Consider the following 57,090-nt stretch of genomic DNA (forward strand, 5'->3'; position numbering starts at 1 on the left):
ACATCGAGTCCTACGCGCCGGCCGATGAAGCGCCGCCGACGACGAATCCGCCTACGACGGAGCCTCCCTCCCCGCCTCCGGTGATGCCGATCGCCTTCCCATTCCGCAGAAGCGGCGGATCGCTGGATGCGGGCGACCTCGCGCTGGCACTGGCGGCCCTCGCGGCGCTTGCGATCGCTCGCCGCCGTCGGCCCTGAAGCAGTGAAGCCGGCACCGAGGCCAGGCCTCGGTGCCGGCTCAGGCCCGCCGCAAGTACGCCCACGCGCCCTGCCAGAGACAGAGCGCCAGCGCGCAGAGGGCGCCGTACAGGTGCGCTTCGACCATCACCTCGCCGCCGATCAGCGCACGCTGCACCTCCGCAGGCGGATGGAACATCTGCCAGCCGATGCGTGCAAGGATGGCGACCAGGACGATCAAGGCCACGCGATCGCCACGCCGGGCGCGCGGCAACAGCACCCAGATGAACAGCCCGTAGAGCACGCCCGAGAGGCCCGCGTAGTTCGTGGCCCGGGGCGATGCGACCAACAGCAGCATCCCCACGCCGAGGGCCAGCACAACGATCGCGGTGGCCCAGGCGCGCCAACTGAGGGTGCCTGCCGCGAACGCGGCGCACAGTACCAGCCCGCCCACGTTCATCAGGCAATGCACCCAACCGAGATGGACCGCATGCGCCGAAAGAAGACGCCAGGGCTGTCCGCCGAGCACAGCCGCGCGTTCGTAGCGCAGCACTTCGTACACCGGCTCGCCGCCTGCCTGCAAGGCCAACACCAGGCAGACGAGCCCGATAGGAACGAGCCAATTGGCGAAGGACCGTTGTGGGAGAGGTCGCACGGCGCGCGGCCTGTTCAGGGATTTAGGGAATTGCCCATGAGGCAGTCGAAGGTGCTCGGTGATGCTTTTGGTTTTGGCCGGATTCTGACCCAAGCCCATGTCGCGGTGGGGCCGTGAGCGGAAGTCTGGTTTCATGAAAGAAATCACTGCGGCTGCGCAGTGGATTGCCGCCCAGAACGGACTGGTGGAGCAAGTGGGTATTTTCGGCGAGGACTACCGTCCCTGGTGATCGCACAATGGCCCAGTTCGACGTGTATGCCAACCCGTCCAAGACCCAGCGCGGCGAGATTCCCTGGATGGTGGACGGCCGCAGCGGAGTCCTCGACAAGTTTTTCCGATTCGGCGGCCCTCCGGTCATCAGAACCAGACCAGTTAACCTCTACAAGCTAAACATTCCTCTCGATTCACGGCAGGAGTGCGCGAAGAATGCTTCGCTGGATTCGGACAGGTCTTGCTCAGCCCCGCTAATCGCTACAACGCCTCTCTTTATCACGGGATCCACCAAGGGGACCAACACGACGTTGGCTGGCAACGCACACGACAGTACGAACGACGGAAGTATTGATATGCCGAGGCCGGCCTGCACGAGCCCGATGGCGGTGGTTACCTGCGCTACTTCATAGGCGGGCTTGAACGTTTCTCCGACCTCGGCGAAACCTTGCTCGACCAGTACGCGCAGCCCGCTGCCTTGGCGCAGCAGCACCAGCGGTTCATCGCACAGATCGAACCATCGCACGTCACGAAGCGAGGCGAGCGCGTGACCTGCCGGGCAGGCGAGCATCAGGCGATCCTGGCAAAGAGCCGTGGTCGAGAGATCCTGCGCGTTCAGATCTGAAGTGCATATGCCGAAGGCGGCCTGCCCGCTACGCACTGGGGCTGCAACGTTGTCCACCGGTAGATCGAGTATCTCCACCCTGACCTGCGGGAAACGCTTCTTGAAACTCACGAGGAGGTATGGAACCAGCGTAGATGCAAGCAGCGGTGACGTCGCGACGGCGAAACGATGCGCGCGCCGGTCATCGACGGCGGCATCATGGCCGCCAGCCTCATCGCACACACGCTGACCAGCCGCTTCGTGGACTACCCGCCGTACTACCGGTTACCTGCGTTCGTACGCTGCCCGCGTTTCGTTAGTCGCTCTTGGCGAGTGCGGCGATCTCCACGGCACTCAGTGCGCCCACATAGATGCGAAAGTCCTGCAGGCGGCCGTTGAACGCCGGATGCGCCCAGTTGCGCCCCAGGAAGGTCACTTGATCGCCCACCTGGCGCGGCGTCAGGGTCATGTAGTCCGCATTTGCCACTTCGACGCCATCGAGATAGAGCCGCCCGGTCGTGCCCTCCTGCGTGTACGCCACATGAACCCAGCGCCTCGTGGGGAGGGCGCTGGGGCCTTCCAACGCACGTGCATCATTTCCGGTTGCGCCGAATATGCCGAACCGCAGTCCACCTCGGCCGGCCTGAGGAGCAATACCGAGGGCGGAATTGGCATCGGTCCCGGCGAACAGGATGCAGGTGTCCCAGCGATACCCGTTGGCATAGGCCCATATCGACACCGTGAAGTCGTCCAGGTTGCTGAACAGGCCTGCCGGCAGTTGGATGCCCGATGACTTGCCATCGAACATGGGCGCCTTGTCCTTGTTGCGCCCTTCGCCCCAGGTCACGCCGTCCACCAGCTTGCCCTCCACGACCGTCGTGGTGCCATCCGGGCGCAGCAGCGTGCCGGTGGGGACCAGGCCGCTCGCCCCGTCCAGCGGCATCCGAAAGCACAGTTCGCCGGGGACTGCGACCCGGACGATATCTGAACCGGTCCCCGGTGCCCCGGGGCCCTGTGCGATGACCTGGTAGAACCACGTGCCGCTGGAGGGCGCATCGGTGTAGGTCAGCAGTTGGTCCGCTGCCACTGTGGCCACCGTCGTGAAGGGGCCGCTGGCCGAACTGCCACACTGCACCACATAGGAAGTGGCTCCCACGCTCCCCCACCACGACAGCAGCACGCGGCCGTCATTCAGATAGCCCGTGAGACCCGAGGGCGGCTTCATCGACCCGGCATACGGCACGCGGCGATGGATCAGCGTCGGCCACCAGATGTCGTCGCTGCTGCCGCCGTACTTCGCCTCGCAGTACGGCACCATGCGCGCAACGTTCGGTGCCGCGATGCCCAGGCGGTTGACGTAGTGGTTGAAGATCGGTTCCCAGCAGTTGCGGCCGAATCCGATGTATTTGCCGTCAGGGGTGGGACCAAAGGCCACCTCCGTCCATTGGCTGGTGTGGGGCGCGGTCGGGTTCTGCTCAAGCACGTACGGCATGACGTACGGCTTGCCGTTCTCGTCCTGCAGGTTGGTCCGCGCCACGTACTCGGCGGCCGAGAGGAAGCGGTTGTTGTACAGCCCGTAGAGGTCGTCGCCCTGGTTCCAGGCCATTTCCATCACGTCGCCGCCGAGCGACATGCCCAGCGTCGCATGCCCCTGGTCGCGTCCGCTCTCCTCCCATTGCCCGAAGTGGCCCGGGTGCATGTAGTACACGCCGTGCAGGGCCGAGCCGTTGCCGAAGTTCCGCAGCTTGCCGCGGTTGTTGGCGGCGTACGAATCGCAGGCCAGCCGGTACAGCTCGGCGTTGTCGCAGAAGATGCCGATGGCCATCGCACCGACCATGGAGGCCATGTCCCAGTTGGCATGGGACCCCATCCGGCCTTCGCTGAGGAACCACGACGAAATGGGCGCACACACCGTCATCAGCATGTCCTGGAAGCGCTTGAGCTTGTCCCGCGGCCAGCCGGGGTAGGTGCGCAGGATCTCGCCGATCTGCGCGAATTGGTGGCCCTGCATACCCGCCATCAGGATGAAGGTGTGGTCGTCATGGGCGGTCGACCCAGGCGGAACCGTACCGATCTCCTTCAGCGTGTCCGCCCAGGCGTCCAGGAACTCTGCCGCCTTGTCGGCAAAGCGATCGTCGCCCGAGAGTTTCCAGCGCAGCGCCAGGCTCCAGGCACGCCAGATGTCGACGTACAGATTATTCTTGCTGCCGTCCTGCCGATATACGCCCGCTAACGGGTAGGGCCGGGTTTCCAGGATGCTGAATTTATCGGCGCACAGCTTTTTGTACCAGTCCGTCCACGGTTGCTGGCCGGTCTTGATCAGCTCGCGGATACGCGCGAAGTCTGGCTCCGTGACCAACAGTCCGGGGTGTCTGAACACGCCCGTGACGGACGCGGGCTGGCGCTCAGTAACCGCTGCTGGCGCCGCAGCAGCTGGCTGAGCTGCTGGCGCAGCAGCCGGCAGCTGACCTGCGTCGGACGCTGCGGGCTGCGGCAAAACAGCGACTCCCGCAGCCTGAGGTACGCCAGCCGAAGAGCCGCCACCACCACCGCAAGCCGTCGTGCCGAGGGCGAGTGCGCTTGCAGTGCCGATGAAGAAGGTGCGACGGTCCAGTACGGCCGCCTTCTTGTCGTCGTCGTTCGAGTAATGTGTCATTGGGCGCAGTTTGTAAACAAATGATTCTGCAAGCTGCATGCCATCCGGTTCGATGGCTCAATGAAATGAAATCGGTAAAACCGATGAATGCATTGCATGCGTTGCGATAGACACGCTGCGGCAAGAAGTGACATTCGTTGTCACATGCGACGTCAGCGACGCGACATTGAATGTCACTACCCTTGTCATGCCCGCATGGATTCGACGAGAAGCCCATGCGGCACCTGCACGACAGGCCGGGATTTACGAGTGTGACCTGTACAAAGGCGGAAACGCGCGTTGAATTACCTCTGAAAATGAGCGACTGAATTTCATTTTCGGAATGACCGAAGGCAACGCAACCTGCTTGCGTTTATCGCGCAGCGATGAACCTGTGCGCGATGCGCGGAACCGGCTGTGGCAGCCCGTGCCGGCGTTGCTCAACGACTGTCTGAAGAATCGCTGCAAGGCGCTGTAGGGCGAGATCGCCCACGACAAGCTGCCAGACAGCATCGCCGAAGTCTGGGCGCAGGAGCGTGCGCTGCTGATGCCGGTGCCCAGGCCCTTCGATGGCTTCATCGAGCCCACCACGCGTGTCTCGCCCATTTGTCTGTTGCACTTCGAGCGCAACCGCTATAGCGTGCCGGCCTCTTTGGTCAGGACCTATTCTTGCGCAGTCCCCCAACTAACCTGGGTCGACCGCGTGCCCACGACTCTTGCGCCCGTTCATACCGAAGTCCTCGGCATCGCGCCGCCCCAGATGCCCTGGATAGACGAGGCCATAGCGGTTCGTCATCCAGCCGCCGCCGAGCACTTGAGAAAGCTGGATCTGGTTTTGCATCTGGGCCAGCCGTATCGAAGCATGGGCGACCTCTGCCGTACGCAGACGCTCCTGCGCATCGAGCCAGCTTCTCAGCGGCAGCAGCCCGACCAGGAAGCGTGCCTCGTAGACCCGTGCCGCTTCCGCCGCCTGTTGCTGGGCCTGGCGCAACGCGACCTCCTGCTCGGCGAGACGGGTGCGAGCGGAGAGGGCCTGGTCCACTTCGCCGAGCGCGGTGTACAGCGCCTTGCGAAAACCCACTGCCGCCTCTTCGTAGCGAGTGCGGGCGATGTCCGTCTCGATGCCCAGCTTGCGCGCCTGCAGGAAGGGCAAGGTCATGCCGATGCCCAATGTCGCGACCGGATTGGCAAGTACGTCGAGGAGGGCTCTGCTGGAGCTCCCCAGGGCACCGGTGAGTGCGATACCAGGGTAGTAGCTCGCAACCGCCGCGTCGGTGCGCGCGCCCGCGGCCTGAAGCCGCCACTGGGCAGCGCGCAGGTCGGGCCTGCGACCGAGAAGCTCGGCCGGAAGGCCCGGCTGTACTGGCGGCAAGGCGAGCTCGGGCAGTGTCCGCGGCTCGGACTCCGGCACGGAAGCGCCATCCAGCAGCACGCGCAAGCGCTCGCGCAGCACCGTGGCTGCCTGGCGCTGGGCCGCCAGATCAGCGGCACGTTCCTCACGCACTTGCAGCGCCTCGTGCAGCGCCAGCCTTCCTTCCGCCCCCGCCTGGAAGCGGGCCTGCACCAGAGCCACGATGCGTTGGGCGTCGCGTTCGCTGGCTTCGGCCATCGCCACGCGGCCGTTGGCATGGGAGAGCTGGAAATACAAGTCGGTGACGCTGGCGACCAGTACGAGCCGCACGGCCTGCCTGTCCTGTTCGCTTGCCTGCGCCTCGAAGCTGGCGGCATCCTGCAACGCCCCGAGGCGCCCGAAGAGATCGAGTTCCCAGCTCACCGCGATCTGCCCGGTGCTGCCCGAGCCTGGATCCGCTTGTCCACTGCCCAGGCCTCTCGCGACGCGGGTGTTCCATGCGCCCGACACGGTTGGTGCCAGCTGCGCGCCGGCGAGGCGGGCCTCCAGCATCGCCCGGCGCCACCGCACGCCGACGACGGCAAGGTCTGCGTTACGTGCAAGGGCGGTGTTGACCCAGGCGTCGAGCACGGGCAGTTCGCCCGCGCGCCACCAGACCAAACCCTTGCTGCCTGTCTGGGCCGCCGAGGTGGTCCCGGCATGGGTATACACAGGCGGCAGCATAGGCATCGGCTTGGGGGCCTCGGGCGTGGCGCATCCCACCGCTGCGCAGGCCAACAGCGCGGTGACCATGACTCGGGGCAAGGACGCCCGAAGGCGAAGAAGAGAGAAAGATAAGGAACGCGTCATGTCAATCCCGCGCGAGGGCCTGCACCGGCTCGAGCCGTGCGGCGTTTCTTGCGGGCAGGTAACCGAAAGCCACGCCGACCAGGCAGGAGCTGACCACGGCCAGCACCACCGAGAGCGCGGAAAAGGACATTGGCAGTTGCGGCATCGCCAAGGCGATGAGCGCACCCAGGCCGAAGGCCAGCAACACGCCGGCTGCGCCGCCAATGAGGCAGATCAGAACGGCTTCCATGAGGAACTGCGCAATGATGTCGGCGCGCCGCGCACCCACCGCCATCCGCACGCCGATTTCTCGCGTGCGCTCGGTCACCGACACCAGCATGATGTTCATCACGCCGATGCCTCCCACCATCAGCGACAGGGTCGCCACGCCGGAGATCAGCAGTGCCAGGGTGCGACTGGTGCGCGTGGCGGCCTGCCGGACCTGGTCCGAATTCATGATGAAGAAGTCCTGGCTGCCATGGCGGTCGCGCAGCACCGAAGTGACGGCGCCTTGCGCTGCTCGGCTGGAGATTTCGTCCTTGATGCGCAACGTGATGCTTTCGAGGAATTGCCTTCCCGCGAGGCGGGTCGCCACCGTCGTGTAGGGCACGAAGAAGCCCGGCGTGCTCGACGCGAAGCTGCTCTGCATCGGGCGCAGCACGCCGACCACCTGCACCGGCATCTCGCCGAGAAGCACGGTCTGCCCCAACGGCGATGCGCTACCGAAGAGCGCCGTGGCTGCGCGTTGATCGATCACGGCCACCTGCGCGCGCGCTTCCTGCTCGCGGGCGTCGAAGAAGCGGCCCGCAGCCAATGAAAGGCCGCGCACGCGGAACAGCCCCGCGCCCACGCCATTGACCTGGGCCGATGCCACCGCAGAGTCACGCAGTGCCGCCACCGACACCGAGATGTTGGGCGAGGCACTGTCCACGTAGAACTGCTGCGCCAGCGCCTCGGCGTCGGCCACCGACAGGTTCTCGATCGCGCTCGCCCTCAGGTCACCGAAGTCGCGGCCGGGGAATATCTCCAGCGTGTTGGTGCCCAGTTCGCGGATCTGGGCCATGACCTGATCCTGCGCACCGCGCCCCAACGCGACCACGCACACCAGGGCTGCGATGCCGATGACGATGCCCAGCATCGTCAGCAGCGCGCGCAGCCGGTGGGCATGCAGGGCGAAGAGCGCCATGCGCAGCGTCTGCGCCATGCGTGCCGGCGTGGCCGTGCCTTCGCGCCCGCTCTCGCCTTCCGGCGGTGCCGGCAACATGGTGGTGCACGGCACCGTCGCAGCTTCGCTGCGCCGATCGGAGACGATGCGGCCGTCGCTGATTTCGATCACGCGCGACGCGCGGCGGGCCACCTGGGCATCGTGCGTGACGATGATCACCGTGTGCCCTTGCGCATTCAGTTCGGCGAGCAGGCGAAGCACGTCCTCGCCGCTGGATGTGTCCAGGGCGCCCGTCGGCTCGTCGGCCAATATCACGCTGCCGCCGTTCATCAGCGCGCGCGCGATCGAGACGCGCTGCTGCTGTCCGCCCGAGAGCTGGCTGGGCCGATGGTCCGCGCGCGCTCCCAATCCCAGGCGCTCGAGCAGGAGCAGCCCGCGGGCCTGGCGCTGCTGCGCACTGCAGCCGGCGTAGATGGCGGGCAGCGCCACGTTGTCCAGCGCGGTCAATTCGCCCAGCAGCTGGTAGCGCTGGAAGACGAAGCCGAAGTGCTCGCGCCGCAGCCTCGCCAGGCCGTCCGCGTCCAGATCCGCGACCTCCTGGCCGGCCACGCGGTAGCTGCCCGAAGTCGGGCGATCCAGCGCGCCGAGGATGTTCATCAGCGTCGACTTGCCGGAGCCCGAAGCACCCACGATGGCCACCATCTCCCCCGCGTCGATCCGCAGGTCGATGCCGTCCAGCACGGCGAGAGTGCCCTCCCCCGCCACGAACTCGCGGCGCAGGCCGCGCGTCTCCAGCAATGTCCGGGACGTGCCTACCATAGCGCCGGTCCTTGAGGCACTGCGGCATCCGCCGCGACCGGCTCACCGACCACGACGCGTTCCCCGACGGCCAGGCCGCCGAGTACCTGCACCTGCAGGGGCGTGCGCAGGCCGGTCTGCACCTGGCGCTCGACCACGTCCCCGTCCGGCTGCAGCACGCGCACCGTTGCGTGTCCGGCCTTCGCACCCGGTCGCAGCGCCACGGCGGGAACGAGCATGGCGTCCTCGATCTTCTTCACATGCACGGAGACCTGGACCGTCATGGAGGGGCGCAGCATGCCGTAGTCGTTGGGCACATCGAACAGGGCGTTGTAGTAGACGGCTTTGGCCGCGGCAGGTGTGGACGAGGCGCTTCCGGCCGCCGCAGCCTCGTTGGCGATGGAGTCGGGAGCCGGCTCGATCAGGGCGATGCGTGCCTGATAGCGGTCGGTGCGGCTGCCCGGCACGACGAAGCTCGCAGCCATGCCCGCCGCCACCAGGTTCACGTCGGCCTCGGAGATTTCCGCGCGCACGGTCATCACGTCCAGCTTCGCCAGCATGACGATGGTGGGCGTGCTCTGGAAGGCATTGAGCGTCTGCCCCTGCCGGGTGACCACCGCCACCACGACGCCGTCCATCGGCGCCACGATGCGTGTGTAGTCGAGCTGCGTGCGCGCCGTGTCGACCTGCGTACGCGCCTGCACGACCTGGGCCTGCAACGAGTCGATCTCGGCTCGCTGCGTATCCACCGCCGCCTGCGCCGCTTCAAGATCGGCCTGCACGGTCGCCTCGGCCACGGTCAGCGTCTGCTGGCGGCGCAGCAGCACCCGGGCCTGCGCCATTGCAATGCGCCGCGCGTTGAGCTGCGCGCGCAGCGAGTCGACCACAGCCTCGGCACTGCGCAGCGCGATCTGCTGCGGCTGCGCATCGACTTCGGCGATCAGCTGTCCCTTGGCTACACGCTGCCCCAGGCTCACGTGCAGGCGCTCCACCCGGCCCGACACCTGTGCGCCGACGGCGACCAACTCCTTGGGACGGACCCGGCCCACCGCCTGTACTTCCTGGGCCAAGGTACCGCGCTCGACCACTGCGGTGGCCAGATCGGATTGCGGGCCTGTGTTCATTTCCACGAGCGCGAACGTGCCGGCAGTGGCAAGGACGACGGCGCCAACCGCAAGTGCCCATTTACGAGCTGTCTTCAATGCATCGCTTTCAAGGTTGGGGTTCATGGCCCTGTGCCGGGCCGCCAGGAGCGGCCATCCGTGGGGCAACGAGGGATCCGTCCCATCGAAGGGACCGGAGAGGATTCTTGTGAAAGCGCATCGAGAAAGAGCCTGCGCACGATCCAGATCCGATCGAGAGCCAAAGCGCTCGGGCGCGCTCAAGGGCCCTTCAACGCGAATTGATCGAACGTTGATGAAACCCCCAGTGCTTCTGCATCGTGCGAAGAGAGCATTTCGTCACAGTCAATCCTGAAGCCCGCCTGGGCTCGCGCGCCTTCGAATGCACTCTCCGCTTCCAGATTCCAATCCCGGTCCATCCTTGTCGGCCGTGGTCCGCTCCGTCGAGGCCGTGCTCAGCGGCCCTGTACCGCGGCCCGATCACGCCAGGCCGGCATCGCGGTCCGCCGAGTCCCGAGGCACCTCGCCGCCCCGGCCCAGCGGAGCCTGGGTCATCGCGCTGCTCGCCGTGTTCGCCGCCATCTGGCTGCCGCATCTTGCGCAGTCGAGCCTCGTGCCGCCCACGGACAACATCGAGCAGCTCACCTGGGTGCGCAGCCTCGAATGGGGCTACTACAAGCATCCTCCGCTGCCCACGTGGGTACTTTGGCTTCCCGTGCAGTTGATGGGTTTGTCGGGGGGCGTCACCTATGCGCTCGGCGCGGTCTTCGTGCTGGCGGCGATGGGCATGCTCTGGCGATTTCTTGCCGCCCTTCGCGGCACCGTGTATGCCACGGCGGCACTGCTCGCGGCCCTGTGCATCACCTACTACAACGGCCGTCTCTACTACTACAACCACGAAGTGGTGCTGATCCCGTTCGCAGTGGCCAGCGCTGTTCTCACCTGGAAGGCATTTGTCTCGAGGCAGCGCCGCTGGTGGCTGTGGTTGGGGGTCTGCCTCGGCGTCGGAGGGCTCGCGAAATATCACATCGTCGTGATGGCCCTCGCCGTGGCGGTGTTCTGGGTGTGGCAAAGAGGCTGGCGAGATGCGGATCATCGACGGGGCCTTGCCCTGGCCGCGACCGTTTCGCTGGCTGTCATGGCTCCGCATCTGTACTGGCTCTGGCCGCACGACCTCGGGCCGATCCGCTATGCGATGGACTCGTCGCTGGGCCTCGATCTCCACGGGATGCGGAGGCTGGGCGTCTGCTTGCGCTGGTTGTTCGATCAGCTCCTGAACCGGGCGCTGCCTGCGTGGCTGCTACTTCTGTCGGTGCTCTGGCTTGCGGTCCGCGCACGCACGGATGTTCAGGTGCCGTCGCGTGCGCCGCTGCCCGACGACGCGGGAATGAGCCGCAGGCTCCTGCTGTGCTTCGGCCTCACGCCGCTGGTCTTCACTCTCGTGCTGGGCCTGGCCGTGGGCGCGGATCTGCAGTTGCATTGGGGGGCTCCGTTCCTCCTGCTCGCCGTTCCGGCCTTCATGGAGCTGGGCCCCTGGAAAGAAGTCTGGCCCCGGGCCTCATTGAAATCGGCGCTCAAGAGCTTCTTTCTCATTCAGCTGGTATTGCTGGCCTGGGGACAGATGATTTCCGCCAACGGAGAGTTTCGGCTGCAGCGCCATCACTGGCGGAATTTCGATGCGAAAGCGCTGGCCGACGCGGTAGCGCCGGCAGCACGCGCTCAACTCGGAGGACCGGTCCGCGTGATCGCGGGGCCTCCCGCCGAAGCAGGCGCACTGGCGCTGCAGCTCGGTGAACGCCCTCTGGTCCTGATCGATGGCCGCTTCGACATCAGCCCTTGGGTGAAAAAGGAGCTCGTCGACGACTGCGGCGTCCTGGAACTGAGCAAGGCCGCATCACACCCGGGCTATCGGCCGGTAGGCGAAAAATTCCCCGGCTTGTACTGGCGAACGGTCGTTCCCCGCTCGCCGTCCATCTACTGCACGCGGAGAGCACATGCAGCAAATTGACTCGCTGACCCGCAGAGCGCTGCTCGATGCCCACATGCGCTTGCACCTCGATGACTTCAGGCCGGCCGAACGGCCGTCGAACGATGCGCCTCTGGCGCCGACGCAACCGAAACAACCCGCGCAGCGAGATCACGGCGCTTCCATCAGCTGCGTCATTCCCTGCCGGAACGAGGCCAGGAACCTCGAGCTGCTTCTGCCGCGGCTGATCGCGGTGCTTGTCACGCTGTCGCGGGATTGGGAAGTCATCGTCGTCGACGACGGCAGCACCGACGCCACCTGCGAGTCGGCGCTGCGCTGGCAAGACCAGGGCGTGCGGCTGCTGGAGCTCTCGCGCAACTTCGGCAAGGAGGCGGCCCTGAGCGCGGGCCTGGACGCGGCGCGCGGCGATCTCGTGCTCTTGATGGACGGCGACGGCCAGCACCCTCCCGACCTGATTCCCGAGATGATCGCCCGCTGGACGCAGGGCGCCGACATGGTCTGCGCGAGGCGCTCGAATCGCGACGCGGAGGGCTGGGTCAAGCGCATCGGGACGCGGATCTTCTACAGGCTGCTCGACTGCGATCGACGCTATCGGGTACCCGCCGACGCAGGCGACTTCCGGTTGCTCGACCGCGCGGTGGTCGATGCGTTGCGCACCCTTCCCGAACGCAGCCGCTTCATGAAGGGGCTGTTCGCCTGGGTCGGCTTCCGCGTGGAGCAGATCGCCTACGTGCCTCCTGCGAGGCCTCACGGCCGGAGCCACTACAGCTTGCAGGCACTGTGCAGCCTGTCCCTGACCGGCATCACCATGTTCACCAGCTGGCCTCTGCGCGCGGCCAGCGTGCTTGGAGGACTGCTCGCGCTTGCCGCGTTCGGCTACGGCGGCATGCTGACCTTGTCGTACATGCTTTGGGGCAATGAAGTGTCGGGATGGACCACGATCGTCGTCGCCATGTTCCTGCTGGCGGGCGTGCAGCTGATGTCGCTCGGCGTGATCGGAGAGTACCTGGCGCGGGTCTTCGATGAAGTGAAGGGACGCCCGCTGTATCTGGTTCGCAGATCTCAGGGAACCGGCTTGAAGGACAGTGGTCCGGACGGCGGCGCGGATCCGCTGGAAGCCGCACCTCAAGAGGAACGGCACCGATGAAGAACAAGCAACCCACATCCGTGGCGCCGGAGGCTTGCCGCATCTCGCCCGGCAATGCAGGCCCGGCAGTCGCATCCGGGCCATGTGCCGAGCAAGTCCAGATGGGGGGCGATGAGGTGTCCGCATCTCCCGAACGCACCATCGCCGTGTGCGTGGATGATTTCGGCCTGAATACCGGTGTCAATGCAGCCGCGCTGCACCTGGTGGAAATGCGGCGCGTGAGTGCGCTGAGTGCCATGACCCAGGCACCGGAGTGGGAAGACGGCGCGGCGCGTGCGCGGCTCCTGGACAGCCGGCGGATCGATGTCGGGCTTCACTTCAACCTGACGCAGTCGTTCAGCGGAGCGCCCGCGCTGGGGTCGGTGCAGACCTTGGTCGCAGCGGCCCATCTCCGGCTGCTGCCGAAGCGCCTTGTGCGCGAAGCCCTGCTGCGCCAGCTCGACGCCTTCGAGGAAGAGATGTTCCGCGTTCCCGCCCATGTGGACAGCCACGAACACGTGCATCACCTGCCCGTGATACGGGATGTGGTGCTGGACGTGCTGCTCAGGCGGTACGGCGGCACCTTGCCGTGGCTTCGCGTGAGCGCCGCGCCGGCTGCCTCGCTCCCGGGTGGCCTTCGAAGTGCCGACGGACGCAAGGCATGGCTCATCGATCACCTGGTGGGCGCCGAGCCTTTCCGCCGCCGCGCTCGCTCGCTGGGCTTCGTCGCCAATCGCTGTCTGCTGGGTGTCTACGGCTTCGATGCCACCGAAAGCGGTTACGGCTCCCTGTTGCGGCGATGGCTGAGGCAGGCTCGCAGCGGCGATCTGCTGATGTGCCACCCCGGGAGCTTGGCGGTGGGTGATGTCATCAGCCGCGGGCGCTGTGTCGAGTTCGCGGTGTGGTCCGACCCTCACCTCCCGCACCTTCTGCGAGAGCTGGGCGTTCGCATCGCACCTCTGTCGGCTCTGCGGGCAGCGACGGCATGAAGATCGCGGGCCCAGGCTGCGTCTTCGGCGGCAGCTTCATCTGCTCGCAGGAAGCAGAACTCGGCGGGTTCGAACTGGGCGTGCTGCCGGCCGCCACTGCACCAGTGCGCGGCGGCTCAGGGCCCGAACCAGTAGAACAACCACGATGCCACGGCAAAGAGCACGACCACCATGAGCACCTTGTCGCCTCTGGCAGAGACCCATGCCACGATCGTTGAGTCACGCCGTATGCCCCTGCCCGTGGCCGTGCGCGTGTCCGAGGACTTCGGCGTGGGGAAAGCCTCGACCTGAAATTCCATGGCTTGTTCTTGATGAAGATGCAAGCCATGTTCCCGTGCGCCGATCAAGCCGCGATTGAATATCTATGTGGTTTCGTTCAAGAAGCTTTTTTATCCGGAAATTTCAGGCGTGGCTCGATTCAACTTGGCCTCCCCAACTCCGACGACTACCGAGTCTTGATCAGATCTTGACAAAGGGTGGTTCGAGCTTTGACAGATGGACCTGACAATGGCTCGAGATCCCGTTCATTGCGCGCGATGCCCGCGTTGCCATCGCACATGCGCGTTTCGATGCGGCAGCGGCAACGATGTCTCTGCCTGCGCTCTTCGCACGCGCCGGATAATGCCGGGGTTGTTCGCGAGAGTGTTACCGCACAGGCTTCCAGCGAAAAATTCCACCCTCGCGCATGTGCGATTCCATCGCGAACCCAGGTCATGCCCGCCGCAAGCAAGAAACAAGATTCCCATGGCCAACGAACGCATCCTGATTGTTGAAGACGATTCCCAGATCGCCGAGGTGCTGGCAGCCTATCTGCAGCGCGATGGCTATCTCACGTCCATTTGCCGCGATGGCGGCGAGGCCATGCAGATGTTCCGGCAATGGCAGCCGGACCTGGTGCTCCTCGACTACATGCTGCCGCAGGTCAATGGGAACGAGATCCTCGGCGCCATTCGCAGGGCCGGCGATGTGCCCGTCATCATGGTCACGGCCGTCGACGGAGAAGTGGAGAAGCTGGGTGCGCTTCGCTACGGCGCGGACGACTACGTCGTGAAGCCCTTCAACCCCAAGGAGGTGGTCGCGCGCGTGCAGGTCATCCTCAAGCGCGTGCGCAACGGTTCTCAACAGGGCAGCCAGACTCACCTTGCGTGGGGGCCGCTGGAGCTCGATCTCGACGCCGTGATGGCACGTGTCGCGGACAAGTCAGAGCCTCTCGACCTGACCATCACCGAGTTCAAGCTCCTGGCGACCTTGATGCGCAATCCGCGCAAGGCCTTCAGCCGCCTCGAATTGCTGGAAGCATGCCTGCCGGAGAGCGATGCGCTCGAGCGGGTGGTCGACACGCATGTGCACAACCTGCGGCGAAAGCTGGAAGAACAAGGCGTCCAGGGCACCCCGACGGCCGTGCGGGGCGTCGGCTATCGCCTTGGCGATTCCAGATGAAGCCATCGCGCCGTTCGCTGTGGGCGTGGCTCACGTGGCGGATGATCGCGCTGGCGATTGCCGCCACGGCGGCCGTGCAGGCGGGCATGTGGGTGCGCTACAGCTACTGGGAATCGAAGAACGAGGCCCAGCTGCCGCCCGGCGTCGCGGAAGAACTCAGGCAACTTGAGAACGCGCCCAAGAGCGAGGAGGTCTCGAAGCGCCTGGTCGAGCTCTATACCCAGTACGGCGACCGCTTCGCAATGCCGTCGGATTCGGACGACCTGCTCATCCAGATGTTGCTGAGCCTTTCCATCACCCCCTTCGTGGCAGCGTTCGGATTGCTCCTGGCTCGCCGCATCGTCGAGCCCGTCTCCGATGTCGCAACGGCGGCGGAATCGGTCTCGATGGGGCGTTTCTCCGCCCGTGCGCCTGTGCTCGAATCCGCACCGGCCGAACTCCAGCGCCTGGCCAACCACTTCAACGCGATGGCCGAGCGCCTGGAGGCCTACGACCGCGAACTGCAGGACTCCAGCGCCGCGATCGCCCACGAGCTTCGCACGCCGCTGACTGCGGCAATGGGGCGGCTGCAGGGCATCGTCGACGAGGTGTTCCCGCTCGATGAAAGGCAGATCCGGACCGTGCTCGATCAATTGGGGCAGATCAACCGCATCATTGGCGATCTCCAGGTGCTGTCATTGGCCCAAGGTGGTCGCCTGCAGCTGGAAATGACGGAGTTCGACCTGCACGGTTTCGTCGAGGAGCGCCTCTCATGGGCTCTTCCTTCCCTTCAGGAACGCGGCATGACGGCGGCCAACCATGTGAGCAGGAAAGAGACGGTGCGCGCCGACAGGGGCAGGCTGGGCCAGGTCCTTTCGGCGCTGGTCGACAACGCGGTGCGCTATGCGAGCGACGGCCGCCTGGTGGAGATCGACTGCCGTGCAGATGCATCCACACTCGAACTGATCGTGCGGGATCGAGGCAAGAGTGCTTCGGTGGACGACGTGTCGCGTTTCTTCGAGCGCTTCTGGCGCAGCGAACGGTCGCGCTCCCGCTACGCGGGGGGAACCGGCCTGGGGCTCTCCGTCGTGCAGGCGATCTGCAAGGCACATGGCGGCGAGGCAAAGGCCGCTGCGCGCCCCGGAGGCGGGCTGGAGATCCGGATCTGCCTGCCGCGTGATCAAGGCCTGCGCAGATCGATCGGCGGATAAGCGTTCTTTCCCTTGAGGGAGGAAGGCGCGGTTCGCCTGCTGGGGCACGACATAGCGCTGCAAGGCTCTCGAAAAGAAGGCTGCTTGACCAATCCTTGATGCTGCACCCACCGATCTTCGATGAAGCATCGGCAACATCGCGGCATGAATCACTTCCAGGGCCTCGGGAACCGCACGCCGCTGCCGCTTCCGGAAACGCAGGTCCGCCCCTCCTGCCACACCTCAAGGACTTCAATGCAAGGATCTTTCATGAAGAACCCGCAACGCAAAAGACTGTGTTCATCCGCAATGGCTGCGCTCTTGCTGCTGGCAGCGGGGTCCGCGACCGCTGGCGTGACCTGGTCCATTGGCATCAGTTCCCCGACTGTGGTCGTGGCGCCCCGGCCGCCGGCCGTGGTCTATGAAGCCGCACCGGCCTACGTGGTCCCGGCGCCTGTGTACCCGGTCGCGCCGCGGGTCGTCGTTGCGCCACCGGTCATCTATCAGCCGCCGTCCGTCGCCCTGCACGTCGACCATGACCACGGCCCTTACTACTACCACAGGCACGACGACGACTGCGATGACGACTGAAGCTCGCTGATGAGCGCCGCGGCGTGAGGCGCCGCGCGAAACGCGCCTGCCCTGAAGTCATTGTCCAACCGCGGGGTTGTCGCTCGCCCGCGTCGCTGCCCATCACGCCTGTTGCATTCGCGGCGGCAGAACTCCATTGCTCCGATGAACGCCTTGCCCCCAGGCCTTTCCCCCTTTGCCACCGACATGTGGCGTCTTCTGAAACCCTTCGCCGGTGTCGCCGCGGTCGCGACGCTCATCGGCAGCGTAGGTGGCCTGGCCACGGCCGCGTTGCTGGAGCAGATCAATTCGGCTCTGCACGGTAGTGCGGCCATTTCCGTTTCCGCCATCGCCGGGCTCGCGGTCCTGGCCGTGTTCGCCGTAGGGGGGCATACGGTGGCAGGCGTCCTCAACAGCGTGACGGGTCAGCGGGTGGTCGCAGCCCTTCGCAAGGACGTCTCCCTGCGGATCATGGGCGCGCCGATCGCCACCGTCGAGCGCATGAAGAGCCACCGGCTGCAGGCCATCCTCAACGAGGATATCGACACAATCAGCGACTTCACGTCGGAGTTCGCCGGCCATGCTTCGGCCTTCGCGGTCACGGCGGGCTGCGCGATCTACCTGTTCAGGCTCTCGCCCGTTCTTTTCCTCGTCAGCGCGCTCGCGCTGGTCGTGGGCATCTGGATCAATTTCGCCGCGGCAAGGGCCTGGAGTCGCAACTTCGAGAAGGCCCGGGCCGGCGAGGACGAACTGCAGAAGCACTACCGCAGCGTCGTGGAAGGCGCCAAGGAGCTCCGGCTCAACCGAATGCGCCGTGCCCAGGTGCATGGCATGCGCCTGTCGGGTGCCGCGGATCTCGTCGCGCGGCTCAAGGCCCGGGCGCTCGGCCTGTTCTGGGCCGCCGAAGGTACGAATTCGGCGATCTTCTTCCTGGTCGTCGTCTGGATTCTGGCCGCACGTCCGTCGCTGGGAATCGATGCCCAGGTCGTCAGCGGCTTCATCATCGTGCTGCTCTTCGTCAAGGGACCGATCGAGGAACTGGCCGCCCTGCTGCCCTTCCTGAGCCAGGCGCAGGTGGCTTTTCGCCGGATCGCGCGCCTGTCGGCGGAGTTCCGCAAGGAACCGCACGCCGCCGGCCCCGCGCAGCCGGCATTTCTCGCGAGCCACATCGAACTGCGGCAGGCCCGCTACCGTTTCGAAGCGCGGCAGGAAGGCGCCAAGCCATTCGAGGTGGGGCCGATCGACCTCAGGCTCCGGCGCGGCGAGACGCTGTTCATCGTCGGCGGCAACGGCAGCGGGAAGACGACCCTCGTCAAGTTGCTCCTTGGCCTCTACCAGCCGAGCGAAGGACAGCTTCTGCTCGACGGAGTGCCCGTGAACGACCGCAGCTGCGAAGCCTATCGCGGGCTCTGCTCCGCCATCTTCTCCGACTACCACCTGTTCGATGAACTGGTCGCGCAGGATGCCGAGCACATCCGGGCCGCCGGCCAACTGATGGAGCGGCTGGGCGTCGCGGACAAGGTCCAGCTCGTCGACGGCATGTTTTCCACGACGGACGTCTCGACGGGCCAGCGCAAGCGCCTCGCGCTCGTCCATGCCTGGCTGGAAGACCGCCCGGTGGTCATGTTCGACGAATGGGCCGCGGACCAGGACCCGGAGTTCCGCAGCGTCTTCTATCGCGAGCTGCTGCCGGAACTCAAGCACGAGGGCAAGACCCTGATCGTGGTCTCGCATGACGACCGCTACTTCGACGTAGCGGACCGCGTGATTCGCATGAGCGCCGGTCGGATCGTCGAGGCGTTCGTCCCGCCTGGGAAGCCGAAGTCATCCAGGGCGTTCGTGGCGGATGTCCGATAGGACACGCTGCGGCTGCATCGCCGTAGCCGGACCAACGACGACAGCTGCGCGAACCGACCGAGCCTTGTATCTTTATGGCTCGGACCGGCTCGGGTAGCCCGAGCGGCCTCTGGGATGCTTGAAGCCCGCCTCTGAGCACTGGGCGCCCGAGCCGGACCGTCCTTCTCTACAGCCCGAACGGTTGTAGGAACTTGAAGTTCGCATAGACAAGGATGGGAGTGAGAGGACGTGTCCGACTCTGTTTTTATCGGCATCGACGTTTCCAGTCAGACGCTGGAGATCGCCAGCAGCGACCAGGCCAAGACCTGGCGGGTCGCCAACGACACCAGCGGCATCGAGCAACTGGTCAGCCAGGCATCGGCCTTGGCGCCCGCATTGACAGTGCTCGAGGCCACTGGCGGCTATGAATTCGAGGCGGCCTGCGCGCTTCAGGCCGCAGGCTTGGCGGTGGCCGTGGTCAATCCGCGCACAGCGCGTGACTTTGCTCGCGCCATGGGCGCATTGGCAAAGACCGACGCCCTGGATGCGCGCATGCTTGCGGCCTTCGCCCGCGTGCTGCACCAGCATCCCGAGCGCGAGCGTTTCGTCAAGCCGATGGCGGATGCCGAACTGCAGCAGCTCCAAGCCCTGGTGCTGCGGCGGCGCCAGTTGGTGCAGATGCTGACCTCAGAGCGACAACGCCTGCGCCTAGCGCATGCGGCCGCGCGCCCAAGCATCGAGCGCGTGATCGAGTTCCTCAAGAAGGAGCAGGGAGACAGCGAAGTCGAGGTGGCTGCACATGTCCAGCGCCATCACGCTCAACTGGCGCAGGCGCTGGCCAGCGTGCCGGGTATCGGCGCGGCCAGCGTGGCCGTGCTGCTGGCCGAGCTGCCCGAACTCAGCAAACTCGACCGGCGCCGCATCGCAGCACTCGTGGGCGTGGCACCCTTGAACCACGACTCCGGCCAGATGCGTGGTCAACGCTCCATCTGGGGTGGGCGAGCCGATGTGCGGCGAACCCTATACATGGCCACCCTCACAGCGGTGCGGTACAACCCGGCCCTCAAGGCCTGCTACGACCGCCTGCTGGCTGTTGGCAAGCGCAAGAAAGTCGCTCTGGTCGCTTGCATGCGCAAGCTGCTGACCATGCTCAATGCCATCGCAAAGCATGGCTCTACTTGGGACTCGACTATGCATATCGCTTGACTGCCAAGACGGTTGCTCAGAGCCTTTGCTGGGATGCGGCAAAGCGAATGCCGCCCCCGCAGACACCCCAACCATTTGTCGTTGAAGCTTGCTCGATGTTTATCCCAAAGACAACCTGGGCAGGCCGCTGACTCCCTATTTGACTTCAGTTGCCGGTTCGGTAAGTTGGCCGCTCCAAGCTTCAACCAGCTGCTGAATCAACTCCGCGACAACGCGGCTCGCCGGCGAGAGCTTGCCCTGCTTGGGAAAAGCCAACGTCACATGTCGGACCAGGTCGGGCTTCACCAGCTTGCTGGCTTGCAGACGGCCACTCTGCAGCTCGGCAGTCATCGAGTACGGACCGAGCACCGAGTACAGGCCCGGCGTCCGGGCCACCAGTTCCTTCTGCACCGTCAATGAGTCCGCCTCGGCGACGGATACGAGCTTGAACCCGAGGCTGCGTGCCGCCTCATCGAGTGCTTCGCGCCAATGACTGGGCCTGCGCGGAAGGACCAACTGCAGTCCGGACAGACGAGAAAAATTAACGGTGGCCTCCCGTGTGATCTCGTCACCAGGGGCAGAGACCAGGTACGTATGCGCGACGCTCAACAGCTTCTCCTCTCGGCCGCTCGGGCGGTTGAAGCGAAAGAGAACCGCCATATCGACAGCACCGCTGTCCAGCAGCGTGTCGAGTTCAGTGCCTTGCGACTCGGTGATGTTGAGACGGATACCCGGGTGCTCCGAGCGCAGCCGCTCGAACAACCGGGTCACCAGTGGATGTGCGCCTGAAGGAATGATGCCCATCCGGACTTCACCGAGCAGCTTGCCTGATTCCGTGCGCAGTTCCTCCGTAAGGCGTTCCGTTTCCTGCAGCCATGAGCGCAGTCGCACCACAGCCCTTGCGCCCAGTTCGGTCAGGGTCACACCGCGGCCGGTGCGGCGAAAGAGCGGGCCGCCCAGTGCCGCTTCGAACTCGCTGATCTGGCGACTGACATGCGATTGCACCGTCTGGCGGCGTGCAGCCACCTTGCTGAGGCTACCGGCCTCGACCACTTCGAGGAAGAGCCTGACGCTTGCGACGTTCATAGGGATTTCCCTTAAGAGCCATGCCTAAATTGGCAACTCTGAAACGCCTGAATTCTATCTAGGCGGATGGCTCGCCGATTTCTACATTTGGTCCAGCGCTCCACAAGGGCATACGAAATTCCAAACCCGCAGAGATCTATTCCAAGGAGATACCTTGAAACTCGCCAGCTTCAAACACGACGGACGAGCTACCTACGGAGTGGCACAGGCAGACCGCTATCTGCAGCCCCCGGCCGACTTTCTGAGCCGCTATCCGGACCTCGCAGCGGTGCTGCGCGCCAACGCACAACGCGAACTCGAACAGGCCGCAATCAGCAGTGGTATTTCAATTCAGGCCGCAGCGACGCAGGCCCTGCCGGTCCTGCCCACCCCGCAGAAGTTCATCTGCGTCGGCCTGAACTACAAGACCCACGTCGCCGAGACGAAGCGCGACGACAGCGCATACCCCGCCCTGTTCGTGCGCTTCGCGGATTCACTGGCCGCGAATGGGGACGTCGTGCATCGCCCGTCTTTCTCGGAGCGCTTCGATTGGGAGGGCGAGCTCGCCGTCGTCATCGGCAAGGGAGGGCGTGCGATCTCTCAGGAACAAGCCTTCGACCATGTTGCCGGCTACGCGTGCTTCAACGACATCACCGTGCGCGACTGGCAGCGCCACACGCACCAGTGGACGCCGGGCAAGAACTTTCCCGGAACCGGTCCGCTGGGCCCCTGGCTCGTGACCGCCGACGAAGTCCCGGACGTCAACGCCTTGACCCTCGAGACGCGCCTCAACGGCGAAGTCATGCAGAAGGCTTCGCTTGCCGACCTGCTCTTCACCATCCCGGTGCTGATCGAATACATCTCCCGCTTCACCCCCCTGTCCCCTGGTGACGTGATTGCCACCGGCACGCCCGGTGGCGTGGGCGACCGCCGCACGCCGCCTGTGTACATGAAGGACGGCGATGCGGTCGAGGTCGAAATCACCGGCCTCGGCATTCTCAAAAATCGCATCGGTACCGCGGCCTGACCGCACGAAATCACCATGGCAAACAAATCCCAGGCGGTGCCTCCCGCCAGCGCCAAGCTGCGCATCGCGGTCGACATCGGCGGCACGTTCACCGACATGGCGGCTTTCGATGAAGTCTCCGGCAAGCTCCTGTTCGGCAAGGCGCTGTCCACGCACGGGCAACTCGTGGACGGTATCCAGCACACGCTGGACAGCGCCGACATCGACGTGCACAACGGCAATCTTTTTCTGCACGGCTCGACCATCGCGATCAACACGCTGCTCGAGCGCAACGGTGCCAAGACGGCGCTGCTGATTACGGAAGGGTTTCGCGACATCTACGAGATCGGCCGCGTCAATCGCCCCGACGCGTACAACCTCTTCTTCAACAAGCACACGCCGCTGGTCAAGCGCTCCTCGCGCTTCGAGGTTGCGGAAAGGCTGCGCGCCGATGGAAGCACGCACAAGCCGCTCGACGAGGCGGCCGTGCGCGAACTCGCGCGAGAACTGCGCGGACAGGGCATCGAGGCGGTCGCCGTGCTGTTGCTGCACTCCTATCGCAACCCCGCGCACGAGCAGCGCGTCAAGCAGATCCTGCAGGAGGAACTGCCTGGCGCGTTCGTCAGTGCCTCGCACGAACTCTCGCAGGAGTACCGGGAGTTCGAGCGCGTCTCCACCGTCGTGGCGAATGCCTACGTCGGCCCTCGCGTGTCGGCCTACCTCGGCGAACTGGAGAAGCATCTTGCCAAGGGCGGGTTCGAGGGCGACTTCTACGTCGTGCAGTCCACCGGCGGGCTCTTTCCCAGCGAGCATGCCCGGCGAGACTGCGTGCGCATGCTGGAGTCGGGCCCGGCGGCCGGCGTCATCGGCGCGCAGGCCATCTGCGCCCAGCTCGGCATGGGGGATGCGATCGCCTTCGACATGGGTGGCACGACAGCCAAGGCCGGCGTGATCAGCGAGGGACGCCCCCTGACGACGGGCTCGGCACTCATCGGTGGCTACGAACGCGCGCTGCCGATCCAGATCCCGATGATGGACATCCACGAAGTGGGCACCGGCGGCGGCAGCATTGCGCGCGTTGAAACCGGCAGTGCACTGCGTGTCGGCCCCCAGAGCGCCGGCTCGATTCCGGGGCCTGTGGCCTATGGCCGCGGCGGCACCGAACCCACCGTGACGGACGCCAACCTGCTGCTGGGCCGGCTCGACGCCGACCACTTCCTGGGCGGCGAACTCAAGCTCGACATGGCCGGCTGCGAACGCCAGATGCGCGAGCGCGTCGCCGGGCCGCTGGGGCTGGATCCGACCGAGGCGGCCGACGGCATCCTTCGCATTGCCGTGACGCAGATGTCGCACGCTGTGAAGGCGGTGACCACGGAGCGCGGCCTTGATGCCGGCAGCTTCACCATGGTGGTCTACGGCGGTGCGGGGCCCCTGCACGCTTCGACCATTGCGCGCGAGATCGGCATTCGCAAGGTGCTCATCCCCTTCGCTCCCGGCTACTTCTCGGCCTACGGCATGCTGTTTTCCGATTTGCGCTACGACTACGTGCGCTCGGTGTTTCGCAAGCTCAACGACGTGTCATTCGAAGAGATCGAATCGCTCTACCAGGGGATGGAAGACGAGGGCCGCGCCGCGCTGGCGCAGTCCGGTGTCAAAGCCGACGGGATCGTCATCGAGCGGGCCGCCGACATGCGGTATGTCGGCCAGGAACACGCAGTGACCGTCGACCTCCCGATGGCCTTCTTCGAGAGCAAGGACCGTTCTGCGATCAAGCGTCAGTTCGACGAACTTCACAAGGTTCGCTACGGCACCTCTGCGCCGAAGGAACCTGCAGACCTGGTGAGCCTGCGCGTCACGGTGCTGGGCACCATGAAGAAGCCGCCAAAGCACAGTGTCGAGGCGGGCTCCGAGCAGCCCGAAAAGGCAGCCCTGCGCGTCGTCAAGCGGGTGTATTTCCGCTCGGGAGGCTGGGCGGACACGCCGGTCTACAAGCGCGACCTGCTGCTCTCGGGCAACGTCGTGGCAGGGCCTGCGCTGATCGAGGAGCACGCCTCCACCACCGTGGTGCAGCCGGGCGATGAACTGCGCGTCGACGAACTGGGCAACCTTCAAATTTCCATTGGAAGCGACAGGACATGAGCAACCCGCACGACAAGCCGATCGACCCGGTCACCGTCGAGATCATCCGCAACGGCCTGTACGCGGTCACGGAGGAGATGAAGACCAACCTCACGCGTACCGCCTACAACCTCATCATCTACGAGGCGCTGGACTTCACGGTCGGCCTGTTCACCAAGGAGGGCGACACCGTCTCGATCGGCCTGGGCCTGCCGATGTTCATCCGCGGCATGTCCCAGACGGTCAAGGCGAAGATCAAGCACTTCGGCTACGAGAACATCCTGCCGGGCGACATCCTCGTCACGAACGACGCGTACACCACGGGCAGCCATCTGAACCACTTCACGTTCACGATGCCGATATTCCACGAGGGCAAGCTGGAGGGCTTCACCTGCTGCATGGCCCACTGGCTGGACGTGGGCGGCACGCTGGGCAACGTGACCACCGATATCTTCAGCGAAGGGATCCAGATCCCCATCCTGAAGTATCAGCGCGAGGGCGTGGTCAACCAGGACCTGATCGACATCATCGCGATGAATGTGCGGCTGGCCGAGCGGGCCCTGGGTGACCTGCGTGCCCAGATCACGGCCATCACCACCGGCGAGCGCCGCTACGTCGAACTGCTGCAGCGCTACGGCGCCGAGGCGGTGAATGGTTCGATCCGCCAGATCATGGATTCATCCGAAGCGGTGGCGCGCAAGAACACGCTGTCGATTCCAGACGGAGTCTATGAAGCCGAGTCCTTCATGGATGACGACGGCCTGGAGATCGGCAAGCGCATTCCGATCCGCGTCAAGGTGACGGTCGCGGGCGACGAGATGACCGTAGACCTGTCGGACGTCAGCAAGCAGGTGCGCGGCTTCTACAACTCCGGCTTCACGACAGGCATCGCTTGTGCGCAGGTGGCCTACAAGTGCCTGACCACGCCCACCGACTACCCGGTCAACGACGGCAGCTTCCGGTCGCTCAAGGTCATCATGCCGATGGGCACGGTGATCAGTGCCGAGCGGCCATACCCGATGCGGGTTTGGATGACGTTCCCGATGACGGTGATCGACACCATCTTCAAGGCGCTCGCACCTGCCATTCCCGACCGCTCCATTGCCGGCCACCATGCCGACCTGGTGTTCCCCAATATCCACGGCATCTCGCCGGAAGATGGGAGGCTTTTCATCGTGGGCATTGGCCCGCTGGGCGGCGGCTGGGGTGCCAAGAGCACCGAGGACGGCGTCTCGGTCACCGTCTGCATCAACGACGGCGACACGCACAACAGCCCGACCGAGCAGCTGGAAGCCAAATACCCGGTGCTGGTGGAGAAGTACGAGATCCGCAGGGACAGCGCCGGCGCCGGCAAGTACCGTGGCGGGCTGGGTGCCGAGATGGTGGTACAGGCGCTGTCGCCGTTCACCGTCACCACGCGCATCGACCGGGTGCATTGCAAGCCCTGGGGTTTGGAGGGCGGTGGCGATGCCATGGGCAACGGCCTGGCGGTGCGCCACAAGGGCGAGTGGAAGACCGACCACCTGAACGCCAAGATATTCAATGTGCGGCTGGAGCGCGGAGACGCCTACAAGATGCTGTCGGGCGGCGGCGGCGGTTTCGGTGATCCGTTGGAGCGTGACGTCGACCTGGTGGCCGAGGACGTGCGCGAAGGCTATGTGAGCGCGGAAGTCGCCCGCGAGGTCTACCGTGTTGCGCTGGATTCGCGCGGCGAGGTGGACAGGAACGCCACGCAAGGTCTGCGCCGCGCTCCCGGGAAAGCCGCGAGCATCCCGTCGCCTGCGGTCGCCTGGGACGGTCAGTGATCGCAGTCATGGCCGACGAGGTCTCGCGGCGCGCCGACCGCCTGTTGGCACTGTGGAGCGAACTGTCGATGCTCCATGTGGCGTTGGGCGGTGCCTGTGCTTGCGGCACAGGCGGCATCAGCCTGCGGCTCGATGACTTCGAACTCGACATCGTCGGCTACCTCGAAGACAACGGCCTGCGATCAGGCATTGCGGAGGTGGTCGATTTCTTCGGCGACCTGCAGAAGGCAGGGATGCCACCGCAACCGTTGCGCCAGATTCTGGAAGACGCTCGCAACGACCGGCTCTCGGCGGCAGTGGCCGAATGGCTGCTGCCCAAGCTGGAGAAGACCTTGCGCTCCTTCGCAGAGCTGCACGGACCCAGGGCGCGGGACTGACCATGGGCGGACATTTCTCTTCCTTGCTGGCAGAGCCTGAAGCGCTTGCCGCCCGGGTGCCGGTGACCGTGCTCACGGGTTTCCTTGGCAGCGGCAAGACCACGCTGCTGAACGCGCTGCTGCGCGAGCCCGAGCTCCATGGGGTCGCCGTCATCGTCAACGAATTCGGTGAAGTGGGGATCGACCACGACCTGATCGCACAAGCCCATGATGACACCGTGCTGCTCGCCAACGGCTGCCTGTGTTGTGCCGTACGGGGCGATCTTGTCGACGCGCTGGGCCGGCTCGCCGCGCGAACGGATCGCCCATTGCGCCATGTGCTGATCGAAACCAGCGGCTTGGCCGACCCCGGTCCGATCATCCGCACGCTGACGGGCGACGCCGGAATCCGCGCCCGATTCGCACTGGGTCGGCTGGCGTGCACCGTCGATGCGGTGCTGGCCATGGGGACACTGGACCGTCACCCGGAATCGGTTCGGCAGATCGCAGTCGCGGACGACCTGTTCCTCACGAAGACCGATTTGCTGGAAGCCGCAGCACCTCCAACGGCCCTGCTCGAGCGCGTGCGTGGCATCAACGCCGCGGCGCCTTGGCGTACCGACCGCGAGGAACAGCTGCGCTTGCTCGCTCATCTCGTACGCACGGCCTCGGGCAGCGATGTGGATGTGGACGAGACGCCTTTTTACAGGCCGGCAGCGCAGGCCGCGCAGCCTGCCACACAGCACAGGGATGGCATCTCGTCGTTCATGGTGGTTCGCGATGTCGCGTTGCCGCGCGCTGCGTTCTCCGCCTGGCTGGACATGGTCATCGCGATGCGCGGCGAGGACCTGCTGCGCGTCAAGGGGCTGGTGCAGCTTGCCGAAGAGCCCGATCGCCCCATGGTCATCCACGGCGTGCAGCACCTCTTTGCGCCGCCGGAATTTCTTGCGGCCTGGCCCAGCCCGGACCGGCGTACACGGATCGTCTTCATTACCCGTGGCGTTGATGCGGAGTCTCTGGACGAGACGTTGGACGTGATGGTGCGCCGGCATATCCGGCGAGACGGACCCAGGCCGGCAGGCGCGCCGCCCTGATCCGCCGCTCCAACACTCAAACAGAAAGATTCCGGAGACAAGATGACAGTCGATTCGCCCCAGACGGGACAGAGCAGGAGCGCCATTCAACAGGCTGCCGGTCTGCTGTTTCGCATCGAGAACGTGCCGTTCAGCCGCTGGCACACCAAGGCCCGCATCATCATGGGCAGCGCCACTTTCTTCGACGCGTTCGATGCGCTCGCACTGGCGTTCGTGCTGCCGGTCCTGATCGGGCTCTGGCATCTGTCACCGCTGCAGGTGGGCATGCTGATCGCCTCCGGCTACGCGGGTCAGGTCATCGGTGCTCTCCTGTTCGGATGGCTCGCGGAACGCTACGGCCGGGTGCCGAGCGTCACGGCGACCGTGGCCCTCATGTCGGTAATGAGCATCGCATGCGCGACGGCCGGCAGCTTCGACGTGCTGTTTGCACTGCGCTTCCTGCAGGGCATCGGCGTCGGCGGCGAGGTGCCGATCGCGGCTGCCTACATCAACGAACTCTCCCAAGCGAAGGGACGCGGCCGCTTCTTCATCCTCTATGAACTGATCTTTCCCCTGGGGCTGCTCGCGGCGGCCCAGGTCGGCACATTCGTTGTGCCTCGCCTCGGCTGGGAATACATGTTTCTCGCCGGCGGCATCCCGGGGCTGCTCATCCTGGTCTTCATGGCGCGCCTGCCGGAATCTCCCCGCTGGCTCACCTCGAAGGGAAGGTTTGCCGACGCCGAGCGTGTGATCGCCGGCCTCGAGGCGAGCACCCCGAGGCGGAGCCTGGACATCACGCGAGAGGAGGACCAGGTGGCGGCGCGCATTGCCGCCCTCGCGACCGGGTTGGCCAACACCCGAAAGGGGTCGTGGAAGGAACTGTTCTCACCGCTGTACCGACCGCGCACGCTGGTCGTCTGGGTGCTGTGGGCGTCCTCCTACTTTGTGGCCAACGGCATCAACAACTGGTTGCCCACGCTCTACCGCACGGTCTATCACCTGCCGCTGCAGGAGTCGCTGCGCATGGCGTCTCTGACGAATGTTCTCAGTACCTGCGCCGTGCTGGTATGCGCCTTGATGGTCGATCGCGTCGGCCGGCGCCGGTGGGCGACCTCCAGCTTCCTGGTCAGTGGCCTGTTGCTGGGCCTCCTCGCCGCGATCGGGGCCGGCAGCCCCTGGTCGGTAGTGGTGCTGGCGTCCACGGCCTACGCGGTGATGGGCACGACCACCGTGCTGCTCTATCTCTATACGCCGGAGATCTACCCGACCCGGATGCGCGCGATCGGAACGGGATTGGCGACATCGTGGTTGCGCGTGGCATCGGCCACCGCTCCCGCCATTGTCGGGATCGTCCTGACTTCCCATGGCATCGCGACGGTCTTCCTGATGTTCGCGCTGGCCAACGTGGTCGGATTCTTCGCGGCGCAGCGCATGGTCGAAACGGCCAACCGTGCGCTCGAGGAGATCTCGCCGTGACCAACCCAAGCCAAAACGAACTGGAGACGTGATGAGAATCCCAAGCCTGATTGCCCTCGCTGCAATCTTTGCGGCACCCGCGGGCGCACAGACTGCCAAGTTCCCGGATCGGATGATCCGGATCATCGTTCCCTTTGCCGCAGGCGGTGGGGTCGACTCTACGGCTCGGCTGGTCGCCAACAGGTTGCAAACCCAGCTCGGTGTCTCGGTGATCGTGGAGAACCGCGCCGGCGCGAACGGTGTGCTTGGCGGCAAGGCAGTGCAGACAGCGGCCAACGATGGCTACACGCTGCTGTTCTCGGCGGCCACCCATGTCGTCGCCAAACAGGTGCTGAGCAACGCACCTTACGACCCGGTCGTCGATTTCGCCCCCGTGGCACGCGTCGCCGAGGCGCCGTTGATGCTGGTGATCGCGCCGCAACTCGAAGTGCAGAAGTTGCCGGAACTGCTTGCCGCCGCGAAGCAGACGACCTGGACGGCCGCGATCCCGGCGGCTGGCGCGCCTAGCCACCTGGCCACGCTTCTGCTGGCCAAGCAGGGCAACGTCACATTCAGCTTCGTTCCCTACAAGGGCACGCAGCCCGCGCTGGTCGATGTCGCGGGTGGCCACGTGCAGCTGATGCTGGACTCGATGATCTCGGTGCTGCCGCTGGCGAAAGCCGGCCGCGTCAAGCCCGTTGCGATTACCTCGCCGAAACGCAGTCCGCTCGCGCCGGACGTACCGACGGCGCAAGAAGGCGGGTTGCCCGGCTTGACCTATGCGTCCTGGTACGGCATCTGGGCGCCGAAAGGCACGGCACCGGAGCGCGTGCAACTTCTCAACAAGGCGATCAACGCCTCGGTCAACGAGCTCACCAGATCCGGCGCATTCGCGGGCCTGGGCATCGACCCCGTGAACCAGGATGCAGATCAATTCGCTCGCTACATCACAGGGTACGTAACCCAGAGCGCCGACCTCCTGAAAAGCGCGGGCTTCAAGCCCGAGTGAGGTCCCCCTTGCTTTTCCCCGCCCACCAAAAAACTGGAGACATCTATGAAAACCGCCTTCGTGGCGACAGCGCTGCTGTCCTCTGCCGCCGCCGCTTCCGCTCAATCGTCCGTGACGCTTTTTGGCGTTGTGGACGCTGCCATCAGCCGCTACACCGCTCGAAGCGAGTTCTACAACGACTCCGGCCGCATCGTGCCCCTCCCCGCAAATGGCAATGCGGTCACCCGAACTCAAACGGTCCTGTCCAATAGCGCCAACTCGAATAGCCGGCTGGGATTCCGCGGAACCGAAGACCTGGGCGGTGGCCTGGCCGCCAGCTTCTGGCTTGAATCTCCACTCGCCAACGATTCGGGCGCGGGCGGACTGACCAGCTTCTCGCGTCGCTCGACAATCAGTCTTTCCGGCGGCTTCGGTGAAGTCCGGCTTGGGCGCGATTTCACGCCGACCTTCTGGAACGATTCGGTGTTCAGTCCATTCAGCACGATCGGCGTCGGGGCAAACGTGATATCCACGGTAGGAACGAATCTGGCCATCGCCAGGGGACCGGGTTCCGCTGTTGCGGCTTCCGACAACTACCTGCGCACCAGCAACAGCGTCGGCTACTTCCTGCCGCCCAACCTCGGTGGCTTCTACGGCCAGCTGCAATATGCGCTGCACGAGAACGTTGCGCAGAGCGGCTTGCCTGGAAGCCCGACACGAAAAGGGCAGTTTGCCGGCGGGCGTTTCGGCTATGCCTCCGGACCGCTCGATGTCGCCGCGGCCTATGGGCAAAGCACCGCGGCGGATGCCACTGCCGTGAATGCGCTCGGACTCCCCACCGGCGTGGGAGCGAACGAAAAGATCAAGACCTTCAATCTCGGAGCCTCCTACAACTTCGGGGTTGTCAAACTCTTCGGTGAACTGTCGCGGGTCAAGGATCAGTCGACCACGACGGCGCCATCTGGTTTGGGGACCCTGCTCGTCGTCCGCGACGTCGACAAGTACAACGGTGGTCTCGTCGGGGTCACGGTTCCGGTGGGCCCAGGGTTGATCAAAGCAGCTTATTCCCGGGTCAAGTTCGACAATGACCTGGGGCCGCTGGCGACGCCATTCATGCCGCGTCGCGACGCTTCCGTCAGCAAGTTCGCGATCGGATACGAACATAACCTCTCCAAGCGGACGGCACTGTATGCAACGGTTGCCTGGATCCGGGCAAAGGATGCGCAGAACAATGCCGCGATCATCGGCGCGGCCACCGGAACTGCGCCCTATCTGTCGACCGGTGCGGCGGGTGGTTCGGGCTACGCACCGAGCCGGTCTACGGGATACGACTTCGGGATCCGGCACGTGTTCTGAGGTGCGCCGACATCTGGCTGCGTTCTACAGTCGCACCGGTCGGTCATCGATCGATCTTGAGGTCACGATTCGCATGTTCCTCACTCCGACATGCGAGTTCCTTTCGGACCCGCTCGACATGGCATCACTGCAGCCGGACCAGCGATGACAGCTGCGCAAACCGCTGCGGGGATCGGAAGCGCAGATGGAGCGCATAGATCGCCGCCAGCAATCCGGCTGCCAGCACGCTGAAAGCCAACGCGTAGCTCGGTCCGGGCGGCAGCCCCGACAGGAGCTGGACGTGGGTGATCATCTGCCACAGGAAGAACGTCAGCACGGCCGCGCTGATCACCGGTGCAAGCAGCGATCGCCAGCGCGAGACCTTCATCGGATGCTTCCGGAAGAACGCGATGACGGCCAGCGCGGCGAGCACCTGGCAGGTCAACACGCCGATCGCCGACGGAACGCTCGCCCAGGGCAGGGCCTGAAGCATCGGATCCAGGCCCGCCATCGCACACAGCAGAACCAGCATCACCGATATGCACAGCGTTGCCGCGGACGCCACGTGCGGGGATCTGTGCCTGTGGTGCGTGCGGGACAGGCGGCTCCAGACAAGGCCGCAGACGGCGAGCGCGTGCCAGTATCTCGCCAGCACATTCGTGAAACTCAGTACAGCGGCAAAGAGGCTGGTGATGACCAGCACCGCGCCGATCCTGGCCGCGGTGGGTCCGGCCAAGGTCGAGAACATCGATAGCCACATGCCGCCGGGATCGTTTGTTGCCACGGCCACCGCCTGCGAGAGTCCGAAATGATTCAGCATCAGCAGGATGGACCCCGCATACAGAACGCCGATGAATGCGATCGACAGGTACATCGCTCGAGGCACCGAGCGTCGAGGGTCCCTGGCCTCCTGCGAGTAGATCGCCGCGGTTTCGAAGCCCATGAACGATGCGACGACGAAGATCAGCGAAGGCCCGAACCCGGGGGTGAACACGGCCTGCGGCGAGAACGGCGCGAGGGACAGCGAGTGACCGGCGAGCCGCAGGTTGAAGACTTCGAGAAGGTCCGCCAACAAGATGGCGCCGACCTCCGACAGCATCAGGATCAGGAGCAGTCGCCCGCTGAACTCGATGCCGCGTACGCAAAGCAGGTGCGCACCCACGGCGCAGCCCATGGCCCAGGCCCACCATGGCGCGTCAAGGCCCAGTGAAGCCATCGCAATATGGACGAAGTGGCCCAGCATCGCATAGCAGGCCAGCAGGATCGCGATGTACGACAACACCGCAATGCATGCGCCCCCGATACCCGGAATGGTGCCCAGGCCCTTGGTGATGTAGGCGTAGAAGGCGCCGCCGTTCTCCACATGGGGACTCATGGCGCAGAAGCCGACGGCAAAAAGCAGATACGCAGCACAGACGATCGCGTAGGAGCCGGGCAGACCGATGCCATTGCCCAGCGTGATGCTCACGGGCACACCGCCTCCCATGGAGGTCAGCGGGCCATTCGTCGTGATCACCATCAGGAAGATGCCGAACCAACCGATCGCATCCCGCTTGAGGCCCGTGTGTTCCGCTGGCGGACTCGCTGGTTCAGACATCGCATGCTCCTTGCGCATAAATCGTGGACCTGCCCATCGGCCTAGGAGGTACCGAAATCGCCCATGCCATACATGTCGGCCGCGATGACCCAGGATGCCCCTTGCCTGCGCCAGGCCGTGAGCGATCGTAGCGTGATCAACTCGTCGGCCGGCCCGTCTGCCGGTGGAGAAGTCCACTCCAGCCAGGTGACAGCCGCGCCTTCCGAGAGCTCCATCGTCCGCACGGAGCGAATCGAGAGCTTGGGCGTCATCTTGAGCATTTCCGTGAGCGCTGGCAGCAAGTCGGCACCCACGGTGATGCCGGGAGCCCCCTCGCCGCTGACGCTCGCGTCCGGCGCGAACATCTCCTGCTGCAGCAAGCGAGCGTCGCCTTGGCGGCACAAGGTCTGAAGTCTTTCGATGGCCTGTTCCAGTGTCATTGCTTTGTCTTCCTTTGAAAAATGGTGTGTCGGATCGGGGGCTCTTGGGACTCTTATTGCTACTGCGATCGCAAGAATTCGAGTGCATCCCTGGCACCTCGAATCCCGTCTTCGATCGCGCCATCGATGAACCCCCTCCAGCCGGTGGCCCAATCGGTGCTGGCGAAGAAGAGTGGCGGCGCCTGGGTCTGGAGCGTTGCCAAAACCCTGGAGGTCTGGTTTGGCGAGAACCAGGTCCAGCCTCCCTTGGCATACGGGTCGTGCGTCCAATCGTGCGCAACGACCTCCTGCACATTGATTCCCGGTAGGAACTTGCGCAGTTCTGCTTCGACCACGCGGATGTCCCGAAGGTCGACCGCATCGTCCGGCCCGAAGCCGACCAGGACGGACTTGCCGTCGACCTCGCGATCGGCGACCACCATGGTCAGCGGATTGGGATACGGCGCAAAGCCGACCCACGCGCCGACATTGCGATCGACACGGGCAATGAATTTCGTGCCCGCGCAGACATGTCGTTCGCGATGTGCAGCCGAGCGTGCTTCTGGCAGCTTTGGCAAGAAGTCGATGTCGCTCAACACGTTCATCGGAACCGCGACGACCACCGCCTTGCATCCGACGGAAAAGCTCTTCGCCTGGATCCGGACCTTGCCTTCCACCGTTTCAACGCGGGTGATCGGCTCTCCGAGCGCCAGATCGGCATTCGAATCCTTCAGCAGCGCAAGCGCCAGCGCGGACGTGCCTTTCGCGATCTTGTAGCGTCCCAGGCGCTTGAGCAGCGAGTCCGCCGAGTAGTCGCCCAGCGCCCACCAGCGCAGCTGGTCATACAGGCCGCCTTTTGACGGATCGGTCGCGGCGTTCATGGAGATGAACGAGAGCAGCAGGTCGCGTTGCCGGCCCGACACGGGCGTATCTCTGAATCGGTCTGTCAGGCTCTGGCCATCGAAGTCCGACAGCAGGTTGGAGGAATCGACATGAGGGTTCGCGAATGCGATCCGGCCGTTCGCTCCATCCACGTTGCAGTACGCGCTCAGCGCCGCGTCGAGGTCATTGCCCATCGCTTCCGCGGAGTCCGTCACCAAACCCTCGGCAGTCAGCAGGCTGATCGAGTCGGCCGTGCCGCTGACGGACTCGGTGGTGTCCAGCCCGTATCGATGCAGTTCATTCCAGACGTACGGCTGGCCCCAGTGAACCCAGGTGCCGCCGACTTCGAATTTCTGCCCGTCCTGCTCCGCGGTGAAGGTCCGGCCGCCGATTCGATCGCGCGCCTCGACGATGGCCACGCGCAAGCCCCTTAGGCCCAGCTCCCTGGCCGCCGTCAGGCCGGCAAACCCGGCGCCGATCACGACCACGTCGTAGTCGTCGTGCGGCAGGCCTTTTGCGGGAAGCGCCGCAGGCGAGGTCAAGCCGCGGCTCAACGGGAGTCCTGGCTTGATGTTGAATCCGTCTGAAGTTTTTTTCACGGGATGAATGGATGGTGTTGTGTCGGGAATGGGCGCAATGATTGCGAATCCCTTCGGGTGCAAGTAGCCGAAATCGGCAAGCGCTGCAGTGTGCGTTCCGGCCCGCCGCCATGGCAGCGGACTTGCCGATTCGGGCTAACGGACTCCGGTGATCGATGGAACCATCTCCGCAGCTGGCGTGCTGAACGCGCCTGCACTCAAGCACCCAGAGACTCAACGAGGCATGCTGTGACCGACATCGAATCCCTTCTCGAAACCCTGCACTTCCCCGACGCACCGAAGATGGTTGCAGGCCCCTATCCCGGACCGCGCGCGGCCGAAGCCCTGGCGCTGTCTGCGCGCACCGAATCCATGGCGCGCGGCGGCGGCCGCATGCCGGTCGTGATGGACCGCGCCTTCGGCGCCACCTTCAAGGACCCGGACGGCAGCACCTTCATCGACCTGTCGGCCGGCGTCGGCGTGAGCAGCGTGGGCCGCTGCCATCCCAAGGTGCAGAAAGCGATCGCCGAGCAGTCGCAGCACCTGATGCATGCGATGGAGGTCAACAGCACCCGCCGCACCGAACTGGCCGCGCGCCTGTCGGCCCTGATGCCCGAAGGCCTGCGCAACGACTGCATCACCTTCTTCGCGCAAAGCGGCAGCGATGCGCTCGAGGCGGCTGTGAAGTTCGCGCGGCGCGTGACGGGTCGTCATCAGATCATCGCCTTCCACGGCGGCTATCACGGCGTGTGGCATGCGTCGAACGCGCTGACCACGGGCACGGCCTACCGCAAGGGTTATGGGCCCTTCATGGGCGGCGTGATCCATGCGCCCTACCCGTACGCCTATCGCTTTCCGTTCGACACCACCCACAAGTCGGCGGAGCAGATCGCCGGCGAATACGTGGACTACCTGCTGAACACGCCCTACACGGCCGCCGACGACGTGGCCGCCGTGATCGTGGAGCCGGTGCAGGGCGAAGGCGGGTACGTTCCGCCTTCACCCGAGTTCCTGCAGCTGCTGCGCAAGGCCTGCGACCGCAGCGGCACGCTGCTGATCGTGGACGAGGTGCAGTGCGGCGCGGGCCGCACGGGCCGCATGTGGGCGGTGGAGCACTCGGGCGTGAAGCCCGACATGCTGACCTTCGGCAAGGGCATCGGCGGCGACGTTCCCATGGCCGGCATCGCCATGCGCAGCGACCTGGCCGCGCGCATTCCCGATGGCTCGGTCCCCAACACCTTCGCGGCGAACTCGCTGTCGGCCGCGGTGGCGCTTACCAACCTCGAGATCCTGCACGACCCCGAACTCGGGCTGATGCCGCGCGCGGAGCTTCTGGGCCAGGAGGTGCAGGACCGGGTTCGCGGCTTCCAGAGCCCCTACGTGGGCGAAGTGCGCGGCAAGGGCCTGATGATCGGCATCGAGCTCGTCGAGGACAAGGCCACCAAGGAGCCGCTGGCGCCGGAGAAGGTCGGCCGGATCATGGAGTACGTGCTCGGCCACGGCGTGCTGATGGTGCCCTGCGGGCGCTATGGCAACGTGATGCGCGTGATGCCGTCACTGACCATCTCGAAGCGGCTGCTGCACCGCGCGCTGGATGTCTTCGGCGAGGCGCTGGCCTCGCTCTGAACCGGCCGTGCCGGGCGCGGTACGTCCGCCTCGCCTACTGCTGGGCGATGCGGGCCGTAAGCTCCGACGCGGCGGTGGTCACCAGCGTGCACAGGTAGCTTTCCTGAAAGGCCCTGAAGCGTTCGTTGCGCCCCACCAGCGTCATGCTGCCAAGCACGCGCTGCTTCTCGTCGAAGATCGGCGCGGCCACGCCCGTGCGGCCCGGATGCAGTTCGCTTTCGCTGATGCAGTAGCCCTGCTTGCGGATCGCCAGCAGGCCCTTGGAGAAGGACTTCCATTCAAGCCCCTGCTGCTGCCCCTCGGGCGTGCTGGCATGGGCATCGAAGACGCGGCGGATCTGCCTCGGCAGCAGGTAGGCCAGCACCACGCGCGAAGTCGCGCTGTGGAACAGGTCGATGGGGCGGCCGCGGCCTCCGCCCACGGGCCCGGGGTCGGGGCCGCGGCGGATCAGCACGTTGACCACCGAGTCGCCGTACCACTCGCTGATCACAGCGTCCAGGCCCGTCTCGGCCACCAGCTTCTCGACGAGGTCGCGGCTGCGCACCAGCACCGGGTCATAGTCGGTCATCTGGTGCTCCAGCGCGATGATGCGCGGCCCCAGCGCATAGCCGCGGGGCAGGCGCACGAGAAGGCCGGCATCGCCGAGTTCGCGCAGGTAGCGGTAGGCACTGGCGGGCGTGTAGCCGAGCTGGTTGCAGATGATCTCGACGTCGATGACCGGCTGGTCGGGCCGGAAGAGATCGAGGACATCGAGCATGCGGCGAAGGCTGTTCATCGTCTGGGAAGGCTGCGGTCGTGAAACAAGAAATCGTACGGGCACGCGAAGGCGTGGTGCCCTTCATTGTCGGGCACCATCCGAGGACCTGATCGGGGCCCGCGGCGGCGCCGGATCCCCGAGGCACAGACACCTGAGACAGGACGCAAGTAAAGACCATGCCGCTTGAGAGACCCATCCACACCCCGAGGCTCGTCCTCCGACGCTTTCGCGAGCAGGATGCCGCTGCCCTGTTCGACTACCTGCATGCGCCGACTGCGAGCTGCTTCCTGTCGCTCGCGCTCGCGGACGTCGAAGCCGCTCGGGCCGAGGCCCGAAGACGCAGTACCGACGGCGAGCACGTGGCCGTGTGCCTCCAGGAATCGGGGCAGCTCATCGGCGACCTGTTCGCCATGCAGGAGGAAGACACCTTCTCGGTCGGCTGGAACCTCAACCCGCGTTTCGGCGGCACGGGCTACGCCCACGAGGCTGCCGCGGCGCTGTTCGCCCATCTCTTCACTGCCCGGGCCGCGCGCCGGCTCTATGCCTACGTGGAGGACCACAACGGTGCCTCCCGGCGGCTGTGCGAGAAGCTGGGCATGCGCGCCGAAGGGCTGTTCCTGGAGTTCATCTCGTTCAGGAACGACACGCAGGGAAAGCCCATCTACGAGAACACCATGCAATACGCGATCCTTCGCAAAGAATGGCTGCGCGCTTCATCGGCCTGACGGGCGCGACGCCGACGCTCAGCCGCGGTCCTGGCCCAGCGCGGCAAAGCGCTGCGGATCGCGCCTCGCCAGCCGCGATGCGGCCAGCCAGCCGGCCGCCGCGGCAAGGGGCACTGTGATCACCAGCGCCGCCGAGATGCCCCGGCTCGCGCCGGTGAGCACATGGAAGTTGCCGACGGCCAGCACCAGCACCGCCAGCAAGCCCGCGCATGCCAGCAGCGGCAGCAAGCGAACTCGCATCTGGCCGTAGCCATGCGAGTCGGCCCGAAAGAAGCGCACCACTGCCACGCCCGTCGCGATCATCAGCACCAGCAGGCACAGCGTGGCCAGGTTGCTGAGCCAAGCAAACAGCGTCAGCACCGGGTCGGCGCCCAGCAGCGCGAACAGCCCGACCGCCACGGCGCTCAGCACCGTCTGGAGCACCGAGGCCACATGCGGGCTGCGGTGGCGCGCATGCGTCCAGCCCAGGCGAACGGGCATCAGGCCCTCGCGGCCCATGGCATAGAAATAGCGCGCGCTGGAGTTGTGGAAGGCGATGAGCCCCGCATAGATGCTGGCGATGAACATCAGGCGCAGCAGCACCGTGAGGCCGTGCCCTGCATAGGTGTCCGACAGCAGGTACAGCAGATTGGTCGGATCGGCCAGCCCGGTGATGGTGGCCGCCACCCGGTCGCTGCCCACGCCGAGCACCAGGCACCACAGCGAGAAGGAATAGAAGCCGCCCACCAGCAGCAGCGCCGCATAGGTGGCAATGGGAATGCTGCGCTTCGGGTCCCTGGCCTCCTCGCTGTAGATGGTGGTCGCCTCGAAGCCGATGAAGGCCGCGAAGCAGAACAGCAGGCCGATGAAGGGGTTGCCGCTGGTGAAGGCCTCGGGAGAGAAGGAGTGCGCATCGATGCCGTGGGCGCCGCCCTTCGACAGGATCAGCACGTCCAGGACCAGCACCGCCAGGTACTCGGCCACGACGAAGCCCGCGAGCACCCGTGCCGAGAAGTCGATCTGCCGGTAGCCGAAGACCGCCACGCTGGCCAAGGCGGCGAAGGCGCAGGCCCACCACGGCACCGCCAGGCCGAACTGCGCCTGCAGCGTCTCGGACGCCACCGCGCCCAGCATGCCGTAGAGGCCGAACTGCAGCGTGACGTAGCCGAACACGGCCACCATGGCCGCCGCCCCGCCCGCCCTGCCGCCCAGGCCGCGCGCCACCATCGCATAGAAGCCACCGGCGCTGGTCACGCAGCTGGCCATGGCGGTGTAGCCGGTTGCGAACATCAGCAGCAGGCCGAGGGCCACCAGCACCAGCACCGGCGTGCCGGCGCCGTTGCCCAGCATCATCCCGATCGGGAAGCCGCCTGCCACCACGCTCAGCGGACTCGCGGCCGAGATGACCAGCAGCGTGATGAAGCCGGCGCTCAATGTGCCGCGGCGCAGGCTGGTGGCGTGAGGGTGGCGCGTTTCGTGGGCAGGCGTCATCGCGGGGTTCAGCGTTTCCATGGTGCGTCGCAATGCATGCCGCGCGCGGACGCGTGCAGCGGGGAGAGAGAAAGAAGGCCGCGCACCGGAGTGCCGGCCGCCGACAGGGGCAGTCTAGGAAGGCATGCGCGCGCAGCGGTATCCCGGATCGGCAATCCGGACGCACTCGCCCGCTTCAGGCGTCATGCCACTTCGCCGCGCGCGGCGTCTGCGACGGCAGTTCGCCGAAAAGCTCCTGGTACTCCGCCGCGAAATGGCTCAGGTGGAAGAAGCCCCACTGCCCCGCCGCGTCGCCCACGGTCAGGTCGCCGGCGCGGCTGCCCATCAGGGCGCGCCGCACGCCGTTCAGGCGCACCGAGCGCAGGTAGCTCAGCGGCGTGGTATCCGCCACCGCGCGGAAGCTGTTCTGCACCGTGCGCCGGCTGACCTGCAGGCGCTCGCACAGCTCCATCACGCTGGGCGCGCTCATGGTCTCGGCCATGGCCATCCGGTGGCACTTCTCGACGATGAAGTCCTGGGTGGAGCTGCCGCTGCGCTGGTGCCGGTCGCAGGCCGGGTCCATCACCAGTTGCAGCAGTTCGCCCAGCAGCGCGTGTTCCAGTTCGTCCTGCCGCGCGGGCGTGCCGCTCATCTCGTCGTTGACCAGGGCCTCGGAGAATATCGCCAGCAGGCGCTGGCGGCATTCGACGAAGCGCTGCACCGGCACCTTGATGACGGGCTGGCGCAGCAGCCGTGCGATCTCGTCGGCGAACGGCACCTCCCGGAGCGTGGCGTCGAAGAAGGCTCGGTCGAAGGCGATGGACAGAAGATCCATCCCGGTGGGCATGTGGCACATGAACTCCTCGCCGCCGCGCAGGAAGTACAGGCTGCTGCCGTCCGCATCGCGCCCCTGCATCCGGACGGTGCCCGGCATGGAGATCGGGATTGCAAAGCAGACGCTGTCGCGGGGTGCTTCTCCCTGCTGCACAACACGCTTGTTGATGCGCTCGCGAAAAGCATGGCAGTGTTCGCTGGACAATTGCTGCAGCGAGCTCTCGAGTGCGCCGGCCGCGAGCTGGCTGTACAGGAGCTGGCTCCAATGAGCGACTGATGCGGCATGCGCATGCACGTCCTGGAAGTGGTGGATGCTTCGGTTCATGTTGCGGGGTCCTGGATCTGGAAGGCTGCGTCGATCTGTAGATATGCATTTTTCTCAGATAGGAAAAATTCTGCATTTTTCGTGCCTGCCGCCAGACAGGGGAAACCCGATGGATAAGTATTGGAAATTCTTGGAATTTCACGTCTCAGCCTGTGGCTGATGCCGGTTTTAAGCTTGCTTGATTTGTTCAGAGCAACAATCGTGCACAGATGCGGCATGCCAACCGCACCCTTGCGGTGCGTCGGCGCCGCGCATCGTTGCTGATTTGGGCTAACGCCGGGCGGCAACGTCCCGGACACTGCGGCCGCTCGAACACCCGCAGACACCATGACCCAGAACCTCAAGCATTTCATCGAAGGCGCCCACGCCGAAGCCTCCGACGGCGCGCGCATGCGCCTCGTCAGCCCCGTGGACGAACAGGAGTACGGCAGTGCCGCGCGCGGCACCGCTGAAGACGTCGACCGCGCCGTGGCCGCGGCCCATGCCCAGCTCGAAGGCGGCGCCTGGAGCCGGCTGCACGCGGGCCAGCGCGCCCAGCTGCTGCTTCGCCTTGCCGACCTGGTCGAGCGCGACACGGCCCTGCTGGCCGACATGGACGCCGACGCCATCGGCCGCTCGCCGATGGAGCCGCGCATGATGGACGTGCCCAACGCCGTCGCCAACCTGCGCGCGGCCGCCGGCTGGACCAACCAGCTCGAAGGCCGCACGGTGCCCACCGGGGGCTACATGGGCACGCCCACGCTGTCGTACACGCTGCGCGAGCCGGTAGGCGTGGTCGGGGCCATCGTGCCGTGGAACTCGCCGCTGATGATCACCGTGTGGAAGCTCGCCGCCCTGCTGGCCGCCGGGTGCACAGTGGTGGTCAAGCCCGCCGAGGAAACGCCCCAGTCCGCCCTGCACTTGGCGCGGCTTGCGCAGGAAGCGGGCTTTCCCGACGGCGTCATCAACGTGGTGACCGGCTTCGGCGACGTGGTGGGCCGCGCGCTGTGCGAACACCCGCTGGTCGCGAAGATCAGTTTCACCGGCAGTCCCGAGGCGGGCCGCGCCATCCAGCGCATCGCCGCGCCGCTGTTCAAGCGCGTCACGCTGGAGCTCGGCGGCAAGAGCCCGCAGATCGTGTTCGACGACGCCTCGTTCGACAACGCATTGCGCGGCTGCGCCATGGGCCTGTTCGTCAACCAGGGGCAGGTGTGCGCCGCCGGCTCGCGCATCCTGGTGCAGCGCAGCCTCGCGAAGCCTTTCGCGCAGGCGCTGGCCGAGGCCGCCCGCGCGGTCACTGTCGGCAACCCGCGCCAGGCCGGCGTGCAGATGGGACCGTTGGCCAAGAAGGCGCAGTTCGAACGCGTCAACCGCTACATCCAGATGGGCCAGGACGAAGGCGCAGTGCTGCTGGCCGGCGGTGTTTCCCGGCCCGAGAAAGGCTGGTTCGTGCAGCCCACCATCTTCGCCGAGGCCACCAACCAGATGACCATCGCCCGCGAGGAGATCTTCGGGCCGGTGGGCACCGTGATTGCCTTCGACACCGAGGAAGAAGCCATCGCGCTGGCCAACGATTCGTCCTACGGGCTGGCGGCCACGGTGTGGACCACGCAGCTCGCGCGGGCGCATCGCGTGGCCGCGCGCGTCAAGGCCGGGGCCGTGGGCGTCAACTGCTGGAGTCCGCTGGACGCCAACCTGCCCTGGGGCGGCCTCAAGACCAGCGGCATCGGCCGCGAGGGCGGGCTGCCCGGCGCGCTGGCGTACACCGAGGAGAAGGTCGTCACCGTGCTGCTGCCGGCCTGAGGCCCGGCCTCACAATGCACCACACAAGGAATCCTGACATGGGTTGGCGCAACACGATCGACGCCTGGGGCCGGGCCTCGATGCTCTTCCACTGGGCCACGGCCGCGGCCTTCATCACTGCCTACGTGGTCGTGTACTACGTGATCTGGTTTGTCGATCCGCAGACCAGCATCAAGCCGGCGCTTTTTGGCACCACGCCCAATGCCGAGCGGGTGGTGCCGCTGCTCAACATCCATTGGGTGCTGGGCCTGTCCATCGGCTTTCTCACGCTGCCCAGGCTGGTGTGGCGCATCGCCGGCGGCGTGCCGCGACATGTCGCCGGCTCGCGCCTGGAGCGTCTGTCGGCCGACGCGGCGCATTGGGCGCTCTACGCCATCCTGCTGTTGATGCCGCTGTCGGGCTACATGACGACCTACGACCCGACCGACTTCGGGCTGTTCGTGATCCCGGCCTGCCGCGACACCGCCATCGCAGCCGCGACCCGCGACGCCTTCGGCCTGTCCGTGGCGCAGCTGGAAGATGCGGCCTGGGCGGTACACAGCTTCATCGGCGCCTGGCTTGCCTGGCCGCTTGTGGTGCTGCACATCGGGGCCGCGATGCTGCACCACTTCGTGCGCAAGGACGCCGTGCTGCGGCGCATGCTGCCGCTGCGTCGCAGCACCGGCTAATCCACTCCCCTCCGTTACCCGACCCGCACCACGACGCACCACCACGCACCGCATCGCGGTGCGTTGCGGCGTCGTGCGGCCACGTCCGAAGCGGCGCGACGACGTACCTGCAAGCAGATGCCGATCTCGGATAACGGCCGGCATCGCCTCCCTCCGATAGTCCAAAGACCCCACTGCCGGTTGGTAAAGCGGGCATCGGCGCAGCCCGGTCACGGTCCGGGCGATCCGGATCCACACCTCGCCTCTTCATCTTTCAGGAGTTCCCATGACCCAGCACTGTGCAAGAACCCTTCGCCCCCTCGCCCTGGCGGCGGCCATCGCCGCCGGCCTGCTCTGCCCCGGTTTCTCCGCCATGGCGGCGCCCGATGCGGCCCAGCTCGACAAGCTCACGCCCTCGGGCGCCCAGCGCGAGGGCAACGCCGACGGCAGCATTCCCGCCTGGCAGGGCGCGGAGCCGCCGCTGGCCGGGTGGGAGTGGGGCAAGCTGCGGCGCGACTTCTGGAAGCACAAGGACGAGAAGCCGCTGTTCACCATCGATGCGGCCAACGTCGACAAGTACGCCGACAAACTCTCGGCCGGCCAGGTCGCCATGCTCAAGCAGCGCAAGGACTACCGCATGGATGTCTACCCCTCGCACCGCACCTGCGGCGTGCCGGACTTCGTGGCCGCCAACACGCGCAAGAACGTGGGCACCGCCCGCCTCAACGACGACGGCTGGAGCCTGAAGGAGGCGACCGTGCCGGGCTATCCGTTCCCCCTTCCCTCCAACGGCGTGGAAGCGATGTGGAACTCCAAGATGCGCTACCGCGGCGTGGGCGTCGACTACAAGGGCACCATCACCGCCGTCTCGCCGCGCCGTGGCAGCACGGAGTGGATCCGCGCCGATTCGGAGCAGACGGTGTTCATTCCCTCGGGCGCCAAGGGCTCGCAGCAACTGTCCTCGCTGCCGCCCGTGGAGTTCTACGTGTACTTCGGCTACACCTCGCCCGCCGCGCTGGCCGGCCAGGCCCTGGCGATCACCCAGTACATGAACCAGGCCGAGAACGAGACCTTCTACTACTTCCCCGGCCAGCGCCGCGTGCGCCGCATGCCGACCTACTCGCACGACTCCCCGCAGATCGGCATGGAGAACCAGTACACGCTGGACGAGCCGCAGGTCTTCAACGGCGCGCTCGACCGCTTCGACTGGAAGCTGGTGGGCAAGAAGGAAATCTACGTTCCCTACAACGCCTTCGGCGCCTACGACTTCAAGGCCAAGTTCGAGGACGTGGCGCGCGACGACTTCATTGCGCAATCGCACCGCCGCTACGAGCTGCACCGCGTGTGGGTGGTGGAGGCCACCGTCAAGGCCGGCATGCGCCATTCGGCGCCCAAGCGCACCGTCTACCTCGACGAGGACAGCTGGGCGCCGCTGCTGATGGACGACTTCGACGGCCAGAACAAGCTCGCCAAGATGCGCGAGGGCTTCCTCATCCCGGTGTACGAGACGGGCTCCTGCGACGCGATGGCCATGGTGCAGAACAACCTGGCCGAAGGCCGCTACGTCTTCGACACGCACACCGCGGGCGTCGGCAAGGACATCCGCTGGTTCACCGAGCCGACCGGCCCGCGCATGCGTTCGGGCTTCTACACGGCCGACAACCTGCGCGCCATCAGCGAACGCTGATCTGCGCGCTTCGAACCACGACAACAAGCCCCGAGGAGAAGAACCGATGAACTTCACCGCCCGCCCCTCCAACACCCTCGCCCGGCTGAGCGCCGTGCCCGCCGCCTGCCTGCTCGCCGCGACGGGGGCCGCCCACGCCTTCACCTTCGAGACCGACAACGTTCGAGGAAGCTTCGATTCCACCATCACCATCGGCACCGGCATCCGCGTCAAGGATCCCTCCTGCACGCTCGTCATCCAGGGCGCGGTGGGCGTCGGCGCGCCCGCCGGCTGCCTGGCGCCGACTTCGTCGATGGGCGACCAGGGCAACCTGAACTACCGCAAGGGCGATGCCTTCACCACCTACGTCAAGGGCAGCCACGAGCTGCTCCTGAAGATGCCCGACGACGTCACCTTCCTCGGGCGGGTGAACTGGGTCCGCGACCTCACGGCCACCCGCACCCCCGGCTACACCAGCGCCGCCGCGACGCAGTACCTGCCCGACGGCCTGGCCAGCGACGCGCGCAGCGACCTGCGCTTCAAGGCCCGGCTGCTGGACTTCTGGGTGAGCAAGACCTTCCAGCTCGGCGGCGAGACGGCGCGCGTGCGCGTGGGCAACCAGGTGATCAGCTGGGGGGAAAGCCTTTTCCTGCCGGGCGGCATCAACTCCACCAACGCGCTGGACATCATGCGGCTGTCGCAGCCGGGCACGCAGCTGAAAGAGGCGGTGCTGCCCGCGCCCATCGCCAGCTTCGCCACCGGCCTGGGCCACGGCCTCAACTTCGAGGCCTACGTGCAGTCGCGGTGGAACGGCAACTACATGGCACCCACCGGCTCCTACTGGTCTGTGGCCAACGGCATGGGCAAGGGCCACGACGCCTACGGGCTGATCGAGACGAAGCCGAAGAACGGCGGGCAGTGGGGCACCGCCCTGAAGTGGCAGCCCGAGGGCACGCAGCTGAACCTGGGTGCCTACGTGATGAACTACAACGACAAGTCGTTGAACTTCAGCACCAATGCGGGCGGCACCGGCCGCTCGGGGTGGGCCTACCCGGAGAACCGCCGCCTCTACGGCCTGAGCGCCAACATGCCGGTGGGCGACTGGTCGGTGGGCACAGAGCTGTCTTACCGCCCGCGCGATGCCGTGGCGCTGAACCCGGCGGCCAGCGGTTGCTCGTTCAACCACGGCAACTGCTGGGTCGACGAGAAGAAGCTGCAGTGGCACCTGACCGGCATGCTCAGCCTCACGCCGAGCAATGCGCCCGGCGTGCTGCGCCTCCTGGGCGCGGACACCGCGACCCTGATGGCCGAGAGCGTGGTGGTGCGCTATCCCAACCTCAAGCAGTACTACGGGTCCGATCCGATCGCCGCCGGCGCGTGGGGCTGGGGCCAGGAGTTCAGCGCCGCGGGCACGCCGCAGCCGGTGGGGTCCAAGACGGCGTGGGCCTACAACCTGGACTTCAGCTGGGTCTACGACGGCACGCTGATCCCCGGCTGGCAGGTGATTCCCGAGGTGTACTACTTCCAGGCCGTGAAGGGACGCACGCCCAACGGCGCGGGCCAGTTGATGGAGGGCGCCAAGTCCGTCAACCTCGTCGTGACCTTCGTGCAGAACCCGGCGAAGTGGCAAGCCTCGATCAACTACGCGGCCTTCTTCGGCGGCAAGCGCGTGTTCGACCAGCCCTATCGCGACCGCAACTTCGTGGGCCTCACCCTGTCGCGCAACTTCTGACCCGTCGCGCCGCGCACCGCCCGCGCGGCGGTGGCTGCGCCGCCTGCTGAAAGCATTCCGTGTCCGATTCCAACCCCGCCCCGGCCTCCGCGCTGCAGCGCACCGTGCAGCGCCTCGAGGCCTTCTGCTTCTCTCATCGCCGCGGCATCCTCGTCGCGCTGGCCCTGTTCACGCTGGCCATGGCCTGGTTCGCGGCGCAGCTGCGCATGGATGCCGGCTTCGACAAGCAGATGCCCTCGGGCCACGAGTACATCCAGACCTTCCAGGCCTACCGCGAGGACGTGCTGGGCGCCAACCGGCTCAACGTGGTGGTCAAGGCGCGCCACGGCACCATCTGGAGCGCACCGGCTCTCAAGCGCCTGTACGAAGTGACCCAGGCCGTGACCTACCTGCCGGGCATCGAGCGGCTGGGCGTGCAGTCGATGTGGACGCCCAACAGCTTTGTCAACGAAATCACCGAGGAAGGGTTCCGCGCCGATCCGCTGATCGACGCCACCATCACGCCCGAGCGGCTCACGCCGGAGATCATTGCCGGCATTCAGCGCGCGGCCGCGCAGGGCGGCTTCATCGGCACGCTGGTGTCGCGCGACCAGACCAGCGCCATGGTCACGGCCGAGCTGGCGGAGTACGACGCGCAGGGCCGCAAGCTGGACTACGTGGCCTACAACCATCTGCTCGAAGAAAAGATCCGCGCACGCTTCGAGGACGGCGACTTCGAGGTCCAGATCATCGGCTTCGCCAAGCAGATCGGCGACATCGCCGACGGCGCGCAGTCGGTGCTCAAGTTCTGCCTGGTCGCGCTGCTGCTGACCGCCGGGGCGGTGTACTGGTACTGCCGCTCGGTGCGCTTTACGCTGCTGCCCATCGCCTGCTCGCTCGCCTCGCTGGTGTGGCAGTTCGGCACGCTGCGGCTGCTGGGCTTCGGGCTCGATCCGCTCGCGGTGCTGGTGCCCTTCCTGGTGTTCGCGATCGGCGTGTCGCACGGCGTGCAGCAGATCAACTACATCGTGCGGCGCATCTCGCAGGGCCACACGACCTACGAGGCCTGCCGCGACAGCTTCGGCGGCCTGCTGATCCCGGGCACGCTGGCGCTGGTGACGGCCTTCGTCTCCTTCGTCACGCTGTTGATGATCCCGATCCCGATGGTGCGCGAGCTGGCCATCGCGGCCTCGCTGGGCGTGGCCTACAAGATCGTGACCAACCTCGTCATGCTGCCGGTTGCCGCCTCCTTCTTCGAGGTGAGCCGCGACTTCGCCGACCAGGCCCTGCTGCAGCGCGAGCGCCGCTCGGGCTGGCTGCGCGTGCTGGCCCGGCTCGCCCAGCCGCGCGCGGCGGCCGTGATGCTGCTGGTCACCGCGGTGGTGTTCGGCGCGGCCGTGTGGCAAAGCCGCGACCGCGTGGTCGGCACCTTGCAGCCCGGCGCGCCGGAGCTGCGCGAGGACGCCCGCTTCAACCGCGACGCCGCGTCCATCGCAGGCAATTTCGACACGGGCCTGGACTGGCTGACCGTGGTCTTCGAGGCACCGCCCGAGAGCTGCGGCAACGTGAACATCGGCCTTTACCAGGACCGCTTCGTCTGGGCGATGCAGCCGGTGGAAGGCGTGCTCTCGATCTCCTCGTACGCCGGGCAGCTGCGCCTTTACAACGAGGGCTACAACGAAGGCAACCCCAAGATGGCCGTGGTACCCATCGACTCGGCCAACTACGCCGCCCTGTCCACCGAGATCGCCCGCATCCGCGGCACCATGCGCAAGGACTGCAGCATGACGGCGGTGAACCTCTTCCTGACCGACCACAAGGCCACCACCATCCAGCGCGTGATCGACGCGGTGAAAACCTTCCGCGCCGGCCACCCCATGCCCGGCGTGAACATCCGCCTGGCCGCGGGCAATGCCGGCGTGCTGGCGGCCATCGACGACGAGGTGGAGAAGAGCGAGCTGCCCATGATGCTGTACGTGTACGCGGCCATCGTGGTGCTGGTCTTCCTGGTCTACCGCGACCTGCGCGCCGTGGCGGCCTGCTGCCTGCCGCTCACGGTGGGCACCTTCATCGGCTACTGGTTCATGAAGGAGCTGCAGATCGGCCTGACGGTGGCGACCCTGCCGGTGATGGTGCTGGCGGTGGGCATCGGCGTGGACTACGCCTTCTACATCTACAACCGCCTGCTGATGCACATGGCCGCGGGCCAGACCATCGTCAAGTCCATCGAGCATGCGATCCTGGAAGTGGGCACGGCCACCATCTTCACCGCCATCACGCTGGCCGTGGGCGTGGCGACCTGGTCCTTCTCGCAGCTGAAGTTCCAGGCCGACATGGGCAAGCTGCTGGCCTTCATGTTCATGGTGAACATGGTGATGGCGATGACCGCCCTGCCCGCCATGGCGGTATGGCTCGAAAGGCTCTTCCCGCGTCGCAAGCCGGTGCGGGCGACCGGGCTGCAGCACCACTGAATTCCATCCGACGATCGAAGATGAAACCGACTTCCCACCTTGCGCGCACGGCATTGGCCGGCGCCCTCGTTTCCCTGTCGCTGGCTTGCGCGGCGCAGGCGCCGCAGGCAAAAGAGGTCTCCGCCGCCACCGACGGCGCACCCGTGCTGGTTCCCGCGGTTCGCGCCGCGCATGCCGCCCGCGCCACGATGCTTGCCAGCACGCGGGCCGGCGGGCGCATCGTCGCGGTCGGCGACCACGGCGTGGTGCTGCTGTCGGACGACGGCGGCCGCAGCCACCGCCAGGCGCGCCAGGTGCCGGTGGATGTGGCGCTGACCTCGGTCTCCTTCATCGATGCCAGTCGCGGCTGGGCCGCGGGCCACTGGGGCGTGATCCTGCACACCACGGACGGTGGCGAGACCTGGCAGGTGCAGCGCAGCGATGCGGCGCAAGACCGGCCGCTTTTCGCCGTGCACTTCTTCGACGAGAAGCAGGGCGTGGCCGTGGGCCTGTGGTCGCTGGTGTTGCGCACCGAGGACGGCGGCGCCCACTGGCAGCCCGTCGAACTGGCGCCGCCGGAGGGCGGCAAGCGCGCCGACCTCAACCTGTTCGGGTTGTTCGCCGACGCGCGCGGTCAGCTGTTCGCGCCGGGCGAGCGCGGCATGGTGCTGCGCTCGGACGACAAGGGCCGGAGCTGGAAGTACATGAAGACCGGCTATGCGGGCTCCTTCTGGAGCGGCATCGCGGCCCCCGGCGGCGGCCTGCTGGTGGCGGGGCTGCGTGGCTCGATGTACCGCAGCGTCGACGACGGCGGCAGCTGGCAGCGCGTGGACACGCACACGGAGTCGTCCATCACCGCACTTGCCGGCGCCGGCAGGAAGATCGTCGCAGTCGGCCTCGACGGCCTGGTGCTGGACAGCGAAGACGGCGGTGCGAGCTTCACCGCCAGCACGCGCGAAGACCGCCAGCCCCTGACCAGCGTGGTGCTGGACGGCCAGGGCCGCGCGACGATGTATTCGCGCCAGGGCGTGGTGGCAGCCGCTGGCGCCAAGGATCCGTCGGCGCGCTGAGCGCCACGGACCCGGCAGGAACGCAGGCTACTGGCGGAACACGCCCTCGGCGGCCGTCTCGGCGAGCGCACGTCGATCATTGGGCGTCTCGAGCTTGCGCACGCCGTCCGGCAGCACGGCCGGATCGCCCTTCTTGCCGACGGCCACGACCGTCTCGATGGCATAGCCCTGCGGCAGCTGGATGGCCGCGCGCAGCTTCTCGGCGTCGAAGCCGGCCATCGCATGCGCCGACCAGCCCGACAGCGTGGCCTGGAACGCGAGGCTGGCCCAGGCGGCACCGGCATCGAAGGAATGCCACTGGTTGGGTGCCGCCTCGGTGCGGCCCGGGAACAGGGCCTCGCGCTGCGAGACCACGACCACCAGCGCGGCGGCGCGCTTCGTCCACATCTGGTTGAACTCGACGAGGCTGTCGAAGATGGGCTGCCAGGCGGGCGTGTCGCGGCGCGCGTAGATGAAGCGCCAGGGCTGCACGTTGTACGCCGAGGGCGCCCAGCGGGCCGCTTCGAGCAGGCTCATGAGCGCGGGCTCGGCGATGGTCTCTTCGGCGAAGGCGCGCGGCGACCACCGGTTGGTGAACAGCGGGTCGATGGGGTGGGTGGATTGGCGGGGGTTGCTCATTGATGACTCCAGGGAACGAAGAAAGATGAAAGAAGGTGCGGCACGGCGGTGCCGCGCGGATGTACGCAGAGGTGCGCCGCGAAGTTGCCGCGCGAAAAATGCGAATGCGCTTCAGCCGGGCATCAGTCGATGCCGGCCATGTTGATGTACTTGATGACCAGGTAGTCCTCGATGCCGTGGCGCGAGCCCTCGCGGCCCAGGCCCGACTGCTTGACGCCGCCGAAGGGCGCGACCTCGTTGCTGATGAGGCCGGTGTTGACGCCGACCATGCCGTACTCCAGCTGCTCGGCCACGCGCCACACGCGGCCCAGGTCGCGGGCATAGAAGTAGCTCGCCAGGCCGAACTCGGTGTCGTTGGCCATGCGCACGACCTCGGCCTCGTCGCGGAAGCGGAACAGCGGCGCGAGGGGCCCGAAGGTTTCTTCGCGCGCCACCGTCATCGCCTGCGTCACGCCGGTCAGCACGGTGGGTTCGAAGAAGCTGCCGCCCAGCGGATGGCGGCGGCCGCCGCTGAGCACCTGCGCGCCCTTCGCCACCGCATCGGCCAGGTGCTCCTCCACCTTGCGCACGGCGGCCTCGTCGATCAGCGGGCCGATGCGCACGCCCTCCTGGTCGCCGGGGCCCACCTTGAGCGCGCGCAGCGCCTCGGCCAGCTTCTGCGCGAAGGCGTCGTGGACGCGTTCGTGCACATAGAGCCGGTTGGCGCACACGCAGGTCTGCCCGGCGTTGCGGAACTTGGAGACCAGCGCGCCTTCGACCGCCGCATCGAGGTCAGCGTCGTCGAAGACGATGAAGGGCGCGTTCCCGCCCAGCTCCATCGATACCTTCTTGACCGTGGAAGCCGTCTGCTGCATCAGCAGCCGCCCCACTTCGGTGGAGCCGGTGAAGCTGAGCTTGCGCACCACGGGGTTGGTGGCCAGTTCGGTGCCGATGTCGCCGGCCGACCCGGTCAGCACCGACAGCACGCCCGCGGGCACGCCGGCGCGTTCGGCCAGCACCGCCAGCGCAAGCGCAGTGAGCGGCGTCTGGCTCGCGGGCTTGACCACCATCGTGCAGCCGGCCGCGAGCGCGGGGCCGGCCTTGCGTGTGATCATGGCCGCGGGGAAGTTCCATGGCGTGATGGCGGCGCACACACCCACCGGCTCGCGCACGACCACGATACGCTGCGAGGCCACGGGTGAAGGAATGGTCTCGCCATACACGCGCTTGGCTTCTTCACCGAACCACTGGATGAAGGAGGCCGCGTAGGCGATTTCGCCGCGCGCCTCCGCCAGTGGCTTGCCCTGCTCGGCCGTCATGACGCGCGCCAGGTCTTCCTGGTTCTGCAGGATGAGCGCGTGCCAGCGCGCGAGGATGGCCGAGCGCTCGTGCGCGGTGCGGCGGCGCCACTGCGGCCAGGCAGCATCGGCTGCCTCGATGGCACGCCGTGTGGCGGCGGCGTCCAGCCGGGGCACGCGCGCGATCAGCGCGCCGGTGGCGGGGTTGGTGACGGCGATGGTCCGCTCGGCGGATATCCATTCGCCCGCCACCAGGCATTGCTCGCGCAGCAGCGAGGGGTCGTCGAGAGTCAGCATGGGGTTCCGATTCAGATCTGGGTGATGAGCTTGGTACTGAGAAAGCTGTCGAAGGATTCGGTGCCGCCTTCGCTGCCGAAGCCGCTGTCCTTCACACCGCCGAAGGGCAGCTCCGGGTGCGCCATGCCCGAGTGGTTGATGTTCACCATACCGGCCTCGAGGCCGTCTCCCACGCGGGTCGCGGTCTGCAGCGAACGGGTAAAGACATAGCTCGCCAGACCGAAGGGCAATGCATTGGCCTGCTGCAGCGCCTCGTCGACGGTGTCGAAGCGCGACAGCGCGGCGACGGGGCCGAAGGGTTCTTCGTGCATGACGCGCGCATCGGCGGGCACGTTGGCCAGCAGCGTCGGCGCGTGGAAGTGGCCTTGCACTCCGATGCGTGTGCCACCCGCCAGCAGTTCGGCGCCGCGCGCCTGGGCGTCGTCCACCAACGCCTGCACGGCCTGGAAACGGCGCTCGTGGATCAACGGGCCCATCTGCACGCCATCCTCCAGGCCGTGGCCCACCTTGACCGCGCCGAGCGCATCGGCGAAGGCGGCGGCAAAGCGATCGTGGATGCCCGACTGAACGTAGAAGCGCGTCGGCGACACGCAGACCTGGCCGGCGCTGCGCGTCTTCAGCCGCGCCAGCAAGGCCACGGCGGCGTCCACGTCGGCATCGTCGAACACCAGCACCGGCGCATGGCCGCCCAGTTCCATGGTCATGCGCTTCATGTGCAGGCCGGCCAGCGCGGCCAGCTGCCGGCCCACGGGCACCGAGCCGGTGAACGAGACCACGCGCACCAGCGGCGACTCGATGAGCTGGCGCGAGATGTCCGCCGGCACGCCCCACAGCAGGTTGAACACGCCCGGCGGCAGGCCGGCATCGTGGAAGAGCCGCGCCATGGCCACCAGCGCGCTGGGCGATTCCTCCGGCCCCTTGAGCACGATGGGGCAGCCAGCCGCGATGGCGGCGGCGGCCTTCTTCATCGCCTGGCCGAAGGGAAAGTTCCACGGGCTGAAGGCAGCGCACACGCCCACCGGCTCGCGCACCACCAGCTGGCGCACGCCGGGCTGACGCGCGGGCACCACGCGGCCGTAGACGCGGCGGCCCTCTTCCGCATGCCACTCGACGTGCTCGGCGGCGTTCATCACCTCGGCCACGGCGTCGGCCAGCGGCTTGCCGTTGTCCAGCGTCATGGCGCGGCCGATCTCTGGCGCGCGCTCACGCGCCAGCGCGGCCACGCGGCGCAGCAGGTCTGAGCGCTCCAGCGGCGACACGCGCCGCCAGCCGGCGAAAGCCGCATGGGCGGCCTGCACGGCGGCCTCGACGTCTTCGGCCTCGGCCCACGGCAGCAGACCCAGGGGCTGCAGCGTGGCGGGATCGTGCACGGCCTGCGTGCGCCGGCCCTGCGCGTCGATGAAGCGGCCGGCGATGTAGAGCGAGAGTTCTGGGTACATGGTGGGAGGGCCCGCTGCGCGGGCGTTTGGGCGCGGGTGTTTGGGCGCGGTTCGCGCGAGCTTCAGGCCGCCAGGGCCTCGGCTTGCACGAGGGATTGATTGGCCGCGGACTGCGGCCGCGCCGTGTCGTCGGGGGCCAGCACGGCTTCGCAGAAGCTGCCCAGTTCGGCAGCGGCGTCGGCCCGGCGGCCGACGGCGGCGATGAATCGGTCGGGGCGGATCAGCACCCAGTCCACGTCCTTGCCGTGGAACCAGAAGTGCAGCGTGTTCTCCAGGTCCTCGATCACCGTGCCCGAGAGTTGGCCGGGCATCGGCGAGCCGGCCTCGTTGCCCATGCTGCGCGAGCGCACGGCCACATAGTGGTCGCAGCCCAGCCGAGCGAGCTGCGCGTGCAGCGCGGCGGGCGCGCCGGCCAGCGCATCGCAGCGCCAGCTCAGCAGCGCGAAGCGCGCGCCGACCACGTCGTCGAGCTTGCGCGGCAGGCCGCGCTCGCGCTCCACGTTGGGCTGGATGAACATGCGGCCCACGAGCGCGTCGCGCCCGGCCACGCCGCTGTTGCGCACGATGCCCTTCGCGAAGCGCGGCATGGGCTTGAACTTCATCTGCAGCACGTAGTCGCGCACCTTCGGAATGTTCCGGATCGCCATGAAGAAGCGATCGCGCGCCCAGGCCAGCAGCGGGTTGCGCTGCGACAGCACGGCGCCGAAAGTGTCGGCCAGGTCGATCATGGCCTTGGCATGGGCATGGCGCTCGTCGTGGTAGCTGGCCAGCAGCTCGGGCCGCAGCCGGCCCTGGAGGATCCAGGCGAGCTTCCAGCCGAGGTTGAAGGCATCGCGCACGCCGGCGTTGAGGCCCTGGCCGATCCACGGCGGCGTGATGTGCGCGGCATCGCCCGCCAGGCAGACGCGGCCCGCGACGAAGCTGCCGGCCACGCGCGAGTTGTGCGTGTACACGCGCGCCCGTATCACGTTCAGCGCCGCCGGGTCGGCCACGTGGCGGCCCAGCAGCTCGCGCACCTTGTCGGGCGCGAGCATCTGCTCGCCATCCTCGCCGGGAAAGAGCATGAACTCCCAGCGCCGCAGGCCGTAGGGCAGGCGCAGGCAGACGTAGGGGCGCTCGGGGTCGCAGTGCAGCGCGGTGTAGGGCGCGTCGAGCGGATCCTGGTCGCATTCGATCACCACCCACTTGGCCGGGTGGGTGCGCCCCTCGTAGGACAGCCCGAGCATCTCGCGCACGGCGCTGCGCCCGCCGTCGCAGGCCACCGCATAGGCGGCGCGCACCTGATGCTCGGCACCGGCTTCGTCGCGTAGGGTGGCGGTAACGCCGGTCTCGTCCTGCACCAGGCCCACCAGCTCCATGCCGAGCCGCAGCTGCACGTGGTCGAAGCGCGCCAGGCCGCGGCGCAGCGTCTTCTCGCCCAGGGGCTGCGAGAACAGGTTGCGGCGGAACCAGCCGAACTCGCGCGTGCTGGGCAGGATCTCGGCGAAGCACTGCTTGCGCGCGGTGTACATGCGCATGGGCACGTTCTGGATCATGTCGCGCAGCATCTCCTCGGCCAGGCCGGTGGCCTGGAAGGTGCGCAGGGCCTCGTCGTCCAGCCCCACGGCGCGCGGAAAGTCGAACACCGCCGTGCTGCGCTCGACCACCAGGGTCTGCACGCCGTAGGTGCCCAGCAGGTTGGCCAGCGTCACGCCGACCGGGCCGGCGCCGATGATGAGGACGGGGGCTTCCACGGAAGCGCTCATGAAAACTCCTTGGGACTGGGACGGAAACGGCGGCCTGCGCGAGCGCCTCAGACGGGCGAGAGCAGCCGGCTCTCCTGGCGCACCAGCAGGTGGCGCACCTGCTTGCGGAATTCCGCGAAGGCCGGGTCGGCCATCAGCGCGGTGCGGCGGCGCGCGCGTTCTTCGAGGCTGTCGAAGGCCCAGTGGAAGACCAGCTGGTTGATGTCGCCGCTTTCGGGCGTCATCAACGCGACCAGCTGCCCGAGCGTGCGGGTCTGCAGCTCGCGGCCGCACTCGTTGTAGATGCGCAGGTAGTCGCGCACGCCGCCGGGGACGAGGGTGTAGGTTCTGAGTTCGTGGATCATGGATGGGACTGGCCCGCGGCGGCCGCCTCGGGCCGCTTCAGGAAGGTGGTGACGGCCTCGGCGAAGAGCGCCGGCTGGTCGTCGTGGACGTAGTGGCCCGCATCGGGAATCTCGAGCGTGGAGATTCGCGGGTTGAGCGCGCGCATGTGCTCGGCCATGGCCGGCTGCAGGTAGTCGGAGCGGCCGCCGCGCACCACGAGGGTCTCGCACTGCAGCTGCCTCACGTATGCGGCAAGGTCCACCTGGCGGGTGGGGTCGGGGTTCAGGCGCGTGGCGGCGATGCCCGCGTGGTCGTAGCGCCAGGTGAAGCCGCCGCCACTCATGGGCTTGAGCATGCTCTGCAGCCGCTGCTGGCGTGCTTCCTCCGTCACCGTGGGGCGCAGCGCGCGCATGAACGCGGCGGCTTCGTCCCAGGAAGCAAAGGCGGTGGGCGTGCTCGCCAGTTCCCTGCGGATGCGGGTGGCGCCGTCGCTGGCGTCGAAGGCGCCGGGGCCGGCGTCCTCGATCACTAGGCGCCGGACCTGGCCGGGATTCCGCGCGGCATGCACGATGGCGTTGATGCCTCCCATCGAGTGGCCGAGCAGGTCGAAGCGCTGCAGGCCCAACTGCGTCACCAGTGCCTCGACGTCGGCGACGTAGGTGTCGGTGTAGTAGTCGTGCCTCGGGTCCCAGTCGGTCTCGCCGCGGCCGCGCTGGTCGAAGGCGATCACGCGGAACCCGGGCTGCAGCGCGGCCGCCACGCCCGCGAAGGTCTCGGCATAGCCGCGGATGCCGTGCAGCATCAGCACCGGCCAGGCATCGGGCTCGCCCCATTCGGTGACGTGGAAGCCCAGGCCATCGTGGCTCAGGCGGAAATCGCGGCGCTGCATGTGCGTTGCTCCGGCGGCGCTCAGACGAGGCCGTCCTCGCCCTTGATCTCCGAGGCCTTCAGGCCGCCCAGGCGCGCATTGAGCCGCCCGCGCGTGGCGAAGGCCCAGATCAGCACCACTTCGTCGCGGTTGGGGCCGTCGCCGAACATGGCCGAGACGGTGTCGTAGTGCGAGCGCACGTACAGCGCGTCCTTGTGCGCCAGCGGAATGTCGATGACGGTGCCGGGCCCGCCGCGCTTGCCGGTGGAAGGCACCCACGACTTGCCGCCACCCACGCCTTCGCGCACCGGGTTGGCGGCGGGATTGGTCAGCAGCGCGTTGCCGTGCTCGTATTCGCCGTCGATGCCCACCAGGCAGGCCTTGCCGTAGCTCTCGATGGCCTGCCCGCCCGCGGCCTCGCGGATGCGGCGGCCGAACTCCTTGCCCAGCTCGGGCGAAGGCGCGATCCAGGACGACAGGTCTTCGACGTAGCGGCCCGCGAAGGGGTTGCGCAGGCAGGCGGCGATGACGATCTTGCGCAGCGGCTCGCCGTCGGCGGGTGCGCCGGTCTCGCCGGCCAGGGTGTCCTCGATCTGGAGGTACCACTTGCGGATGTGGAAGGCGCTGAGGTCGGGGGTGCTCATGATGATCTTTTGCGGAAATGGGAGTGGATGGAACGGATGTGCAGCGGGCTGTCGCTCACAGCGGCTGCAGGTCCAGGGCGTTGCTGGGCGCGTTGTATTCGCCCAGCAGGCGCTTGGCTTCCTCGTCGTCATGGACGAGCTCGAGGAAGAATTCGAAGCGGTGGCCGTCGGGGTCGTGGAAGTACAGGCCGTAGCCCACCTTGTGGTCGGTGGTCTTGACCACCTCGACGTTCTTGCGCAGCAACATGCCGTAGAGCCGGCGCAGGTCGTCCAGGCCGCCTTCGATCTCCAGGCCGTAGTGCTGCATGTTCACGGTGCCGCGGGTGGCGGCCTCG

General features: G+C 66.6%; 48 protein-coding genes and 2 pseudogenes (2 of these 50 only partly in view). 26 read left to right on the forward strand and 24 right to left on the reverse strand.

The features are described from left to right. Positions 1-197, forward strand: the 3' portion of a protein-coding gene (locus ACHMXA_RS33060; protein WP_395321572.1) for an endo-1,4-beta-xylanase. 2,569 nt of this gene lie to the left of the window's left edge; 197 of the gene's 2,766 nt are visible here — the last part of the coding sequence; its start codon lies off the left edge, out of view; it ends in the stop codon at positions 195-197. A gap of 40 nt (positions 198-237) precedes the next feature. Here ACHMXA_RS33060 and rrtA read toward each other — a convergent pair whose 3' ends face one another. From rrtA to ACHMXA_RS33075, 3 genes are all read right to left on the reverse strand, one after another. Further along, the gene (gene rrtA, locus ACHMXA_RS33065) at positions 238-966 is read right to left on the reverse strand and encodes a rhombosortase (protein ID WP_395321574.1); all 729 of its coding nucleotides are present in this window, start codon (positions 964-966) and stop codon (positions 238-240) included. Positions 967-1,210: 244 nt separating this feature from the next. Beyond that, positions 1,211-1,888 carry a LysR substrate-binding domain-containing protein gene (locus ACHMXA_RS33070; protein ID WP_395321576.1) on the reverse strand — a complete coding sequence of 226 codons (678 nt, stop codon included), beginning with the start codon at positions 1,886-1,888 and terminating at the stop codon, positions 1,211-1,213. Positions 1,889-1,961: 73 nt separating this feature from the next. Next, positions 1,962-4,340, reverse strand: a complete 2,379-nt coding sequence (locus ACHMXA_RS33075) for a LamG-like jellyroll fold domain-containing protein (protein ID WP_395321578.1) — start codon at positions 4,338-4,340, stop codon at positions 1,962-1,964. A gap of 325 nt (positions 4,341-4,665) precedes the next feature. Here ACHMXA_RS33075 and ACHMXA_RS33080 point away from each other — a divergent pair. Continuing rightward, a pseudogene (locus ACHMXA_RS33080) lies at positions 4,666-4,932 on the forward strand (IS21 family transposase); the annotation flags it as partial. 33 nt (positions 4,933-4,965) lie between these two features. Here the strand turns inward: ACHMXA_RS33080 and ACHMXA_RS33085 are convergent. From ACHMXA_RS33085 to ACHMXA_RS33100, 4 genes and pseudogenes are all read right to left on the reverse strand, one after another. After that, entirely contained in the window at positions 4,966-6,423 is a 1,458-nt protein-coding gene (locus tag ACHMXA_RS33085; RefSeq protein WP_395321580.1) for a TolC family protein, read from the reverse strand. Between the two features lie 58 nt (positions 6,424-6,481). After that, positions 6,482-6,829 carry an FtsX-like permease family protein gene (locus tag ACHMXA_RS33090; protein ID WP_395322677.1) on the reverse strand — a complete coding sequence of 116 codons (348 nt, stop codon included), beginning with the start codon at positions 6,827-6,829 and terminating at the stop codon, positions 6,482-6,484. Positions 6,830-7,015: 186 nt separating this feature from the next. After that, positions 7,016-8,443, reverse strand: a pseudogene (locus tag ACHMXA_RS33095) (ABC transporter permease); the annotation flags it as partial. Continuing rightward, positions 8,437-9,624 carry an efflux RND transporter periplasmic adaptor subunit gene (locus ACHMXA_RS33100; RefSeq protein ID WP_395321582.1) on the reverse strand — a complete coding sequence of 396 codons (1,188 nt, stop codon included), beginning with the start codon at positions 9,622-9,624 and terminating at the stop codon, positions 8,437-8,439. The gene ACHMXA_RS33100 and the pseudogene ACHMXA_RS33095, both read right to left, overlap by 7 nt. Before the next feature lie 487 nt (positions 9,625-10,111). Between ACHMXA_RS33100 and ACHMXA_RS33105 the strand changes: the two genes are divergently transcribed. From ACHMXA_RS33105 to ACHMXA_RS33115, 3 genes are read left to right on the forward strand one after another with little or no spacing between them, the layout of a single operon-like run. Then, complete coding sequence (locus tag ACHMXA_RS33105) at positions 10,112-11,551, forward strand: glycosyltransferase family 39 protein (RefSeq protein ID WP_395321583.1); 1,440 nt, start codon at positions 10,112-10,114, stop codon at positions 11,549-11,551. Then, positions 11,538-12,677 (forward strand): glycosyltransferase family 2 protein, encoded by a 1,140-nt coding sequence (locus tag ACHMXA_RS33110; RefSeq protein ID WP_395321585.1) that lies wholly within the window; start codon positions 11,538-11,540, stop codon positions 12,675-12,677. Before ACHMXA_RS33105 ends, ACHMXA_RS33110 begins: the two co-directional genes overlap by 14 nt. Continuing rightward, the gene (locus ACHMXA_RS33115) at positions 12,674-13,645 is read left to right on the forward strand and encodes a ChbG/HpnK family deacetylase (RefSeq protein ID WP_395321587.1); all 972 of its coding nucleotides are present in this window, start codon (positions 12,674-12,676) and stop codon (positions 13,643-13,645) included. The genes ACHMXA_RS33110 and ACHMXA_RS33115 overlap by 4 nt, the downstream gene beginning before the upstream one ends. 116 nt (positions 13,646-13,761) lie before the next feature. On the opposite strand, the gene ACHMXA_RS33120 is transcribed toward ACHMXA_RS33115, so the two are convergent. Further along, a complete protein-coding gene (locus ACHMXA_RS33120; protein WP_395321589.1) occupies positions 13,762-13,944 on the reverse strand; it encodes a hypothetical protein in 183 nt (60 codons plus the stop codon). 445 nt (positions 13,945-14,389) lie between these two features. On the opposite strand from ACHMXA_RS33120, the gene ACHMXA_RS33125 reads away from it, so the two are divergent. The 5 genes from ACHMXA_RS33125 (at position 14,390) to ACHMXA_RS33145 (ending at position 19,866) form a co-directional block, all read left to right on the forward strand. Next, positions 14,390-15,085: a response regulator gene (locus ACHMXA_RS33125; protein ID WP_395321590.1), complete on the forward strand. Its 696-nt coding sequence runs from the start codon at positions 14,390-14,392 to the stop codon at positions 15,083-15,085. After that, positions 15,082-16,275: an ATP-binding protein gene (locus tag ACHMXA_RS33130; protein WP_395321592.1), complete on the forward strand. Its 1,194-nt coding sequence runs from the start codon at positions 15,082-15,084 to the stop codon at positions 16,273-16,275. The genes ACHMXA_RS33125 and ACHMXA_RS33130 overlap by 4 nt, the downstream gene beginning before the upstream one ends. 333 nt (positions 16,276-16,608) lie before the next feature. After that, positions 16,609-16,845: a hypothetical protein gene (locus ACHMXA_RS33135; protein ID WP_395321594.1), complete on the forward strand. Its 237-nt coding sequence runs from the start codon at positions 16,609-16,611 to the stop codon at positions 16,843-16,845. 144 nt (positions 16,846-16,989) lie between these two features. Then, positions 16,990-18,681 carry a cyclic peptide export ABC transporter gene (locus tag ACHMXA_RS33140; RefSeq protein WP_395321596.1) on the forward strand — a complete coding sequence of 564 codons (1,692 nt, stop codon included), beginning with the start codon at positions 16,990-16,992 and terminating at the stop codon, positions 18,679-18,681. Between the two features lie 228 nt (positions 18,682-18,909). Next, positions 18,910-19,866 (forward strand): IS110 family transposase, encoded by a 957-nt coding sequence (locus tag ACHMXA_RS33145; protein WP_395321598.1) that lies wholly within the window; start codon positions 18,910-18,912, stop codon positions 19,864-19,866. Positions 19,867-20,001: 135 nt separating this feature from the next. On the opposite strand, the gene ACHMXA_RS33150 is transcribed toward ACHMXA_RS33145, so the two are convergent. Continuing rightward, positions 20,002-20,931, reverse strand: coding sequence for a LysR family transcriptional regulator (locus ACHMXA_RS33150; protein WP_395321600.1), 930 nt, complete (start codon positions 20,929-20,931; stop codon positions 20,002-20,004). A gap of 154 nt (positions 20,932-21,085) precedes the next feature. Here ACHMXA_RS33150 and ACHMXA_RS33155 point away from each other — a divergent pair, with 154 nt between their 5' ends. Genes ACHMXA_RS33155 through ACHMXA_RS33190 form a run of 8 tightly spaced genes read left to right on the forward strand, consistent with a single transcriptional unit; the run spans position 21,086 to position 31,067 of the window. Continuing rightward, positions 21,086-21,937 (forward strand): fumarylacetoacetate hydrolase family protein, encoded by an 852-nt coding sequence (locus ACHMXA_RS33155; RefSeq protein WP_176666469.1) that lies wholly within the window; start codon positions 21,086-21,088, stop codon positions 21,935-21,937. Positions 21,938-21,952: 15 nt separating this feature from the next. Further along, entirely contained in the window at positions 21,953-24,055 is a 2,103-nt protein-coding gene (locus ACHMXA_RS33160) for a hydantoinase/oxoprolinase family protein (protein WP_395321602.1), read from the forward strand. Beyond that, the gene (locus ACHMXA_RS33165) at positions 24,052-25,839 is read left to right on the forward strand and encodes a hydantoinase B/oxoprolinase family protein (RefSeq protein ID WP_395321603.1); all 1,788 of its coding nucleotides are present in this window, start codon (positions 24,052-24,054) and stop codon (positions 25,837-25,839) included. The genes ACHMXA_RS33160 and ACHMXA_RS33165 overlap by 4 nt, the downstream gene beginning before the upstream one ends. Before the next feature lie 8 nt (positions 25,840-25,847). Then, positions 25,848-26,216, forward strand: coding sequence for a hypothetical protein (locus ACHMXA_RS33170; RefSeq protein WP_395321605.1), 369 nt, complete (start codon positions 25,848-25,850; stop codon positions 26,214-26,216). Between the two features lie 2 nt (positions 26,217-26,218). After that, on the forward strand, positions 26,219-27,289 hold the full coding sequence (locus ACHMXA_RS33175; protein WP_395321607.1) for a CobW family GTP-binding protein: 1,071 nt from the start codon (positions 26,219-26,221) through the stop codon (positions 27,287-27,289). Positions 27,290-27,331: 42 nt separating this feature from the next. After that, complete coding sequence (locus ACHMXA_RS33180; protein ID WP_395321609.1) at positions 27,332-28,744, forward strand: MFS transporter; 1,413 nt, start codon at positions 27,332-27,334, stop codon at positions 28,742-28,744. 31 nt (positions 28,745-28,775) lie between these two features. Then, complete coding sequence (locus tag ACHMXA_RS33185) at positions 28,776-29,732, forward strand: Bug family tripartite tricarboxylate transporter substrate binding protein (protein ID WP_395321611.1); 957 nt, start codon at positions 28,776-28,778, stop codon at positions 29,730-29,732. Positions 29,733-29,777: 45 nt separating this feature from the next. After that, positions 29,778-31,067, forward strand: coding sequence for a porin (locus ACHMXA_RS33190; RefSeq protein ID WP_395321613.1), 1,290 nt, complete (start codon positions 29,778-29,780; stop codon positions 31,065-31,067). Between the two features lie 124 nt (positions 31,068-31,191). Here the strand turns inward: ACHMXA_RS33190 and ACHMXA_RS33195 are convergent, their stop codons facing one another. The 3 genes from ACHMXA_RS33195 to ACHMXA_RS33205 are packed head-to-tail and all read right to left on the reverse strand — an operon-like array spanning position 31,192 to position 34,477. After that, a complete protein-coding gene (locus ACHMXA_RS33195; protein ID WP_395321614.1) occupies positions 31,192-32,643 on the reverse strand; it encodes an APC family permease in 1,452 nt (483 codons plus the stop codon). A 41-nt stretch (positions 32,644-32,684) separates the two neighbouring features. Next, positions 32,685-33,062, reverse strand: a complete 378-nt coding sequence (locus ACHMXA_RS33200; protein ID WP_395321616.1) for a nuclear transport factor 2 family protein — start codon at positions 33,060-33,062, stop codon at positions 32,685-32,687. A 59-nt stretch (positions 33,063-33,121) separates the two neighbouring features. Next, positions 33,122-34,477 carry a flavin monoamine oxidase family protein gene (locus ACHMXA_RS33205; RefSeq protein WP_395321618.1) on the reverse strand — a complete coding sequence of 452 codons (1,356 nt, stop codon included), beginning with the start codon at positions 34,475-34,477 and terminating at the stop codon, positions 33,122-33,124. A gap of 327 nt (positions 34,478-34,804) precedes the next feature. On the opposite strand from ACHMXA_RS33205, the gene ACHMXA_RS33210 reads away from it, so the two are divergent. Further along, positions 34,805-36,127: an aspartate aminotransferase family protein gene (locus tag ACHMXA_RS33210; protein WP_176666575.1), complete on the forward strand. Its 1,323-nt coding sequence runs from the start codon at positions 34,805-34,807 to the stop codon at positions 36,125-36,127. A 34-nt stretch (positions 36,128-36,161) separates the two neighbouring features. On the opposite strand, the gene ACHMXA_RS33215 is transcribed toward ACHMXA_RS33210, so the two are convergent. Continuing rightward, positions 36,162-36,902: an IclR family transcriptional regulator gene (locus tag ACHMXA_RS33215; RefSeq protein WP_176666459.1), complete on the reverse strand. Its 741-nt coding sequence runs from the start codon at positions 36,900-36,902 to the stop codon at positions 36,162-36,164. 158 nt (positions 36,903-37,060) lie between these two features. On the opposite strand from ACHMXA_RS33215, the gene ACHMXA_RS33220 reads away from it, so the two are divergent. Beyond that, the gene (locus tag ACHMXA_RS33220; protein ID WP_395321621.1) at positions 37,061-37,609 is read left to right on the forward strand and encodes a GNAT family N-acetyltransferase; all 549 of its coding nucleotides are present in this window, start codon (positions 37,061-37,063) and stop codon (positions 37,607-37,609) included. A gap of 18 nt (positions 37,610-37,627) precedes the next feature. Here the strand turns inward: ACHMXA_RS33220 and ACHMXA_RS33225 are convergent, their stop codons facing one another. The 3 genes from ACHMXA_RS33225 to ACHMXA_RS33235 form a co-directional block, all read right to left on the reverse strand. Further along, on the reverse strand, positions 37,628-39,100 hold the full coding sequence (locus ACHMXA_RS33225) for an APC family permease (protein WP_395321623.1): 1,473 nt from the start codon (positions 39,098-39,100) through the stop codon (positions 37,628-37,630). A 154-nt stretch (positions 39,101-39,254) separates the two neighbouring features. After that, positions 39,255-40,217, reverse strand: coding sequence for a helix-turn-helix domain-containing protein (locus tag ACHMXA_RS33230; protein WP_395321625.1), 963 nt, complete (start codon positions 40,215-40,217; stop codon positions 39,255-39,257). Further along, on the reverse strand, positions 40,214-40,516 hold the full coding sequence (locus ACHMXA_RS33235) for a hypothetical protein (RefSeq protein ID WP_395321627.1): 303 nt from the start codon (positions 40,514-40,516) through the stop codon (positions 40,214-40,216). The genes ACHMXA_RS33230 and ACHMXA_RS33235 overlap by 4 nt, the downstream gene beginning before the upstream one ends. Positions 40,517-40,544: 28 nt before the next feature. Here ACHMXA_RS33235 and ACHMXA_RS33240 point away from each other — a divergent pair, with 28 nt between their 5' ends. From ACHMXA_RS33240 to ACHMXA_RS33265, 6 genes are all read left to right on the forward strand, one after another. After that, entirely contained in the window at positions 40,545-41,999 is a 1,455-nt protein-coding gene (locus ACHMXA_RS33240; protein WP_395321629.1) for an aldehyde dehydrogenase family protein, read from the forward strand. Positions 42,000-42,037: 38 nt separating this feature from the next. Continuing rightward, a complete protein-coding gene (locus ACHMXA_RS33245; RefSeq protein ID WP_395321631.1) occupies positions 42,038-42,667 on the forward strand; it encodes a cytochrome b in 630 nt (209 codons plus the stop codon). A gap of 265 nt (positions 42,668-42,932) precedes the next feature. Further along, the gene (locus tag ACHMXA_RS33250) at positions 42,933-44,333 is read left to right on the forward strand and encodes a DUF1329 domain-containing protein (RefSeq protein ID WP_395321632.1); all 1,401 of its coding nucleotides are present in this window, start codon (positions 42,933-42,935) and stop codon (positions 44,331-44,333) included. A gap of 46 nt (positions 44,334-44,379) precedes the next feature. Continuing rightward, positions 44,380-46,044 (forward strand): DUF1302 domain-containing protein, encoded by a 1,665-nt coding sequence (locus ACHMXA_RS33255; RefSeq protein ID WP_395321634.1) that lies wholly within the window; start codon positions 44,380-44,382, stop codon positions 46,042-46,044. Positions 46,045-46,223: 179 nt separating this feature from the next. Next, positions 46,224-48,494 carry an RND family transporter gene (locus ACHMXA_RS33260; protein WP_395322679.1) on the forward strand — a complete coding sequence of 757 codons (2,271 nt, stop codon included), beginning with the start codon at positions 46,224-46,226 and terminating at the stop codon, positions 48,492-48,494. A 20-nt stretch (positions 48,495-48,514) separates the two neighbouring features. After that, positions 48,515-49,543: a YCF48-related protein gene (locus ACHMXA_RS33265; RefSeq protein ID WP_256099082.1), complete on the forward strand. Its 1,029-nt coding sequence runs from the start codon at positions 48,515-48,517 to the stop codon at positions 49,541-49,543. Positions 49,544-49,570: 27 nt separating this feature from the next. On the opposite strand, the gene ACHMXA_RS33270 is transcribed toward ACHMXA_RS33265, so the two are convergent. From ACHMXA_RS33270 to ACHMXA_RS33305, 8 genes are all read right to left on the reverse strand, one after another. After that, complete coding sequence (locus ACHMXA_RS33270) at positions 49,571-50,161, reverse strand: nitroreductase family protein (RefSeq protein ID WP_176666450.1); 591 nt, start codon at positions 50,159-50,161, stop codon at positions 49,571-49,573. A 122-nt stretch (positions 50,162-50,283) separates the two neighbouring features. Then, positions 50,284-51,735, reverse strand: a complete 1,452-nt coding sequence (locus tag ACHMXA_RS33275; protein WP_395321636.1) for an NAD-dependent succinate-semialdehyde dehydrogenase — start codon at positions 51,733-51,735, stop codon at positions 50,284-50,286. Between the two features lie 11 nt (positions 51,736-51,746). Then, complete coding sequence (locus tag ACHMXA_RS33280; protein ID WP_395321638.1) at positions 51,747-53,174, reverse strand: NAD-dependent succinate-semialdehyde dehydrogenase; 1,428 nt, start codon at positions 53,172-53,174, stop codon at positions 51,747-51,749. Positions 53,175-53,236: 62 nt separating this feature from the next. Continuing rightward, positions 53,237-54,919: a bifunctional 3-(3-hydroxy-phenyl)propionate/3-hydroxycinnamic acid hydroxylase gene (locus ACHMXA_RS33285; RefSeq protein WP_395321640.1), complete on the reverse strand. Its 1,683-nt coding sequence runs from the start codon at positions 54,917-54,919 to the stop codon at positions 53,237-53,239. Positions 54,920-54,966: 47 nt separating this feature from the next. Further along, positions 54,967-55,263: an NIPSNAP family protein gene (locus ACHMXA_RS33290; RefSeq protein ID WP_176666446.1), complete on the reverse strand. Its 297-nt coding sequence runs from the start codon at positions 55,261-55,263 to the stop codon at positions 54,967-54,969. Beyond that, positions 55,260-56,132: an alpha/beta fold hydrolase gene (locus tag ACHMXA_RS33295; RefSeq protein ID WP_395321642.1), complete on the reverse strand. Its 873-nt coding sequence runs from the start codon at positions 56,130-56,132 to the stop codon at positions 55,260-55,262. Before ACHMXA_RS33295 ends, ACHMXA_RS33290 begins: the two co-directional genes overlap by 4 nt. 20 nt (positions 56,133-56,152) lie before the next feature. Beyond that, on the reverse strand, positions 56,153-56,755 hold the full coding sequence (locus tag ACHMXA_RS33300; protein ID WP_176666444.1) for an amino acid synthesis family protein: 603 nt from the start codon (positions 56,753-56,755) through the stop codon (positions 56,153-56,155). 55 nt (positions 56,756-56,810) lie between these two features. Then, positions 56,811-57,090, reverse strand: partial view of a VOC family protein gene (locus ACHMXA_RS33305; RefSeq protein ID WP_395321644.1) — the 3' portion only. It continues 239 nt past the right edge of the window; 280 of the gene's 519 nt are visible here — the last part of the coding sequence; its start codon lies off the right edge, out of view — the gene reads right to left on this strand; it ends in the stop codon at positions 56,811-56,813.

Origin of the sequence: Variovorax sp. UC74_104, from assembly GCF_044055375.1 — a bacterium.
Taxonomy (GTDB): Bacteria; Pseudomonadota; Gammaproteobacteria; order Burkholderiales; family Burkholderiaceae_C; genus Variovorax.

Coding starts and splice junctions, on each gene's coding strand:
- ACHMXA_RS33090 (WP_395322677.1), bottom strand. CDS start 6,829: ATGGTGGGAGGCATCGGCGTGATGAACATCATGCTGGTGTCGGTGACC.
- ACHMXA_RS33255 (WP_395321634.1), top strand. CDS start 44,380: ATGAACTTCACCGCCCGCCCCTCCAACACCCTCGCCCGGCTGAGCGCC.
- ACHMXA_RS33225 (WP_395321623.1), bottom strand. CDS start 39,100: ATGGAAACGCTGAACCCCGCGATGACGCCTGCCCACGAAACGCGCCAC.
- ACHMXA_RS33270 (WP_176666450.1), bottom strand. CDS start 50,161: ATGAGCAACCCCCGCCAATCCACCCACCCCATCGACCCGCTGTTCACC.
- ACHMXA_RS33195 (WP_395321614.1), bottom strand. CDS start 32,643: ATGTCTGAACCAGCGAGTCCGCCAGCGGAACACACGGGCCTCAAGCGG.
- ACHMXA_RS33130 (WP_395321592.1), top strand. CDS start 15,082: ATGAAGCCATCGCGCCGTTCGCTGTGGGCGTGGCTCACGTGGCGGATG.
- ACHMXA_RS33210 (WP_176666575.1), top strand. CDS start 34,805: ATGGTTGCAGGCCCCTATCCCGGACCGCGCGCGGCCGAAGCCCTGGCG.
- ACHMXA_RS33275 (WP_395321636.1), bottom strand. CDS start 51,735: ATGCTGACTCTCGACGACCCCTCGCTGCTGCGCGAGCAATGCCTGGTG.
- ACHMXA_RS33150 (WP_395321600.1), bottom strand. CDS start 20,931: ATGAACGTCGCAAGCGTCAGGCTCTTCCTCGAAGTGGTCGAGGCCGGT.
- ACHMXA_RS33285 (WP_395321640.1), bottom strand. CDS start 54,919: ATGAGCGCTTCCGTGGAAGCCCCCGTCCTCATCATCGGCGCCGGCCCG.
- ACHMXA_RS33085 (WP_395321580.1), bottom strand. CDS start 6,423: ATGGTCACCGCGCTGTTGGCCTGCGCAGCGGTGGGATGCGCCACGCCC.
- ACHMXA_RS33110 (WP_395321585.1), top strand. CDS start 11,538: ATGCAGCAAATTGACTCGCTGACCCGCAGAGCGCTGCTCGATGCCCAC.
- ACHMXA_RS33280 (WP_395321638.1), bottom strand. CDS start 53,174: ATGTACCCAGAACTCTCGCTCTACATCGCCGGCCGCTTCATCGACGCG.
- ACHMXA_RS33160 (WP_395321602.1), top strand. CDS start 21,953: ATGGCAAACAAATCCCAGGCGGTGCCTCCCGCCAGCGCCAAGCTGCGC.
- ACHMXA_RS33180 (WP_395321609.1), top strand. CDS start 27,332: ATGACAGTCGATTCGCCCCAGACGGGACAGAGCAGGAGCGCCATTCAA.
- ACHMXA_RS33220 (WP_395321621.1), top strand. CDS start 37,061: ATGCCGCTTGAGAGACCCATCCACACCCCGAGGCTCGTCCTCCGACGC.
- ACHMXA_RS33175 (WP_395321607.1), top strand. CDS start 26,219: ATGGGCGGACATTTCTCTTCCTTGCTGGCAGAGCCTGAAGCGCTTGCC.
- ACHMXA_RS33290 (WP_176666446.1), bottom strand. CDS start 55,263: ATGATCCACGAACTCAGAACCTACACCCTCGTCCCCGGCGGCGTGCGC.
- ACHMXA_RS33300 (WP_176666444.1), bottom strand. CDS start 56,755: ATGAGCACCCCCGACCTCAGCGCCTTCCACATCCGCAAGTGGTACCTC.
- ACHMXA_RS33215 (WP_176666459.1), bottom strand. CDS start 36,902: ATGAACAGCCTTCGCCGCATGCTCGATGTCCTCGATCTCTTCCGGCCC.
- ACHMXA_RS33230 (WP_395321625.1), bottom strand. CDS start 40,217: ATGAACCGAAGCATCCACCACTTCCAGGACGTGCATGCGCATGCCGCA.
- ACHMXA_RS33200 (WP_395321616.1), bottom strand. CDS start 33,062: ATGACACTGGAACAGGCCATCGAAAGACTTCAGACCTTGTGCCGCCAA.
- ACHMXA_RS33170 (WP_395321605.1), top strand. CDS start 25,848: ATGGCCGACGAGGTCTCGCGGCGCGCCGACCGCCTGTTGGCACTGTGG.
- ACHMXA_RS33140 (WP_395321596.1), top strand. CDS start 16,990: ATGAACGCCTTGCCCCCAGGCCTTTCCCCCTTTGCCACCGACATGTGG.
- ACHMXA_RS33125 (WP_395321590.1), top strand. CDS start 14,390: ATGGCCAACGAACGCATCCTGATTGTTGAAGACGATTCCCAGATCGCC.
- rrtA (WP_395321574.1), bottom strand. CDS start 966: ATGAAACCAGACTTCCGCTCACGGCCCCACCGCGACATGGGCTTGGGT.
- ACHMXA_RS33185 (WP_395321611.1), top strand. CDS start 28,776: ATGAGAATCCCAAGCCTGATTGCCCTCGCTGCAATCTTTGCGGCACCC.
- ACHMXA_RS33265 (WP_256099082.1), top strand. CDS start 48,515: ATGAAACCGACTTCCCACCTTGCGCGCACGGCATTGGCCGGCGCCCTC.
- ACHMXA_RS33295 (WP_395321642.1), bottom strand. CDS start 56,132: ATGCAGCGCCGCGATTTCCGCCTGAGCCACGATGGCCTGGGCTTCCAC.
- ACHMXA_RS33165 (WP_395321603.1), top strand. CDS start 24,052: ATGAGCAACCCGCACGACAAGCCGATCGACCCGGTCACCGTCGAGATC.
- ACHMXA_RS33250 (WP_395321632.1), top strand. CDS start 42,933: ATGACCCAGCACTGTGCAAGAACCCTTCGCCCCCTCGCCCTGGCGGCG.
- ACHMXA_RS33240 (WP_395321629.1), top strand. CDS start 40,545: ATGACCCAGAACCTCAAGCATTTCATCGAAGGCGCCCACGCCGAAGCC.
- ACHMXA_RS33075 (WP_395321578.1), bottom strand. CDS start 4,340: ATGCAGCTTGCAGAATCATTTGTTTACAAACTGCGCCCAATGACACAT.
- ACHMXA_RS33260 (WP_395322679.1), top strand. CDS start 46,224: ATGGCCTGGTTCGCGGCGCAGCTGCGCATGGATGCCGGCTTCGACAAG.
- ACHMXA_RS33245 (WP_395321631.1), top strand. CDS start 42,038: ATGGGTTGGCGCAACACGATCGACGCCTGGGGCCGGGCCTCGATGCTC.
- ACHMXA_RS33115 (WP_395321587.1), top strand. CDS start 12,674: ATGAAGAACAAGCAACCCACATCCGTGGCGCCGGAGGCTTGCCGCATC.
- ACHMXA_RS33190 (WP_395321613.1), top strand. CDS start 29,778: ATGAAAACCGCCTTCGTGGCGACAGCGCTGCTGTCCTCTGCCGCCGCC.
- ACHMXA_RS33120 (WP_395321589.1), bottom strand. CDS start 13,944: ATGGAATTTCAGGTCGAGGCTTTCCCCACGCCGAAGTCCTCGGACACG.